The sequence below is a fragment of the Nocardiopsis sp. NPDC006938 genome (genome assembly GCF_042869555.1).
Classification (GTDB): Bacteria; Actinomycetota; Actinomycetes; order Streptosporangiales; family Streptosporangiaceae; genus Nocardiopsis.
This window is the reverse complement of record NZ_JBIAGA010000019.1, coordinates 1-57,671: the sequence shown is the minus strand read 5'-3', so window position 1 is coordinate 57,671 and position 57,671 is coordinate 1. Positions and strand designations below refer to the sequence as shown.

49 protein-coding genes (1 of these 49 running past the window's edge) are annotated in these 57,671 nt (G+C 71.8%); 40 read left to right on the top strand and 9 right to left on the bottom strand.

Annotation, left to right across the window (positions count from 1 at the left end; translation table 11 throughout):
• Positions 1 to 877, top strand: partial view of a chaperonin GroEL gene (gene groL, locus ACFYL4_RS23660; RefSeq protein WP_357766741.1) — the 3' portion only. It extends 728 nt beyond the left edge of the window; only the last 877 of its 1,605 coding nucleotides appear in the window; its start codon lies off the left edge, out of view; the stop codon is at positions 875 to 877.
• Between the two features lie 290 nt (positions 878 to 1,167).
• Positions 1,168 to 1,722, top strand: a complete 555-nt coding sequence (locus tag ACFYL4_RS23655; protein WP_387521185.1) for a sigma-70 family RNA polymerase sigma factor — start codon at positions 1,168 to 1,170, stop codon at positions 1,720 to 1,722.
• 130 nt (positions 1,723 to 1,852) lie between these two features.
• On the opposite strand, the gene ACFYL4_RS23650 is transcribed toward ACFYL4_RS23655, so the two are convergent.
• Positions 1,853 to 2,311 (bottom strand): Lrp/AsnC family transcriptional regulator, encoded by a 459-nt coding sequence (locus tag ACFYL4_RS23650; protein WP_387521094.1) that lies wholly within the window; start codon positions 2,309 to 2,311, stop codon positions 1,853 to 1,855.
• A 62-nt stretch (positions 2,312 to 2,373) separates the two neighbouring features.
• On the opposite strand from ACFYL4_RS23650, the gene ACFYL4_RS23645 reads away from it, so the two are divergent.
• The 8 genes from ACFYL4_RS23645 to ACFYL4_RS23610 all read left to right on the top strand — a co-directional run bounded on the left by ACFYL4_RS23645 (position 2,374) and on the right by ACFYL4_RS23610 (position 11,741).
• Positions 2,374 to 3,066, top strand: a complete 693-nt coding sequence (locus ACFYL4_RS23645) for an AzlC family ABC transporter permease (protein ID WP_387521092.1) — start codon at positions 2,374 to 2,376, stop codon at positions 3,064 to 3,066.
• Complete coding sequence (locus ACFYL4_RS23640; RefSeq protein WP_357766734.1) at positions 3,059 to 3,388, top strand: AzlD domain-containing protein; 330 nt, start codon at positions 3,059 to 3,061, stop codon at positions 3,386 to 3,388. The genes ACFYL4_RS23645 and ACFYL4_RS23640 overlap by 8 nt, the downstream gene beginning before the upstream one ends.
• 184 nt (positions 3,389 to 3,572) lie before the next feature.
• Positions 3,573 to 5,063: an IMP dehydrogenase gene (guaB, locus tag ACFYL4_RS23635; RefSeq protein WP_387521089.1), complete on the top strand. Its 1,491-nt coding sequence runs from the start codon at positions 3,573 to 3,575 to the stop codon at positions 5,061 to 5,063.
• A 120-nt stretch (positions 5,064 to 5,183) separates the two neighbouring features.
• Entirely contained in the window at positions 5,184 to 6,290 is a 1,107-nt protein-coding gene (locus ACFYL4_RS23630; protein ID WP_387521182.1) for a GuaB3 family IMP dehydrogenase-related protein, read from the top strand.
• A gap of 182 nt (positions 6,291 to 6,472) precedes the next feature.
• On the top strand, positions 6,473 to 7,444 hold the full coding sequence (locus tag ACFYL4_RS23625) for a lytic transglycosylase domain-containing protein (RefSeq protein WP_387521086.1): 972 nt from the start codon (positions 6,473 to 6,475) through the stop codon (positions 7,442 to 7,444).
• A gap of 214 nt (positions 7,445 to 7,658) precedes the next feature.
• Entirely contained in the window at positions 7,659 to 9,392 is a 1,734-nt protein-coding gene (locus ACFYL4_RS23620; protein ID WP_357766725.1) for a glycerol-3-phosphate dehydrogenase/oxidase, read from the top strand.
• 155 nt (positions 9,393 to 9,547) lie between these two features.
• Positions 9,548 to 10,252 carry a response regulator transcription factor gene (locus ACFYL4_RS23615; protein WP_357766723.1) on the top strand — a complete coding sequence of 235 codons (705 nt, stop codon included), beginning with the start codon at positions 9,548 to 9,550 and terminating at the stop codon, positions 10,250 to 10,252.
• Positions 10,253 to 10,319: 67 nt separating this feature from the next.
• A complete protein-coding gene (locus ACFYL4_RS23610) occupies positions 10,320 to 11,741 on the top strand; it encodes a sensor histidine kinase (protein ID WP_387521081.1) in 1,422 nt (473 codons plus the stop codon).
• A 45-nt stretch (positions 11,742 to 11,786) separates the two neighbouring features.
• Here the strand turns inward: ACFYL4_RS23610 and ACFYL4_RS23605 are convergent, their stop codons facing one another.
• Complete coding sequence (locus ACFYL4_RS23605) at positions 11,787 to 12,830, bottom strand: TAXI family TRAP transporter solute-binding subunit (RefSeq protein ID WP_357766717.1); 1,044 nt, start codon at positions 12,828 to 12,830, stop codon at positions 11,787 to 11,789.
• Positions 12,831 to 13,063: 233 nt separating this feature from the next.
• On the opposite strand from ACFYL4_RS23605, the gene ACFYL4_RS23600 reads away from it, so the two are divergent.
• The 10 genes from ACFYL4_RS23600 to guaA all read left to right on the top strand — a co-directional run bounded on the left by ACFYL4_RS23600 (position 13,064) and on the right by guaA (position 28,609).
• Positions 13,064 to 14,128, top strand: coding sequence for a TAXI family TRAP transporter solute-binding subunit (locus ACFYL4_RS23600; protein WP_387521079.1), 1,065 nt, complete (start codon positions 13,064 to 13,066; stop codon positions 14,126 to 14,128).
• A gap of 13 nt (positions 14,129 to 14,141) precedes the next feature.
• Positions 14,142 to 14,717 (top strand): DUF1850 domain-containing protein, encoded by a 576-nt coding sequence (locus ACFYL4_RS23595; protein WP_387521077.1) that lies wholly within the window; start codon positions 14,142 to 14,144, stop codon positions 14,715 to 14,717.
• Between the two features lie 102 nt (positions 14,718 to 14,819).
• Entirely contained in the window at positions 14,820 to 17,048 is a 2,229-nt protein-coding gene (locus ACFYL4_RS23590) for a TRAP transporter permease (protein WP_387521074.1), read from the top strand.
• Between the two features lie 114 nt (positions 17,049 to 17,162).
• Positions 17,163 to 18,188 (top strand): hypothetical protein, encoded by a 1,026-nt coding sequence (locus ACFYL4_RS23585; RefSeq protein WP_387521072.1) that lies wholly within the window; start codon positions 17,163 to 17,165, stop codon positions 18,186 to 18,188.
• Between the two features lie 148 nt (positions 18,189 to 18,336).
• Complete coding sequence (locus ACFYL4_RS23580) at positions 18,337 to 18,816, top strand: hypothetical protein (RefSeq protein WP_387521069.1); 480 nt, start codon at positions 18,337 to 18,339, stop codon at positions 18,814 to 18,816.
• Positions 18,817 to 18,878: 62 nt separating this feature from the next.
• Positions 18,879 to 20,429 carry a 3' terminal RNA ribose 2'-O-methyltransferase Hen1 gene (locus ACFYL4_RS23575; RefSeq protein ID WP_387521066.1) on the top strand — a complete coding sequence of 517 codons (1,551 nt, stop codon included), beginning with the start codon at positions 18,879 to 18,881 and terminating at the stop codon, positions 20,427 to 20,429.
• Positions 20,426 to 23,020 carry a polynucleotide kinase-phosphatase gene (locus ACFYL4_RS23570; RefSeq protein ID WP_387521064.1) on the top strand — a complete coding sequence of 865 codons (2,595 nt, stop codon included), beginning with the start codon at positions 20,426 to 20,428 and terminating at the stop codon, positions 23,018 to 23,020. The genes ACFYL4_RS23575 and ACFYL4_RS23570 overlap by 4 nt, the downstream gene beginning before the upstream one ends.
• 217 nt (positions 23,021 to 23,237) lie before the next feature.
• A complete protein-coding gene (locus tag ACFYL4_RS23565) occupies positions 23,238 to 25,697 on the top strand; it encodes an endonuclease/exonuclease/phosphatase family protein (RefSeq protein WP_387521061.1) in 2,460 nt (819 codons plus the stop codon).
• 200 nt (positions 25,698 to 25,897) lie between these two features.
• Positions 25,898 to 26,911, top strand: coding sequence for a UDP-glucose 4-epimerase GalE (gene galE, locus ACFYL4_RS23560; protein ID WP_387521058.1), 1,014 nt, complete (start codon positions 25,898 to 25,900; stop codon positions 26,909 to 26,911).
• Between the two features lie 117 nt (positions 26,912 to 27,028).
• Entirely contained in the window at positions 27,029 to 28,609 is a 1,581-nt protein-coding gene (gene guaA, locus ACFYL4_RS23555; protein WP_357766375.1) for a glutamine-hydrolyzing GMP synthase, read from the top strand.
• Positions 28,610 to 28,685: 76 nt separating this feature from the next.
• On the opposite strand, the gene ACFYL4_RS23550 is transcribed toward guaA, so the two are convergent.
• A complete protein-coding gene (locus tag ACFYL4_RS23550; protein WP_387521055.1) occupies positions 28,686 to 30,542 on the bottom strand; it encodes a protein kinase in 1,857 nt (618 codons plus the stop codon).
• 259 nt (positions 30,543 to 30,801) lie between these two features.
• Between ACFYL4_RS23550 and ACFYL4_RS23545 the strand changes: the two genes are divergently transcribed.
• From ACFYL4_RS23545 to ACFYL4_RS23525, 5 genes are all read left to right on the top strand, one after another.
• Positions 30,802 to 31,752 carry a 4-(cytidine 5'-diphospho)-2-C-methyl-D-erythritol kinase gene (locus ACFYL4_RS23545; RefSeq protein ID WP_387521051.1) on the top strand — a complete coding sequence of 317 codons (951 nt, stop codon included), beginning with the start codon at positions 30,802 to 30,804 and terminating at the stop codon, positions 31,750 to 31,752.
• 82 nt (positions 31,753 to 31,834) lie between these two features.
• Positions 31,835 to 32,545 (top strand): thiamine pyrophosphate-dependent enzyme, encoded by a 711-nt coding sequence (locus ACFYL4_RS23540; RefSeq protein WP_357766366.1) that lies wholly within the window; start codon positions 31,835 to 31,837, stop codon positions 32,543 to 32,545.
• Positions 32,546 to 32,559: 14 nt separating this feature from the next.
• Positions 32,560 to 33,459 carry a transketolase family protein gene (locus ACFYL4_RS23535; protein WP_387521049.1) on the top strand — a complete coding sequence of 300 codons (900 nt, stop codon included), beginning with the start codon at positions 32,560 to 32,562 and terminating at the stop codon, positions 33,457 to 33,459.
• A gap of 122 nt (positions 33,460 to 33,581) precedes the next feature.
• Complete coding sequence (locus ACFYL4_RS23530) at positions 33,582 to 35,360, top strand: ABC-F family ATP-binding cassette domain-containing protein (protein WP_387521046.1); 1,779 nt, start codon at positions 33,582 to 33,584, stop codon at positions 35,358 to 35,360.
• Between the two features lie 105 nt (positions 35,361 to 35,465).
• Positions 35,466 to 35,957, top strand: coding sequence for a glutathione peroxidase (locus ACFYL4_RS23525; RefSeq protein ID WP_357766357.1), 492 nt, complete (start codon positions 35,466 to 35,468; stop codon positions 35,955 to 35,957).
• On the opposite strand, the gene ACFYL4_RS23520 is transcribed toward ACFYL4_RS23525, so the two are convergent.
• The 4 genes from ACFYL4_RS23520 to ACFYL4_RS23505 all read right to left on the bottom strand — a co-directional run bounded on the left by ACFYL4_RS23520 (position 35,954) and on the right by ACFYL4_RS23505 (position 39,135).
• Positions 35,954 to 36,808, bottom strand: coding sequence for an SGNH/GDSL hydrolase family protein (locus ACFYL4_RS23520; protein WP_387521180.1), 855 nt, complete (start codon positions 36,806 to 36,808; stop codon positions 35,954 to 35,956). The genes ACFYL4_RS23525 and ACFYL4_RS23520 overlap by 4 nt on opposite strands.
• A gap of 47 nt (positions 36,809 to 36,855) precedes the next feature.
• A complete protein-coding gene (locus ACFYL4_RS23515; RefSeq protein WP_357766354.1) occupies positions 36,856 to 37,365 on the bottom strand; it encodes a MarR family transcriptional regulator in 510 nt (169 codons plus the stop codon).
• Positions 37,366 to 37,474: 109 nt separating this feature from the next.
• Complete coding sequence (locus tag ACFYL4_RS23510) at positions 37,475 to 38,131, bottom strand: TetR/AcrR family transcriptional regulator (protein ID WP_357766352.1); 657 nt, start codon at positions 38,129 to 38,131, stop codon at positions 37,475 to 37,477.
• Between the two features lie 14 nt (positions 38,132 to 38,145).
• A complete protein-coding gene (locus tag ACFYL4_RS23505) occupies positions 38,146 to 39,135 on the bottom strand; it encodes an acyl-CoA desaturase (protein WP_387521043.1) in 990 nt (329 codons plus the stop codon).
• A 551-nt stretch (positions 39,136 to 39,686) separates the two neighbouring features.
• On the opposite strand from ACFYL4_RS23505, the gene glmU reads away from it, so the two are divergent.
• The 4 genes from glmU to pth all read left to right on the top strand — a co-directional run bounded on the left by glmU (position 39,687) and on the right by pth (position 43,819).
• On the top strand, positions 39,687 to 41,153 hold the full coding sequence (gene glmU, locus ACFYL4_RS23500) for a bifunctional UDP-N-acetylglucosamine diphosphorylase/glucosamine-1-phosphate N-acetyltransferase GlmU (RefSeq protein WP_387521041.1): 1,467 nt from the start codon (positions 39,687 to 39,689) through the stop codon (positions 41,151 to 41,153).
• Positions 41,154 to 41,170: 17 nt separating this feature from the next.
• Complete coding sequence (locus tag ACFYL4_RS23495) at positions 41,171 to 42,139, top strand: ribose-phosphate diphosphokinase (RefSeq protein ID WP_357766343.1); 969 nt, start codon at positions 41,171 to 41,173, stop codon at positions 42,137 to 42,139.
• A 342-nt stretch (positions 42,140 to 42,481) separates the two neighbouring features.
• Positions 42,482 to 43,078, top strand: coding sequence for a 50S ribosomal protein L25/general stress protein Ctc (locus ACFYL4_RS23490; RefSeq protein ID WP_357766340.1), 597 nt, complete (start codon positions 42,482 to 42,484; stop codon positions 43,076 to 43,078).
• Positions 43,079 to 43,183: 105 nt separating this feature from the next.
• Positions 43,184 to 43,819, top strand: coding sequence for an aminoacyl-tRNA hydrolase (gene pth / locus ACFYL4_RS23485; RefSeq protein WP_357766337.1), 636 nt, complete (start codon positions 43,184 to 43,186; stop codon positions 43,817 to 43,819).
• A gap of 20 nt (positions 43,820 to 43,839) precedes the next feature.
• On the opposite strand, the gene ACFYL4_RS23480 is transcribed toward pth, so the two are convergent.
• Entirely contained in the window at positions 43,840 to 44,391 is a 552-nt protein-coding gene (locus ACFYL4_RS23480; RefSeq protein ID WP_387521038.1) for a TetR/AcrR family transcriptional regulator, read from the bottom strand.
• 82 nt (positions 44,392 to 44,473) lie between these two features.
• Here ACFYL4_RS23480 and ACFYL4_RS23475 point away from each other — a divergent pair, with 82 nt between their 5' ends.
• The 8 genes from ACFYL4_RS23475 (at position 44,474) to ACFYL4_RS23440 (ending at position 54,380) form a co-directional block, all read left to right on the top strand.
• Positions 44,474 to 45,436, top strand: coding sequence for a DsbA family protein (locus tag ACFYL4_RS23475; protein ID WP_387521178.1), 963 nt, complete (start codon positions 44,474 to 44,476; stop codon positions 45,434 to 45,436).
• A gap of 308 nt (positions 45,437 to 45,744) precedes the next feature.
• Positions 45,745 to 47,268: a sugar transferase gene (locus tag ACFYL4_RS23470; protein ID WP_387521036.1), complete on the top strand. Its 1,524-nt coding sequence runs from the start codon at positions 45,745 to 45,747 to the stop codon at positions 47,266 to 47,268.
• A gap of 3 nt (positions 47,269 to 47,271) precedes the next feature.
• Positions 47,272 to 48,063: a 3'(2'),5'-bisphosphate nucleotidase CysQ gene (locus ACFYL4_RS23465; RefSeq protein WP_357766329.1), complete on the top strand. Its 792-nt coding sequence runs from the start codon at positions 47,272 to 47,274 to the stop codon at positions 48,061 to 48,063.
• Positions 48,064 to 48,123: 60 nt separating this feature from the next.
• Positions 48,124 to 49,056: a sulfate adenylyltransferase subunit CysD gene (gene cysD / locus ACFYL4_RS23460; protein ID WP_357766326.1), complete on the top strand. Its 933-nt coding sequence runs from the start codon at positions 48,124 to 48,126 to the stop codon at positions 49,054 to 49,056.
• A gap of 85 nt (positions 49,057 to 49,141) precedes the next feature.
• Positions 49,142 to 50,410, top strand: a complete 1,269-nt coding sequence (gene cysN, locus ACFYL4_RS23455; protein ID WP_357766323.1) for a sulfate adenylyltransferase subunit CysN — start codon at positions 49,142 to 49,144, stop codon at positions 50,408 to 50,410.
• A 464-nt stretch (positions 50,411 to 50,874) separates the two neighbouring features.
• Positions 50,875 to 52,032 carry a S8 family peptidase gene (locus tag ACFYL4_RS23450; RefSeq protein WP_387521033.1) on the top strand — a complete coding sequence of 386 codons (1,158 nt, stop codon included), beginning with the start codon at positions 50,875 to 50,877 and terminating at the stop codon, positions 52,030 to 52,032.
• A 212-nt stretch (positions 52,033 to 52,244) separates the two neighbouring features.
• Positions 52,245 to 53,138 carry a sulfotransferase gene (locus ACFYL4_RS23445; protein WP_387521175.1) on the top strand — a complete coding sequence of 298 codons (894 nt, stop codon included), beginning with the start codon at positions 52,245 to 52,247 and terminating at the stop codon, positions 53,136 to 53,138.
• A 138-nt stretch (positions 53,139 to 53,276) separates the two neighbouring features.
• Entirely contained in the window at positions 53,277 to 54,380 is a 1,104-nt protein-coding gene (locus tag ACFYL4_RS23440) for a glycoside hydrolase family 26 protein (RefSeq protein ID WP_387521030.1), read from the top strand.
• A gap of 66 nt (positions 54,381 to 54,446) precedes the next feature.
• Here ACFYL4_RS23440 and ACFYL4_RS23435 read toward each other — a convergent pair whose 3' ends face one another.
• A complete protein-coding gene (locus tag ACFYL4_RS23435; protein ID WP_387521172.1) occupies positions 54,447 to 55,031 on the bottom strand; it encodes a GNAT family N-acetyltransferase in 585 nt (194 codons plus the stop codon).
• Between the two features lie 142 nt (positions 55,032 to 55,173).
• Here ACFYL4_RS23435 and ACFYL4_RS23430 point away from each other — a divergent pair, with 142 nt between their 5' ends.
• The 3 genes from ACFYL4_RS23430 to ACFYL4_RS23420 are packed head-to-tail and all read left to right on the top strand — an operon-like array spanning position 55,174 to position 57,523.
• The gene (locus ACFYL4_RS23430; protein WP_387521028.1) at positions 55,174 to 55,809 is read left to right on the top strand and encodes a TetR/AcrR family transcriptional regulator; all 636 of its coding nucleotides are present in this window, start codon (positions 55,174 to 55,176) and stop codon (positions 55,807 to 55,809) included.
• Complete coding sequence (locus tag ACFYL4_RS23425; RefSeq protein WP_387521026.1) at positions 55,806 to 56,747, top strand: ABC transporter ATP-binding protein; 942 nt, start codon at positions 55,806 to 55,808, stop codon at positions 56,745 to 56,747. Before ACFYL4_RS23430 ends, ACFYL4_RS23425 begins: the two co-directional genes overlap by 4 nt.
• Positions 56,744 to 57,523, top strand: coding sequence for an ABC transporter permease (locus ACFYL4_RS23420; RefSeq protein WP_357766407.1), 780 nt, complete (start codon positions 56,744 to 56,746; stop codon positions 57,521 to 57,523). Before ACFYL4_RS23425 ends, ACFYL4_RS23420 begins: the two co-directional genes overlap by 4 nt.
• The last annotated feature ends 148 nt before the right edge of the window (positions 57,524 to 57,671 follow it).

The following is a 57,671-nucleotide window of genomic DNA, read 5'->3' as shown; positions in this document are numbered from 1 at the left end:
GCCGCTGCTGATCATCGCCGAGGACGTCGAGGGCGACGCCCTGGGCGCCCTGGTGCTCAACCGTATGCGCGGCACCCTCAACGTCGCCGCGGTCAAGGCGCCCGGCTTCGGCGAGCGCCGCAAGGCCATGCTCCAGGACATCGCCGTCCTCACCGGCGGCCAGGTCATCTCCGAGGAGGTCGGCCTGACCCTGGAGAACGCGGACCTGTCCGTGCTGGGTTCGGCCCGCCGCATCACCATCACCAAGGACACCACCACCGTCGTCGACGGTGGCGGCCAGCAGTCCGAGGTGGAGGACCGCGTTCGCCAGATCCGCAAGGAGATCGAGGCGAGCGACTCCGACTGGGACCGCGAGAAGCTCCAGGAGCGCCTGGCCAAGCTCGCGGGCGGCGTGTCGGTGCTGAGCGTCGGCGCGGCCACCGAGGTGGAGCTCAAGGAGAAGAAGCACCGCCTCGAGGACGCCATCTCGGCGACCCGCGCGGCCATCGAGGAGGGCATCGTCGCCGGTGGCGGCGCCTCCCTGGTGCACGCCTCCACCGCCCTGGACGACCTCGGCCTGACCGGCGACGAGGCCACGGGCGCGGCGATCGTGCGCCGCGCGCTGGTCGAGCCCGCCCGGTGGATCGCGGAGAACGCGGGCGCCGAGGGCTACGTGGTCACCCACCGCGTCTCCGAGATGGAGGTCGGCCACGGCTACAACGCCGCGACCGGCACCTACGGCGACCTGACCGCCGAGGGCATCCTCGACCCGGTCAAGGTCTCCCGCTCGGCCGTCCAGAACGCCGCCTCCATCGCGGGCATGCTGCTGACCACCGAGGTGCTGGTGGCGGACAAGCCCGAGGAGGACGAGGACGACGGTCACGGCCACGCCCACTAGGACGGTGGCCGGTGTCCGGTAGGACCCGGTTCGGGGGTGGGGCGATCCGTCGCTCCACCCCCGCCCTTTACCACGGGAGAGCCGATTCACACCCGTAACTTCGTACCGTTTTCGGGCTATTTTCCCAGAATGTGACCATTCTGTAGTTGCTGATTGGAGTGGTTGAGTCCCCAACTGCGGGCATCATTCCTAACGTGACGGATGCAGGCGCCCGGTTGGGCGTTACCGCGCAGCGGCCAGGTACGCCCGGAGGGCGCGAGGAGGCGGACCCCGCTCCACGTGACGCGGGGTTGAACCGTCTGGGATCACTCGCCGTCCAGGGCGACGACCGAGCCCTGGACTCCTTGTTGCGCGAGGTCAGACCCATGGTGGTGCGGTACTGCCGTACCCGGTTGGCCCGGGTCTCGGGGCTCGCGCACTACTCGGACGACGTGGCCCAGGAAGTGTGCATCGCCCTGCTCACGGCCATCCCCCGCTACCAGGACCGGGGGCGGCCCTTCGCCTCCTTCGTGTTCGGCATCGCGGCGCACAAGGTCGCCGACACGCTGCGGGTGGCCGGGCGGGTGGAGACGGTGCCGACCGACGCCGTCCCCGAACAGCCCGACGACGGCCCCGGGCCGGAGGAGTCGGCGGTGCGCGTCTCGGAGGCCCAGCGGGCGCGGGCGCTCCTCGACGAACTGCCCGAACACCAGCGCACGCTACTGGTGATGCGGGTGATCACAGGACTTTCAGCAGACGAGACGGGACATCTCCTTGGCATGTCGGCAGGTGCGGTACGGGTTGCCCAGCACCGAGCTATTGCTCGGCTTCGGAAGATGGCCCTGGCGAACCGCGTCCTCCCCTGAACACCGCCGTGCCGCCCGCCCCGGTCGGCGCCGCTGCCCGGAACGGCCCAGGCCGCGCGGGTACTGCCTCTACCCCCGTTGAGGGCGCCGGGGTCGTTCCCGACACCGTGCGGAACGGCCCCCGCAGCGGTCAGCCGTCGCTCTTGAGGGTCTTCATGGTCAGGTGGGACTCCACTCTCAGTACGGCTGGATGCCCCATCAGCCTGCTGGTGAGGAAGGCCTCGTAGGCGACGTGGTCGGCGACCCTCACACGGAGGAAGTAGTCGGGGCGGCCGTACATCCGGCGGAACTCCACGATCTCCTCGTAGGCCGCGACGGTCTCCTCGAACTCCTGGACGGTCGCACTGTCCTGGGCGTAGATCTCCACGTCGAGGAGCACCTCCAGCCCCCGGCCCAGCCGCTCGGAGTCCACCACGGCCCGGTACCCCGTGATGACCCCCGACTCCTCCAGCCGCTTGACCCGGCGCAGGCAGGGAGGCGGGGTCAGCCCCACCCGACGCGCCAACTCGACGTTGGACAACCGGCCGTCCTGGCGCAGTTGGAACAGGATTTCACGATCGACCTCGTCGAGTATATGTTCGTTGCTCATTCAGCCATTCTAGGACTCAATGAGGAAACCATATAAGGCGCGATCTTTCCTAGAATGTCCTCGTGCCTAGGAAATCCGACCTGCGGTCGGCCTTCGTCGACTCCGCGCCGGTGGGCCTGGGGCTCGTCCCGCTCGGTCTGGCGTTCGGAGTGCTCGTGGTCCAAGCGGGCCTGGACTGGTGGTGGGCCGGGCTGTCGGCCGCGCTCGTCTACGCGGGATCGTTCGAGTTCCTGCTGATCGGTATGGTCACCGCCGCCGCCCCGCTGACCGCGATCGCCGCGGCCGCGTTCATGGTCAACTTCCGCCACGTCTTCTACGCCCTGTCGTTCCCCCTGGACCGGATCAGGGGGCGCGCGGGCAGGGCCTACGCCACCTTCGCGCTCACCGACGAGGCCTACGCCCTGACCGCTTCCGAGCGCTCCCGCGCCTGGTCCGGTCGGCGCGTCCTCTACTCACAGCTGTTCATGCACCTGTACTGGGCCGGGAGCGCGACCGTCGGAGCCCTGCTCGGCGGCCTCATTCCCGAGGGCGTCCAAGGGTTGGACTTCGCCCTCACCGCCCTGTTCACCGTGCTGGCCCTGGACGCGCTGCGCGACCTCAGGGGCGAGGTGTCCACCCCGGTGCTCGCGTTCGCGAGTGCCCTGGTCGCGTGGGTCCTCTTCCCCGACCAGATGCTCCTCGTCGCCTTCTCCCTGTTCACGGCCGGTCTGCTCGCTCACCGGCTCGTACGCCGAAGGAAGCCCGCTCATGTCTGACACCCACTACGCCGTGGCCGCCGTCCTGGTCACGGCGGTCATCACCTGGACTCTGCGGGCGGCGCCCTTCGCCGCCCTGGCACCGCTGCGCGCCAGTGAGACCATGGGCCACCTCAGCGCCCGCATGCCCGCCGGGGTCATGGTGATTCTGGTCGTGTACTGCCTGAGCGACCTGCCCCTGCCGCAACCGCAGTCCCTGGTGCCGCTGGCCGCCCTGGCCGTCACGGTCGGCCTGCACCTGTGGCGCCGCGACGCCCTGCTGAGCATTCTGGGCGGCACGGCCGTCCACGTGGTGCTGGCCAGCACCCTCGTGCCCCAGTGACTCCGTCACCGCCCCCGTGCCCTCCGGTCCGACCAGCGAACCCGGCCCGTGGCGGTGGCCGATTCGTGACCGAGGTGACCGGGCGAACATCCCATTCCACCGGGGCGGCACCCGACGACAACCTAGGATGAGACGACACGCGGGGGCGATCCGCGCAGGTGCCGGGAACAGCGGAGGTTGTGTCATGAGCCAGGATCACAGCGACTACGGGAACAAGCTCCTCCCGCCGGGGCTGACCTACGACGACGTCCTGCTGGTACCGGCCTACTCGGACCTCCAGCCCGGCGAGGTCGACACCGCCACGAAACTCTCCCGCAACATCACCCTCAGCATTCCGCTGCTGTCCGCCGCCATGGACACCGTCACCGAGGCCCGCATGGCCGTCGCGATGGCCCGCCAGGGCGGCGCGGGCGTCCTGCACCGCAACCTCTCCGCCGAGGACCAGGCCGCCCAGGTCGACCTGGTGAAGCGCTCCGAAGCGGGCATGGTCACCGACCCCGTCACCTGTCACCCGGAGGACGACCTCGCCGAGGTCGAGCGCCTGTGCGCCCACTACCGCATCTCCGGCGTCCCGGTCACCGACGCGCAGGGCTCCCTGGTCGGCATCGTCACCAACCGCGACATGCGTTTCGAGGACGACCGTTCCCGGCTCGTCCGCGACGTCATGACCACCGAGAACCTGGTCACCGCCCCCGTCGGCGTCAGCCGCGAACAGGCCTTCGAGCTCCTCCGCAAGCACAAGGTCGAGAAGCTCCCCCTGGTCGACGCCCAGAACCGCCTGAGCGGCCTCATCACCGTCAAGGACTTCATCAAGAGCGAGCAGTTCCCCAACGCCACCAAGGACTCCGACGGCCGCCTCGTGGTCGGCGGCGCGGTGGGCGTGGGCGCCGAGGCCGAGGAGCGCGCCAAGCTGCTCATCGACGCCGGGGTCGACTTCGTCGTCGTCGACACCGCGCACGGCCACTCCGCCGGGCTCGCCGACATGGTCTCCAAGCTCAAGGCCAACTCCCGCGCCGACGTCGTGGCGGGCAACGTCGCCACCCGCGCCGGAGCCCAGCTGCTCATCGACGCCGGAGCCGACGCCGTCAAGGTGGGCGTGGGCCCCGGCTCCATCTGCACCACCCGCGTCGTCGCCGGTGTCGGCGCCCCGCAGCTCACCGCCGTCCTGGAGGCGGGCCTGGCCTGCGGCCCCGCCAACGTCCCGCTCATCGCCGACGGCGGCCTCCAGTACTCCGGCGAGATCGCCAAGGCCATCGTCGCCGGAGCCAGCACCGTCATGCTCGGCAGCCTCCTCGCGGGCGTCGAGGAGAGCCCCGGCGAACTCATCTTCATCAACGGCAAGCAGTTCAAGGCCTACCGGGGCATGGGCTCCCTGGGCGCCATGCGCGGCCGCTCCTTCTCCAAGGACCGCTACGCCCAGGCCGACGTCGCCTCCGAGGACAAGCTCGTCCCCGAGGGCATCGAGGGCCAGGTGCCGTTCCGCGGCCCCCTCGCCGCCGTCGCCCACCAGCTCGTCGGCGGCCTCCACCAGTCCATGTGGTACGCGGGCACCCGCACCGTGCCCGAGCTGCGCGAGCGCGGCCAGCTCATGCGCATCACCAGCGCCGGGCTGCGCGAGAGCCACCCGCACGACATCAAGATGACCGTGGAAGCGCCGAACTACAACGCGCGCTAGCCGACGCGGGGACGGGGCCGCCGAGGCCCCGACCGCGGCCGGATAGACTCGCGTCCGCGGTCACGCGACGGTCGACCGACCGGCGCCGCACGTCAGAGGGGAATCGAACAGTTGGCTCAGGTGGAGATCGGGCTGGGCAAGAACGGGCGTCGCGCCTACGAGCTCGACGAGATCGGGATCGTCCCCGCGCGCCGGACCCGCGACCCGGAGGAGGTGTCGATCGCCTGGCAGATCGACGCCTACCGGTTCGAGACGCCCCTGGTCGTCAGCCCCATGGACAGCGTCGCCTCGCCCAAGACGGTCGTCGCCGTCGGTGAACAGGGCGGCCTCGGCGTCCTGGACCTCGAAGGCCTCTGGACCCGCTACGACGACCCGGAGCCCCTGCTCCAGGAGATCCGCGAGCTCGACGACGTCGCCGCGACCAAGCGCCTCCAGGAGATCTACGCGGCCCCGATCCAGGAGGAGCTGATCGGCCGCCGCATCGAGGAGATCCGCGACGCGGGCCTGGTCACCGCCGCCCGGCTCTCGCCGCAGCGCACCGCCCAGTACCACAAGGCCGTCGTGGACGCCGGGGTCGACATCTTCGTGATCCGCGGCACCACCGTCTCGGCGGAGCACGTCTCGGGTCGCGCCGAACCGCTCAACCTCAAGCAGTTCATCTACGAACTCGACGTTCCCGTCGTGGTCGGCGGCTGCGCCACCTACACCGCCGCCCTGCACCTGATGCGCACCGGCGCCGCCGGGGTGCTCGTGGGCTTCGGTGGCGGCTCCGGCCACACCACCCGCTCCGTGCTGGGCGTGGCGGTCCCCATGGCCAGCGCCATCGGCGACGTCGCCGCGGCCCGCCGCGACTACCTCGACGAGTCCGGCGGCCGCTACGTGCACGTCATCGCCGACGGCGGCATGACCGGCAGCGGCGACATCGCCAAGGCCCTGGCCTGCGGCGCCGACGCCGTCATGGTCGGTTCGCCGCTGGCCCGCGCCACCGAGGCGCCCGGCGGCGGCTACCACTGGGGCAGCGAGGCGCACCACAACGAGCTGCCGCGCGGAGAGCGGGTCGAGGTGGGCACCATTGGCGACCTCAAGTCGATCCTGCACGGTCCGGCCTCCACCAGCGACGGCTCCATGAACCTCATGGGCGCGCTGCGCCGGACCATGGCCACCTCGGGTTACACCGACCTCAAGGAGTTCCAGCGGGTCGAGGTCGTGGTGAACCCGCACCGGTAGGGGCCTTCGAGGGGGAGACCCCGCAGGTCGGAAACGACGCGAGAACACGGTGGGGCGTCCCGGGAGACCGGGGCGCCCCACGCGTCGTCCCACGGGGGTGCGACGCGGGGGCGCCGGTGTGTCACTATGGGGCGTGTTTTTGACTCTCGTGATCCGATGGTGACTTTCTCTTGGAGGACCGCATGACCGACAGTGAGTCCGGTGCCCCCGAGGCCACCGGTTCCTCCGAGGGGTCGCTCGCTCCTGAGGAGCCCCGCGCCGCCGGACACCGCCGTGGCCGACGCGGCGTCCGCAGGGCGCGCAAGGGGCGCGGCCGCCGACGCGGGCCGGCCATCGCGGTCAGCCTGACCCTGGTGGTGTGTCTACTGGTCACGGCGGGTGTCGTGGTGCTGGTCGGCAGGGTCACCAGCGTCCTGAACGGCTGGGAGGCGCCCGCCGCCGACGCCACCCCCGAGGTCGGCACCATCGAGACCCCTCCGCACGACCAGCTCACCGGACCCCCCTCCCAGAGCGGGGTCACCGCCCGCGAGGACGAGGGGACCACCGGGGAGGCGGTCGCGGGAGCGGACGAGCGGTCCGGGCCCGCCGGTCCGCCCCGCCCGAGCGAGGCCTGGCTCGACGAGGTCTCGGCCAGCACCGGGGTGCCGCGCCGTGCCCTGGAGGGGTACGCGAGCGCACAGCTCGTGATCGAGGCCGACCAGGCGTCGTGCCAGCTGTCCTGGCCCACCCTGGCGGGCATCGGCTACGTGGAGTCGCGCCACGGCACCTACGCGGGCGGCGAGCTCGGGCCCGACGGCAACACCACCGTGGACGTGATCGGCATCCCGCTCGACGGGACCAACAACACGCAGGCCATCCCGGACACCGACGGCGGTGTGCTGGACGGCGACACCGAGTGGGACCGGGCGATCGGCCCCATGCAGTTCATCCCCAGCACCTGGGAGCGGTGGGGCGAGTCGCTGGAGGGCGGCACCCCCGACCCGCACAACATCGACGACGCCGCCCTCAGCGCGGGCCGCTACCTGTGCGCCGGGGGCCGCGACCTCACCTCCGCGCACGACTGGGAGTCGGCGATCCTGGAGTACAACCGCTCCTCCGCCTACGTGAGCGACGTCCTGGCGTACGCGCACGCCTACGCCGACGCCGCTGCCTGAACCGACCGGCGCGTCCGCCCCGCCCGACCCGTCGCCGGGCCCGACCCGTCGCGGGGCCCGGGGCGTGCGGGGCCCGGGGCGTGCGGGCCCGCCCGGGTAAAGCGCCGGTACGGGGTGTGGCAACGCACAGCCCCGGTGCCCTCCGGTTAGCCTGAGGCCCCACCACTCCGGGTATGCGCCTTGGTGGGACACCGATCGAAAGGGAGGACCATCCATGGCGACCACCTGGTTGGGGCCGAAGGGGCGCGCCGAGGCGCTCGCGTCGATGACCGACGAAGAGCTGGACGTCCTCGTCGTGGGCGGCGGGATCGTCGGCGCGGGCATCGCGCTGGACGCGGTCTCGCGCGGGCTCTCCACCGGCCTGATCGAGGCGCGGGACTTCGCCTCCGGGACCTCCAGCAGATCCAGCAAGCTCATCCACGGCGGCCTTCGCTACCTCGAACAGCTCGACTTCGAACTGGTCCGCGAGGCCCTGCACGAGCGCGGCCTCCTGCTCACCACCATCGCACCGCACCTGGTGCGCCCGGTGCCGTTCCTCTTCCCGTTCCAACACCACTGGGAACGCTTCTACATCGGCGCGGGCGTCACCCTCTACGACACCCTCGCCCTCACCTCGCGCAACAACCGGGGGCTCCCCTCCCACCGGCACCTCACCAGGTCCGGCGCGCTCCGGGTCTTCCCGGCCCTCAAACGCGGCGCCCTGGCCGGGGCGGTCCAGTACTGGGACTGCCAGGTCGACGACGCGCGCTTCGTCACCACCGTCCTGCGCACCGCCGCCGGGCTCGGAGCCAGCATCGCCTCCCGGGTCCAGGCGGTCGAGTTCCTGCGCGAGGGCGAACACGTCGTCGGCGCGACCGCCGCCGACCTGGAGACCGGCGAGAAGAAGCAGATCCGCGCCCGGCAGGTGGTCAACGCCGCCGGTGTGTGGACCGACGACATCCAGGAGATGGTCGGCGGCCGCGGGCAGATCCACGTGAGTGCCTCCAAGGGCGTCCACCTGGTCGTGCCCCGGGACCGTATCCAGGCCTCCTCGGGGATGATCCTCCAGACGGAGAAGAGCGTGCTCTTCGTGATCCCGTGGGGCCGCCACTGGATCATCGGCACCACCGACACCCCCTGGGACCTGGACAAGGAGAACCCGGCGGCGTCGCGCGCCGACATCGACTACGTCCTGGACCACGTCAACCAGGTGCTGCGCACACCGCTGGGCCGCGACGACGTGGAGGGCGTCTACGCCGGTCTGCGCCCGCTGCTCTCGGGCGAGTCGGAGGAGACCTCCAAGCTCTCCCGCGAGCACACCGTGGCGCACCCGGTGCCCGGGCTCGTCCTCATCGCGGGCGGCAAGTACACCACCTACCGGGTGATGGCCAAGGACGCGGTGGACGCGGTCGCCCACGGTCTGGGCGGCGCGGTTCCGGAGTCGGTCACGGACAAGCTCCCGCTGGTCGGAGCGGACGGCTACGCGGCCCTGTACAACCAGCGGCACCGGCTGGCCCGTGACTCCGGGCTGCACGTCTCCCGGGTCTCGCACCTGCTGCGCCGGTACGGCTCCGGCGTGCACGACGTCCTCGACCTCATCCGCGAGCGGCCCGACCTGCGCGAACCGCTCAAGGGCGGTGAGGACTACCTGCGGGCCGAGGTCGTCTACGCGGTGGAGGCCGAGGGCGCCCGCCACCTGGAGGACGTCCTGTCCCGCCGGACCCGCATCTCCTTCGAGACCTGGGACCGGGGCATCGCCGCCGCCGAAGCCGCCGCCGAGCTCATGGCCGAACCGCTCGGGTGGACCAAGGAGCAGGTCGAGCGCGAGGTCGAGTACTACCGCAAGGGCATCGAGGCCGAACGCGCCGCGCAGGAACAGGACACCGACCAGGAGGCCGACGCCGTGCAGCACGGCGCCCCGGAGATCGTCCCCGACGTCCGCGTGGGGAAGCAGAAGAGGCGCTCCTGACGGGCGTCCCGAGGGCGCGCCCGGGGCCGGGCACACGTCGGCCGGTCCGTATTGTTGCTGATCACTGATCCGGCCGTTGTGGTTTGTGGCACACCGTGGGGTTAGGGTGCGTGGAGTCACACCCACCGCTCCCGCCCTCCGAAGGACCGCCGCCCATGATCAAGGTGCTGCTCGTAGAGGACGACGTCCGTCTCGCCGACGCCCTCGCCGGGGCACTGGAGGCGTACGGCTACGAGGTCGACCAGGCGAGGACCGCGGGGGGCGCGCTGGCCGCGCCCCCCGCCGACATCGTCCTGCTGGACCTCGGCCTGCCCGACATGGACGGCGTGGAGCTGTGCCAGCGCATACGTGAGCGGCCCGACTCCGCCGACACCGCGATCATCATGGTCACCGCCCGGCGCCAGCAGCGCGAACGCATCCTGGGGCTGCGCTCGGGGGCCGACGACTACGTGGTCAAGCCCCTGGCCATCGAGGAGCTGTGCGCCCGCATGGAGGCGGTCCTGCGCCGCACCGGCGGCCGGGTGGGCACCGTCCTGGAGTCCGGGCCGCTGCGGGTCGACCTGTCCACGCGCTCCGTCGTGTGCTCGGGCCGCCCCGTGGAGCTCACCCGCAAGGAGTTCGACCTGCTCGTGGTCCTGCTCAGGGAGGCGGGCGGGGTGGTCTCCCGCGAACACCTCCTGCTCCGGGTCTGGCAGACCGCCTGGCCGGGCACCCTGCGCACCCTGGAGGTCCACATCGGGACCCTGCGCTCGAAACTGGGGTCACCGGGACTCATCCGCACCGTGCGCGGGGTCGGGTACCGACTGGGCACCGCCGACACCACGGCGGCCGGGGCCACCGCGGCCCCGGCCACCCGGTGAGGGCCGCGGCCTGGCGCGGGACGGACCCGTCCGGTACGGAGGTCCCGCGCGCGGAAGAGGGGCGCTGATGCACCGGCGCGTGGTCATCGTGTACGTGTCCCTGCTCGTCGCCGCCTGTCTGGCGCTGGCCTTCCCCCTGTGCGGAAGCATCGCCGCCCGGGGCACCTCCGACATGGCCCTGGACCGGATCAACGACACCGCCCGGTTCGCGGGCCTCGCCGAGCCGGGTGTGCTGTCCGGTGCGGAGGGGGCGCTGTCCGGCCTGGTCAGCGAGTTGTCCGTCTACGAGCAGGTGTACGGGATCTCCGCCGTGGTGGTGGACCGCGACGGGACGGTCGTGGCCGCCTCACGGCCCGGGCTCACCCTCGCCGACCTCGACCCCCAGGGGTGGCCCGACAGCGACGAACCGCTGCCCGGCCCCGTGCGCAGCGCGCTGGCGGGCAACCGCACGGGTGTGGACGGCGTGGTGTGGCCGTGGCAGAGCGGCCCCCTCGTCGTCGCCGAACCCATCGGCACCTCGGGCGAGGTGGTCGGCGCCGCCGTCACCGCGTCGCCCACCGGGGCGCTGCGCCGCGCGACCCTCGGCCAGTGGTTCCTGGCCTGGATGGTGGTGACCGCCCTGATGGTGGCGGGCATCGCCGTCGCAGGTCCGCTCACCCGGTGGATTCTCCGCCCCATCGCCGACCTCGACCAGGCCACCCGGGCGGTGAGCGGCGGCAGCCTGGACACCCGGGTCCGCACGGCCGCGGGCCCCGAGGAGCTGCGCAGGTTGGGGGAGTCCTTCAACCAGATGGCCGACACCATCACGTCCATGCTGGAGAGCCAGCGCACCTTCGTCGCCTACGCCGGACACCAGGTGCGCAACCCCCTGGCGGCGCTGCGGCTGCGGGTCGGCGGGCTGGCCCGGCACCTGGGCGACGAGGGCCTGCGCGAGCACGGGCTGGCGCTGGACGAGGTCGACCGGCTCACCCGTATCTGCGACAGCCTGCTCACCCTGGCGCAGGCCGAGGACGCCGAACACTCCACGGTGTGGGAGGACGCCCGCGACGTCGCGGAACAGCGGGTGGGCGCGTGGGGGCCCATCGCCGAACGCGCGGGCGCCGTCCTGGAGTGCGCGGGCGCGGAGACCGCCATGGTGCGGTGTGTGGAGGGAACCCTGGACCAGGCCCTGGACGCGCTCATCGACAACGCGCTGAAGTTCGGCGGTCCGGGGGTGCGCATCACCGTACGGGTGGGCGAACCCGAGGGGGTGGGGGACGACGCCCGCCTGGACGTGCACGTGCTCGACGACGGTCCGGGCCTGCCCGACGACCAGCTGGCCCAGGCCACCCGGCCGTTCTGGCGGGACGGCGGCGGGGGAGGATCGGGCCTTGGGCTGTCCATCGTGGTGACCCTGCTGGAACTCCAGGGGGCGAGCCTGTCCCTCACCCCGCGTGAGCCGAGCGGTATCGACGCGCGCCTGCGGTTGCGCCCGAACGGGCCCGTGTGAGAACGGAAGGGGCCACGGGCGGTTCCGTCCGTCCGGCGCGCCCCGTCAGACGGAGGTCGGGGTCCCGGAAGCGGGCGAGGGGCGGTCGTTGGCGTACTTCACCGACTGGTAGTAGCTGACCGCGCCCGGATGCAGCGGCACCGGAAGCGTCGAGATCGCCGACCTCGGGTGCAGGTGCAGGGCCACCGGGTGGATCTCCACCAGGTCGGCCTGGAACTCGAAGAGCAGGCGGGTGAACTCCTCGGCCTGCGCGTCGGGCATGGCGGAGTTCACCACGAGCAGGCTCGGCACCCCGATCGTGCGCACCGCCGGAACGTTCGCGTAGGTTCCGGCGGGTACCGGCAGCTCCGTGAAGTACTCCCCGTACTGCTCGGTCAGGGCCGGGACGTGGCTCGACAGGTCCAGCAGACGGATCGGCGTCCGCTCGGCGAGGTCGCCCACCGCCTGGGTCGGCAGCCCCCCGGACCAGAAGAACGCGTCCACGCGCCCCTCCTCCAGGGCCCGCACCGACTCGCCGATGGACAGCTGGAGCCGCACCACCCCCTCGCCGGGGGCGGGCCCCCTCCCGTCGGGGGCCACGGCCAGGCCGGAGAGCGCAAGGAGCCGTTCGGCCATCATCTCGGTGCCCGACCCGGCCGACCCCACCGAGACGGTGCCTCCGGCCAGGTCGGCCACCTCCTGCACGGGAGAGTCCGCCCGCACCACCACGTGCGTGTGGTTGTCGTACAGGCGGGCGACCGCGGAGATCGGGAGGGGGCCCTCGAAGGGCGCGCCGCCGCTCACGGCCAGGGCCGCCACGTCGGCGAGGGTGAAGGCCGCGTCCAGGGTCCCGTCCGCGACCAGCAGGTTGTTCTCCACGCTCGCGGCGGTGGTCAGCGCCGTGATCCAGGTGTCCTGGCGGGCCTCGGTGACCTGGGCGAGGCCGCTCCCGTACACGTGGTAGACGCCGCCCGTCCCGCCGGTGCCGACGGACAGCCGAAGCGGAGCCGTGTACGGGGGAGACCCCCACGTGAGCACCACGACCGCCAGGACGCACACGGCGAGCGGCCTGGTGAGGCTCCAGAGGCGATGGGGGAGGGAGGACGCCATGGCCGAACGATACCAACGAGAGCGAAAGCTCAGAAGAGCCTCAAATCCCCCTCCCGGACCTGCGGGTTTCGGCGAGATGACGGTTACGTTGCTCGCGGTGGCCGGACGGGTGTCGCGACGGCGTCCACAGGCCCCGGCACCTGGATCGATCGCACGATCCGGGACCGGAGGGAGGGCACCCCGACGCCCCCGCCAACCCCAGCACGACGTTCCCCCGAGAGGACCCCACCACCATGCGACGCTCCAAGCTCTCCCTGGCCGCCATCCCCGCCAGCGTGCTCATGCTGGCCGCCTGCTCCCAGCCCGCCGAGCAGGCCACGGAGGACGTCGAGGTCGGCGGTGCCGACGTCCAGAGCAACCTCAGCATCGTCACGGGCGGCACGACCGGTGTGTACTACCCGATCGGCGGCGCGCTGAGCGGCATCATCGGCGACAACCTGGAGGGCCAGTCGGCGTCCGTCGAGGCCACCGGCGCCTCGGTGGAGAACATCCGCCTGCTCGGCTCGGGCGAGAGCCACCTGGCCATCGTCCAGGGCGACGCCGCCGACCAGGCCTTCACCGGCACCGGCGACTTCGAGGGCGGCGCCGTCGAGACCTACTCGCTCGCGGTCCTGTACCCCAACGTCTTCCACGCGGTGACGCTCCAGAGCATCGCCGAGCGCGAGGAGTTCAACTGCTTCCGCGACGTCATCGGCACCCGCTACTCGGTGGGTGACATCGGCAGCGGCAACGAGGCCACCACCACCCAGGTCTTCAGCTCCCTGGAGATCGGCCCCAGCCAGGTCGAACTCCAGCAGCTCGGCTACGCGGAGACCGCCAACGCCCTGACCAACAACCAGCTCGACGCCGGTTCCTGGGTCGTCGGCGAGGGCCACTCGGGCATCACCGAGCTCGGCACCACCGAGGACATCGCGCTCATCGAGATCTGCGACGACGAGCGCGACGCCATCGTCAGCGGCTACGGCGGCTACACCGAACACGTCATCGAGGGCGGCACGTACCCGGGCATCGACGAGGACGTGCAGACCATCGCCGTCTGGAACGCCCTGGTCGTGCCGGGCTCCTTCAACGACGACCAGGCCTACGAGATCACCAAGGCCATGTTCGAGAACATCGACCAGGTCGTCGGCGTCTACGCCCCGGGCGAGCAGTACCTCGTGCCGGAGACCATCGAGAACAGCCCCGTCCCGGTCCACCCCGGCGCCCTGCGCTTCTACGAGGAGCAGGGCGTGGGCGTCCCCGAGGACCTGCGCCCCGAGGGCGCGGCCGCGGCCGCGGACGCGGACACGGACGAGTAGGCCGCACACGACGATGGACACCCCAGTGGTGGACGGGTCCGCGGACGCCGGGACACGGCGTCCGCGGACCGCGGTGCTCCGCCGCCTCGGCCGGTGGGCCGGGGCCGGGCTGTGCGCCGCCCTGCTCCTGGCCGCGCTGGTGCCGGTATGGCCCGCGCTGCGCCTGAGCGTGGACGGCGAGCGGTTCGGCCACCTGCCCCTGGCCGAGGGGGAACAGTTCACCGTCTCCTACGTCCACTCGATCGACCACCTGCCGATCGAGGAGAACATCGAGGTCCGTGACGGCGTCCTGGTCGCCGACTCCACCCGCCTGCGCCAGTTCGGCGCCGGTATGGGCCACATCCCCGGGGAGGGGACCGGCCGCGCCGACGGCGAGTGGTGGGTCATCGAGGACATGAACCGCACGCTCGGCCCGCAGCTCGCCATCCGTGTGGGCCGGGCCTCCGTGGACCACCGTCTGCGCACCCCCGACACCGAGGTCCGGCTCTCCCCGTGCCTCACCGCCCGCCGGGTGGTCGTCGAACCGGTCCGCGTCCCCACCCTCGTCCTGTTGTTCGGCGGCGCGCCGCGGCCGGACTGCGACGAGTAGCCCTCCGAGAACCAGGTCCGCCCCCGCCTGAGACACCCTCCGCCGCGCGGCCCCCGTGGTCGCACGCACCGCGCGGCCCCAACCGTCGAACCGAGGAAGAACATGGCTGAGAAACCACAGGTGAGGGGTGACGTGCCCCCGACGCCGGAGGAATCCGAGCACGAGTCCACGGCCTCCGCGACCGACACCGCGGACGCCGCCGAGACCGCCGACGACACGTCGCAGGTCGGATTCGGCAAGGGCGGTCGCAACACCGGCACCTCCGCCGACGCGTTGCCGGACGTCGACGGACTCGGGGACGACGCCCCGCCGGTCTGGCGCCGGATCGCCTCCGAGCGCTGGGGGGACGGCCGGTTCGGGCTGGCCATGGGCGGGATCATCCTCGTCCTGGGCATCGCGCTGACCGCGTTCCAGCTCTGGATCGCGCTGCGTTCGGGCCTGGACGCCCGGCAGCAGCGCCTCATCCACCTCATGCTGATCATGATGATGGTGTTCGTGATCATGCCGCCGTTCAAGAAGGCGACGGTTCACGGCAACCCGATCGCGCTCACCCTCGGGGCGGTACTCGACCTCGTCATGATCGTCGCGACCGTGGCGGTCAGCGTCTACCCGATCCTGTTCCAGACGGAACTGGCCCGCCGGGCGGGCGGTTACTCCGAGCTCGACCAGTTCATGGGCCTGGTCGCCATCGTGGTCCTCCTGGAGGCCACCCGCCGCGCCGTCGGACTGGTCATGGTCCTGCTGGTGGCCGCGTTCGTCTACTACGCCTGGCTGGGTCCGCTCATCCCCGGCGACTTCGGGCACTCGGGCGCCACGATCCAGCGCATCTCCACGCACGTCTACCTGGGCAACGACGGGATCTACGGGCTCACGCTCGGGGTCGTCGTGACGTTCGTGTTCGTGTTCATCCTCTTCGGGGCACTGCTCTCCAAGACCGGCGGCGGCAACTTCTTCGTGGGCCTGTCCTACGTCCTCACCGGGCGCATGGTCGGCGGCCCGGCCAAGGGCGCGGTCCTGGGCAGCGCCCTGATGGGCTCGGTCTCCGGCAGCGCCATCGCCAACGTCGTCACCACCGGGCCCTTCACCATCCCGCTGATGAAGAAGGTCGGCTACAAGAAGCACGACGCCGCCGGGGTCGAGGCCGCCGCCTCCACCGGCGGGCAGGTCCTGCCGCCCATCATGGGCGCGGGCGCGTTCCTCATGGCCGAGCGGCTGGGCATCCCCTACGCCGACATCGTCAAGGTCGCGATCATCCCGGCCATCATGTACTTCGCCCTGATGTTCCTCTTCGTGGACATCCTGGCCCGCAAGAACAACATCCGCCCGATGGGCCGGGACGAGGTCCCCACCTTCGCCATCGTGATGCGCGCGGGCTGGCACTTCATGGCCCCTCTGATCCTGCTCATCGTCCTGTTGCTCAACTACGTGCCGCCCACACGGGCGGGTCTGGCCGCCTGCGGCGCCCTGCTCGTCGTGGCCATGCTGCGCGCGGGCAGCCGCCTCAGCTTCAAGGACTTCCTGGAGGTGTTCGTGATGGCGGCCCGCAGCACCCTGCCGGTCTCCGTGGCGTGCGCCGTGGCGGGCATCATCGTGGGCATGGTCGGCCTGACCGGTCTGGGCCTGGTCTTCTCCGACGTGCTGGTCAACGCCTTCGCGGGCAACCTGCTCATGACCCTGGTGATGGTGGCGCTGGCCTCCCTGATCCTGGGCATCGGCCTGCCGGTGACCGCCTCCTACGTGGTGCTGGTCATCCTGGCGGGCCCGGCGCTGGAGCAGCTCGGCCTGGCGCTCATCGTGGCGCACATGATCGTGTACTGGCTCAGCCAGGACTCCAACGTGACCCCGCCGGTGGCCTTCGCGGCCTTCGCGGCGGCGGGAATCGCCAACTCCAGTCCCATGCGCTCGGGCGTGTCCTCGTGGAAGTTCGCCAAGGGCCTCTATCTGATCCCCTTGCTGATGGCGTACTCGGCGCTCATGGAGGTGGACGGGCCCGTCCTCGATCTGGTGATCGCGATCGGTACGGGATCGGTCGCCCTGGCGGCCGGAGCGATGGCGATCGAGGGCTTCTTCCTGCGCCGTACCCTGCTCGGTGAGCGCATCGCGCTGGGGCTGTCCGCCGCCCTGGTCCTGATCGCCCCCGAATGGAGCGGCTGGGCCGAGTCCCTGCTGTCCGTGAGCGTGTCCTCGGACGTGTTCATCACCGCCGGAACCGTCTCGGGCCTGGTGCTCATCACCCTCCAGGTGATCAACCACCGCCGTGACAAGGCCAAGGGCCTGGTCGCCCCGCTCGGCGAGGAGCAGCCGAAGACGGTGGAGACCGCGAACGCCTAGCGGTCCGCCCACGGGACCCGAAGGGGCCCGGACGGGGCGCGGAGGCCACGGCCGCCGCGCCCCGTCGGCGTTCCCGGTCACGGTCCCCGGACCGCATGTCCTAACCTCGCTGGCATGTGGCGATTCGGATGGAAACCGGGACGGGGCCTGCAGGGCACCGACCTGGAGGCGGTGCTGGTGTCGGCCTCCTACGGAACGGACCCCCTGCTGCGCTCCGCCTGCGAGGCGGTGCGCGAGGGCGACGCGGAGGCCGGCGCGGCCCTGCTCGTGGAGACCCGGCGGGACCCCGAGGCCCGCGCCTACCAGGCGCAGGCCCTGGGGCGGGCCGCCGTGGACCGCCCCGACGAGATCGCCGAACTGTCCGGGACGGGCGCCGACCCCGCCGACGTACTGCTGTGGCTCGGCCACGCCCTGCTCGCCCGCGCCGTGGCACTGCCCTCCGGCGGAGCCGACACCGCCCAGGCCGACCGCAAGGCCTTCGAGGCCGCCCTGCACGAGGCGCGGGTGCCGCTCGCGGAGTCGGCCCGCCTCAACCCCGACGACGCCGCGCCCTGGGCCGCCCTCCAGACCGTGGCGATGGGCCTCGGGGAGCGGGAGGAGCGCGAGCGGGCCTGGGAGGAGGTGGCCGCCCGGGCTCCGCACCTGTACCCGGCGCACATGACCCGTGTGCGCGCCCTGGCCCCCGCCCGAGGGGGTTCGGCGGAGGAGATGTTCGCCGCCGCCGGTGCGGCCGCCGACACCGCGCCCGAGGGCAGCCCCCTGCCGTCCGTGCTCGCCCTGGCCCACGCCGAGTACCTGCGGGGCGAGCGGCGGCGGCTGGTCCGGGAGGGCAACAGCGCCTACATCACCTCCATGGCGATGGGGCGTCTGCACGGCGACGCCGTCAGCGAACTGTTCCAGCTGGCCCAGGCGTGGGCGTCCGCCGCCGTGCCGCACGTGCGCGACGTCCAGGCCCACCACCTGTTCGGCTGGGCCTTCCACCGCGCGGGGGAGGCGGACCTGGCCCGGTGGCACCTGGGGTCGGTCGGCCGGTACGTGTGCGACGTGCCCTGGTCCTTCTTCGGTTCCGCGCGCACCGAGGCGGCCCTGGCCATGTCGGAGCTGGGGGTGGACCCCCGGGTGGGGCCCGGCGAGGAGTGAGCGGGGCGGGGGAGTGAGGAGTGAGCGGGGCGGGGGAGCACGGTCCGGCGCGAGGACCGGGGTGGGAGAGGGGCAGCGAGGGAGGACCCCGGCGGGTTGAGTAGCCGTACTCAGGCGCGTCGGGCGGGCCCCGGACCAGACTGGTCCCATGACGAACACGACCCCCGCGTCCACCCCGGCCCGCGCGGCGCTCCTCGGCCTCGCCGCCGGTGCCGGAGCCGCCCTCGTCGCCGAGGGCCTCGGCTGGCTGGTGAGCACCGGCCTCGTCGCCACCCAGTCCGACGACGTCGTCGGAGCCAACATCGGCGCCGGGATGGCCGGTATGACCGTCGCCCTGCTGGTCGCCCCGGCCCTGGCCCTGCTCCTGTTGCGGCTGGCGCGCACCCCCCGCCCCCTTGCCGCCGTGCTCTACTCCCTGCCCCTCTACCTGCTTCTCACCATGGTCGGCACGTCGGCGGCCATCCCGCTGGAGACCTGGCTGTGGGACCGTTTCCCCGGCCTGGCCGCCGCCACCAGCCCCTGGCTGCCCTGGCACCTGATCACCGTGCTCACCCTGGCCGCCTCCCTCGCCCTGACCTCGCTGCTCACCAGCCGTTCCCGCGGCGCCGGGGCCCCGGCCCGCGTCTGACACGGCCCGAGGCCGACCGAAAAGCACTGGTCAGCCTCGGCCGGGTCGGAAACAATGCACGGGTGCTACTGACGATCACCACCACCGCCCAGCCCGCGACGGACCTCGGGTACCTGCTCCACAAGCACCCCGACAAGGCGCAGAGCTTCGAGCAGTCCTTCGGTACGGCGCACGTCTTCTACCCCGAGGCCACCGAGGACCGCTGCACGGCCGCGCTCCTGCTGGAGGTGGACCCGCAGGCGCTGTTGCGCTCGCGGACGTCGGTGAGCACCCCCGACTTCGCCCTCGCGCAGTACGTCAACGACCGCCCCTACGCCTCGTCCTCGCTGTTCACGGTGGCGCTGGGCCGGGTCCTGCGGTCGGCCATGCGGGGCGACACCGAGCTCCGCCCCGAACTGGCCCGCACCCCCATCCCCCTGGAACTGCGCCTGCCCGCGGTGCCCTGCCACCCGGGCCCGGAGCGGGCGCGCGCCCTCTTCGAACCCCTGGGCTGGACGGTCGCGGCCGAACCGGTCCCGCTCGACCCCGGCCTGCCCGGCTGGGGCGACTCCCACTACCTGTCGCTCACCCTGACCGGAACCCTCCGGCTGTCCGAGGCGCTCAGCCACCTGTACGTGCTGCTGCCCGCGATGGAGGGCGGCCACAAGCACTACTGGGTGGACTCCACCGAGATCGACAAGCTCCTGCGCGCGGGCGGCGCCCCGGTCGACGGCGCCCTGCCCGAGGACGGCCGCGACGCGGGCTGGCTGGCCGGGCACCCCGAACGCGACTGGATCACCCGCCGCTACCTCGCCCGCCGGGAGAGGTACGTGCGTACCGCCCTGGCCCGTCTGACCGAGGCCGACGACCGGCGCGCGGCCGCCGACGACGCTCCGGAGGACGCGGCCGCCCCCGCCCGGGACACCGCCGCGACCGCACCGGCCGAACCCGCCGAACCCGCCGCCGAAGAGCGCGCGCCGTCACTGGCCGACCAGCGCGCGGGCGCGGTCACAGCGGTGCTCGCGGCCGAACGCGCCACCAGCGTCATCGACCTCGGCTGCGGCGGGGGCAAGCTGCTGGAACGGCTCGTCCGCGACCGCACCCTGGAGCGCGTCACCGGCGTGGACGTGCACCTGGGGAGCCTGGAGATCGCGCACCGCAGACTCTGCAAGGGCTGCGACCCGGGCGGGGGCCGGGGCCACCGGCCCCTCCTCGACGCCCCCGGCACCGGCCGCGACGGCGCCGCGTCCGCGACCCGCCCCGAGCTGCTGCTCGGCTCGGTCGTCTACCGCGACCGGCGTTTCCGGGGCCACGACGCGGCCGTGCTCATGGAGGTGGTCGAGCACCTCGACCCCTCCCGCCTGACCGCAATGGAACAGGTCGTCTTCGGCGACGCCGCCCCCCGGGTCGTCGTGGTCACCACGCCCAACGCCGAGTACAACCGCCACTACGAGGGCCTGGCGCCGGGCGCGTTCCGCCACCCCGACCACCGCTTCGAGTGGACCCGCCCCGAGTTCGCCGCCTGGGCCGACCGGGCGGCCGCCGAACACGGCTACACCGTCCGGTACCTTCCCGTCGGCCCCGAACACCCCGAGACCGGCGCCCCGACCCAGATGGGAGTCTTCACCAGATGACCGAGCCCAACGACGCGGCCCACCGCGAGCCCCGCGTGCTCGGCGTGCCCCGGATGGGGCTCGTCCTGCTGGTCGGGGTGTCCGGATCGGGCAAGTCCACCTTCGCCGCACGACACTTCGCCACCACGCAGGTGATCGGCTCCGACTTCTGCCGCGGCATGGTCTCCGACGACGAGAACGACCAGACCGCCACCGCCGACGCCTTCGCCCTCCTGGGCACCATCGTCGACGTGCGGCTCCGGCGCGGGCTGCTCACCGTCGTGGACGCCACCAACGTCCAGCGCAAGGCCCGCGAACAGCTCGTCCGTATCGCCAAGGCCAACGACGTCCTGACCACCGCGATCGTCCTCGACGTCCCCGAGGCGGTGGCCCGGGAGCGCAACCGGGCCCGGCCCGACCGCGACTTCGGCGACCACGTGATCCGCCGCCAGCGCCGCGACCTCAGGGACTCGGTCAAGCGGATGTCCCGCGAGGGCATCCGCAGGACGTACGTCCTCAAGGGGCAGGAGGAGATCGACGCCGTCCGGATCGAGCTCGAGCGCCCCTGGCCGGAGCGGACCGAGCTCACCGGGCCCTTCGACATCGTCGGCGACGTCCACGGCTGCCGCTCCGAGCTGGAGAGCCTGCTGGAGGAGCTCGGCTACGCCCTGCGCCTCGACGACCGGGGGCGCCCGGTCGGCGCACGTCACCCCGAGGGCCGCACGGCGGTGTTCGTCGGCGACCTCGTCGACCGGGGCCCCGACAGCCCGGGCGTCCTGCGCCTGGTCATGGGCATGGTCGCCGACGGCGACGCCCTCTGTGTGCCCGGCAACCACGAGAACAAGCTCGTCCGCTACCTCAAGACCGGCAAGGGCCGGCTCACCCACGGCCTCGCCGAGACCGTCGAGCAGCTGGACCGCGAGAGCGAGGACTTCCGCAAGGAGGTCCTGGAGTTCTGCGACGGCCTCGTCAGCCACCTCGTACTGGACGGCGGCGACCTCGTGGTGGCCCACGCGGGGCTCAAGGAGGAGTACCACAACCGCGCCTCCGGCCGGGTGCGCTCCTTCGCCCTGTACGGCGAGACCACCGGCGAGACCGACGAGTTCGGCCTGCCCGTCCGCCTGCCCTGGGCCCGCGACTACCGGGGCCGGGCCACGGTGGTCTACGGCCACGTGCCCACGCACAAGGCCGAGTGGATCAACCGCACCATCTGCCTGGACACCGGTTGCGTGTTCGGCGGCAAGCTCACCGCGCTGCGCTACCCCGAACGGGAGATCGTGGACGTGGACGCCGAACGCACCTGGTACGAGCCGGTCCGCCCCCTGGTGGAGAGCCCGCCCGCGCGGGAGGGCTCCGCGGACGGGCGCGTCATCGACATCACCGACGTCGGCGCGGGCGACGCGCACACCGGCCTGTTCGTGGAGACCGAGAACGGCACCGTGCGCGCCGGAGCCGAGAGCACCGCGGCGGCGCTGGAGGTGATGAGCCGCTTCGCCGTCGACCCGCGCTGGCTGCTCTACCTGCCGCCCACCATGGCCCCGGCGCCCACCGCGGCCGCGCCCGACCTGCTGGAACACCCCGACGAGGCCTTCGCCTCCTACCGGGCCTCCGGCATCGGTGAGGTGGTCTGCCAGGAGAAGCACATGGGCTCCCGGGCGGTGGCCGTGCTGTGCCGGGACGAGGCCGCCGCCTCCCGTCGCTTCGTGCCCGGCGAACTCGGCGCCGTGTACACCCGCACCGGCCGTCCCTTCTTCCGGGACCCCGAGGTCGGGTCCGAGGTCGTCGACCGGCTGCGCCGGACCGTGACCGAGGCCGGGCTGTGGGAGCGGCTGGGCACCGACTGGTTGGCCCTGGACGGCGAGATGCTGCCCTGGTCCGCGAAGGCCCGTTCCCTGATCCGGGAACAGTATGCCTCGGTGGGGGCGGCCGCCCGGGCCTCGCTGCCCGTAGCCACCGCCGCCCTGACCGCCGCCGCCGGGCGGGGGGTGGACGTCGCCGGGCTCGCCGCGACCATCGCCCGCCGCACCGAACAGACCGGCGCGTTCAGCGAGGTCTACCGCCGCTACACCTGGGACACCGACGGCGCCGACGGTCTGCGCTTCGCCCCGTTCGCGCTGCTCGCCACCGAGGGCAGGGAGTACACCGGGGCCGACCACCTCTGGCACATGGGTGTGGCCGAACAGCTCGCCGCGACCGGCGGCATGGTCCAGGCCACCCGCTACCGCGTGGTCGACACCACCGACCCCGACTCCTGCGCGGCGGCGGCCGCCTGGTGGCGCGAGATGGTCGACCGGGGCGGTGAGGGCATGGTGGTCAAGCCGCTGCTCGGCGCCCGCGCCCGGGGCCGCAAGGGTCTGGCCCAGCCGGGGCTGAAGGTGCGCGGCCCCGAGTACCTGCGCATCGTCTACGGGGCGGACTACACCGATCCGGAGCGCATCGCGGTGCTCAAGGACCGCAAGCTCGGCCGCAAGAACGGGCTCGCCATGCGCGAGCACAAGCTCGGCCTGGAGGCGTTGACCCGCCAGGCGGCGGGCGAGCCCCTGTGGCGGGTGCACGAACCGGTGTTCGCGGTGCTCGCCCTGGAGACCGAACCGGTCGACCCGCGCCTGTAGGGCGGGCTGGACCGGACCGGACCAGTACGGTGACGGCGGCCCGGACCTTGGAGGATCACACCGGGGTCCGGGCCGCCGCCTGTCGTGGGATCACAACAATCGGACACCGGGTCGCCTTCTTTTCACGCGCACTCCTTCAAGCGGACACCCGTGACCGCCATGATGTGGCCGCACAGACCCCGCGAATCCCCCGATCCCCGCAGAAACCGGAGCAGGCGTGTCCCCAACCCCCGCCAGACCCACGTTCCCGGCCCTCAGGAGAACCCTCGCCCCGGCGGCGGCCCTGGCGGCCGCAGCCCTGGGCGCGAGCCTGGTGGCCCCCCTGCCCGCCCTCGCGGCGGCCGACACCCCCGTGATCAGCGAGGTCTACGGCGGTGGCGGCAACAGCGGTGCGCAGCTGCGCCACGACTTCGTCGAACTGGGCAACCCGACCGCCGCCGACGTCGACCTGACCGGTTGGAGCGTGCAGTACCTGCCCGCCCGCCCCGGAACCAACACCCAGGTCCAGGTGACCCCGCTCAGCGGCTCCGTCGCCGCCGGTGAACACCACCTGGTCCGCCAGGCCGCGGGGACCGGGGGCACCACCGACCTCCCGACCCCCGACGACACCGGCAACACCAACATGTCGGCCACCGCCGGGACGGTGCTGCTGGTGGAGGGCACCGGCGCCGTCACCTGCCGCACCGCCGACGCCTGCGCCGAGGACGGCTCGGTCGTCGATCTCGTCGGCTACGGCGACGCCGTGATCCACTCCGGTACACCCGCACGCGGCGCGGGCAACACCGCCTCCGTGTCACGCGACGCCGCCTTCACCCACACGGGCGACAACGGCGCCGACTTCACCTCCGGCGACCCGACCCCCACCAACGGCGCGGGCGAGACCGCCGAGGGCCCCGGCGGCGGTGAGCCCGAGGAGCCGGTCGAACCCGGCGACCTGCGCGTCCACGACGTCCAGGGCACCACCCGCACCTCCCCGTACGCGGGGCGCCAGGTGAGCGGCCTGCCCGGCGTGGTCACGGCCGTGAACGCCTTCGGTAGCGGCCGTGGCTTCTGGTTCCAGGACCCCGAGGGCGACGACGACCCGCGCACCAGCGAGGCGCTCTTCGTCTTCACCGGCTCCACCACCCCCGACGTCGCTGTCGGCGACGAGGTCCTGGCCGCCGGACTGGTCAGCGAATACCGTCCCCAGGCGGGCGCGCAGACCATCACCCAGCTGGAGAGGGCCCGCTGGACCATCCTGTCCCGGGGCAACGACCTGCCCGAGGCGGTCCTGCTCGACGCCGACACCCTCCCCTCGACGTACGCCCCCGACCACGGCGGCGACGTCACCGACCTCGAACTCCGCCCCGACGAGTACGCCCTCGACTTCTGGGCGGCCCACGAGCACATGACGGTCCGCGTCGAGGACGCGCCGGTCATCGCGCCCACCGACGCCTACGACGCCCTGTGGGTGACCACCGACCCCGACGCGAACCCCACCCCCAACGGCGGCCAGCACTACGGCTCCTACGACGACCCCAACAGCGGCCGCGTGAAGATCGAGTCGCTGCTGGACCGGAACGTGCGCCCCTTCCCGCAGGCCAACGTCGGCGACACCCTCGCGGGCGTCACCGAGGGCCCGGTCTACTACAGCCGCTTCGGCGGCTACCTGGTCCGCGCCACCACCCTCGGCGAGCACGTCTCCGGTGACCTGGAGCGCCGTCCGGTCCGCCCCACCGCCCGCCACGAGATCAGCCTCGCCACCTACAACGTCGAGAACCTCGGCGGAGCGGACGACCAGGCCGACTTCGACGCCCTCGCCGAGGGTTTCGCGGCCTACCTGGGCTCGCCCGACATCGTCGGGCTGGAGGAGATCCAGGACAACAGCAGCGAGACCGACGACGGCGTCGTGGCCGCCGACGTCACCCTGGACCGCCTCGTCGACGCCATCGCGGCGGCGGGCGGCCCCGCCTACGAGTGGCGGGAGATCAGTCCCGAGGACAAGAAGGACGGCGGCGTCCCCGGCGGCAACATCCGCAACGCCTTCCTCTTCAACCCCGCGAGGGTCCAGTTCGTCGACGTCGAGGGAGGCGACGCCACCACCCCCGTGGAGGTCGTCGACGGCCCGCGCGGCGCCGCGCTCTCGGCCTCCCCGGGCCGGATCGCCCCCCAGGACCCGGCCTGGAACTCCAGCCGCAAGCCACTGGTCGGGCACTTCCGGGCGCTCAACCGCGACGTCTACGTGGTCACCAACCACTTCAACGCCAAGGGCGGCGACCAGTCCCTGCACGGCGTCATCCAGCCGCCGAACCGCACCAGCGAGACCCAGCGCCACCAGCAGGCCACCCTGGTCCGTGAGTTCGCCGACGAGCTCCTGGCCGTCGACCCGGACGCCAACCTCGTGGTGATGGGGGACCTGAACGACTTCCAGTTCTCCACCACCCTCGACATCCTCACCGGGGACGGCGCGCTCACCAACCCCATGGTGGACCTGCTCGGCGAGGGCGAGGGCTACAACTACAACTTCGACGGCAACTCCCAGGCGCTCGACCACATCCTGGTCAACGGCGCCCTGGCCGGACGCGTCGACTACGAGATCGTCCGGATCAACTCCGAGTTCCACGACCAGGTGAGCGACCACGACCCGCAGGTCCTGCGGATCGACACCCGGCGCAGCACCTCCCCGGGCCGGAACTAGCCACAAGGCGACGGGCGGGGCGAACCGGACCTTGAGGGACCGGCGGCGAACGGGGCGGGCACCGGTGACGGGGCCCGCCCCCTCGCGTACCGGGCGCCCTCACCGAGGGGGCGGACCGACACGTCAGCGGGGTCACTCCTCCCGGTCGCCGCGCGCCCCTATCCTGGGAGGGTCCGCAGCGCCCACCCAGGGAAGCGATGATGAACGTACTGCTCACCGGCGGTGCCGGGTACATCGGCACCCACACCGCGGTCGAACTCCTCGAGGCCGGGCACGACGTCGTCGTCCTGGACTCCCTCGTCAACAGCCACGAGGAGGCCGTCCGCAGGGTCGAGCGAATCACCGGCCGCACGGTCGCCTTCCACCGCGCCGACTGCACCGACCCCGAAGCCGTGCGCGCCGTGTTCGACCGGCACGAGATCGACGCCGTCATCCACCTGGCCGGGCACAAGGCGGTGGGCGAGTCGGTCCAGCGGCCCCTGCGCTACTACCGCAACAACCTCGACGCCCTGCTCACCCTCTGCGAGGTCATGGACGGCGCCGGGGTGCGCGACCTCGTCTTCAGCTCCTCCGCCACCGTCTACGGCGACCCCCGCAGCGTGCCCATCACCGAGGACGCCGACCTCTCGGCCACCAACCCCTACGGCGCCACCAAGCTGTTCGCCGAGCGGGTCCTCGACGACCTGGCCGCCGCCGACCCGCGCTGGCGGATCATCTCCCTGCGGTACTTCAACCCGATCGGCGCGCACCCCAGCGGCCTGATCGGCGAGGACCCCCAGGGCGTACCGAACAACCTCTTCCCCTACATCGCCCAGGTCGCGGCGGGGCTCCGTGAGCGGCTGAGCGTGTTCGGCGACGACTACGACACCCCCGACGGCACCGGAGTGCGCGACTACCTGCACGTGGTGGACCTGGCGGGCGGCCACCTCGCCGCCGTCGACCACCTCGCCGACACCTCCGGCCACCGCTACTACAACCTCGGCACCGGGCGGGGCACGTCGGTCCTGGAGGGCGTGCGCGCCTTCGAGCGGGCCACCGGCGCCCCGCTGCCCCACACCATCGTCGCCCGGCGTCCCGGCGACATCGCCGTCTGCTACGCCGACCCCTCGGCCGCCTCCCGCGACCTGGAATGGAAAGCCGAACTCACGGTGGACGACGCCTGCCGCGACACCTGGCGCTGGCAGCGCGCCAACCCCCGGGGGTTCGCGGGCTGAACCCGCCCGGGCCCCCGCACCCGCGTGCCGGGCGGCACACCCGGGCGTGCGCCCCGACCACGGGCAACGGCCTAGACTGAGGGGACATCCACTTCTTTCTGCGGAAGGTCCTCCGTCGTGTCCGTTGGTGCTGACAGCACGTTCGACACCGTCCTCGTCGTCGACTTCGGTGCGCAGTACGCGCAGCTGATCGCCCGACGGGTCCGGGAATGCCACGTGCACAGCGAGATCGTGCCCTCGACCATGCCGGTCGAGGAGATGCTCGCGAAGAATCCCAAGGCCATCATCCTCTCCGGCGGGCCGTCCTCGGTGTACGCCGAGGGCGCCCCGAGCGTGGGGGCCGAGCTCTTCGAGACCGGGGTCCCGACCTTCGGCATCTGCTACGGCTTCCAGGCCATGACGCGCGCCCTGGGCGGGGTCGTGGACCGCACCGACCTGAGCGAGTTCGGCCGCACCGCGCTGACCGCCAGCACCGGCTCGGTCCTCTTCGAGGGCCTGCCCGAGGAGCTGAGCGTGTGGATGTCGCACGGTGACTCCGTGGTCCAGGCCCCGGCCGGATTCACCAGCACCGCCAGTACCGCGGGCGCCCCGGTCGCCGCCTTCGAGGACACCGACCGCCGCCTCTTCGGTGTGCAGTTCCACCCCGAGGTCATGCACACCGAGCACGGCCAGGACCTGCTGCGCCGCTTCCTCTACGAGGGCGCGGGCTGCCGCCCCACCTGGACCATGGTGAACATCGTCGAGGAGCAGCTGGGGCGCATCCGCGAGCACATCGGCGACAAGCGCGTCATCTGCGCGCTCAGCGGCGGTGTCGACTCCGCCGTGGCCGGTGCCCTGGTGCAGCGCGCCGTCGGCGACCAGCTCACCTGCGTGTTCGTCGACCACGGCCTGCTCCGCAAGGGCGAGGCCGAGCAGGTCGAGAAGGACTTCGTCGCGATCACCGGCGCCAAGCTGAAGGTCGTCGACGCCGAGGAGCGCTTCCTGTCCGCGCTGGCCGGGGTCACCGATCCCGAGGAGAAGCGCAAGATCATCGGCCGCGAGTTCATCCGCGTCTTCGAGCAGGCGGCCCGCGAGGTCGTCGCCGAGAGCGGCGAGGACGGCGCCGAGGTCGAGTTCCTGGTTCAGGGCACCCTGTACCCGGACGTCGTGGAGTCCGGCGGCGGCACCGGCACCGCGAACATCAAGTCGCACCACAACGTGGGCGGCCTTCCCGACGACCTCCAGTTCACGCTGGTCGAGCCGCTGCGCGAGCTGTTCAAGGACGAGGTCCGCAAGGTCGGCGAGGAGCTGGGCCTGCCGTCCGAGATGGTGTGGCGCCAGCCCTTCCCCGGCCCCGGCCTGGGCATCCGCATCATCGGTGAGGTCAACCGGGAGCGCCTGGAGATCCTCCGCGAGGCCGACGCGATCGCCCGAGAGGAGCTCACCCGCGCCGGTCTCGACCGCGACATCTGGCAGTGCCCCGTGGTGCTGCTCGCCGACGTCCGCTCGGTGGGCGTCCAGGGCGACGGCCGCACCTACGGCCACCCCGTCGTGCTCCGCCCCGTCAGCAGTGAGGACGCGATGACCGCCGACTGGTCGCGCGTGCCCTACGACGTACTCGCCCGCATCTCCAACCGCATCACCAACGAGGTGCGCGAGATCAACCGGGTGACGCTGGACGTGACCAGCAAGCCCCCGGGCACCATCGAGTGGGAGTAGCGGCGCGGCGCCACCCCTGACACGAACGGGCCCGGCACACACCGTGTGCCGGGCCCGTTCACGTCGGTACGGGTGCTCAGTCCGGGAGCTCGTAGACCTTCAGGACCGTGCTCTGGGCGCCCTCGGCGTGGAGGAGCTCCAGGGTGTCGGGGCGCTCGTTCGAGGCGACGCTGAACACCAGGTCGCCGTGGGCCTCGGAGCGGGGGGAGATGGGGTCCCACAGCGACCCCAACTTCTCGACGGAGGTGGGGGTCTCCGCGCCGATCTGACGGCCCTGCTCGGTGACCAGCCGCTGCTCCGCGGAGCTGAACTGGATCTCGTCGTCCCCCAGGTTCTCCAACGACAGGTCGACGACGCAGTACACGCCCCCGCTGAGCTTGGACCGCCCGTCGATCTCGTTGCCGCACTGGAACTCGGCGCGGTACCGGACCGTGCCGTCGGGCGAGGTGACACTGCCGTCGGAGTTCGTGGGATGGGGCGGTTCGGGCCTGGCGTCACCGAGGCCGTCGTCGGTCCCGGGGCCGACGTCGTCCTGCTCCTGCCGGGTGGTCGGAGTGCCCTGCTCGGCGCCGCCCTCGGGCTGGTTGAGGACCAGTACGGCCACGACCACCAGCAACAGGGCCAGGGCGATACCGCCCGCGACCAGGCCCCAGAAGAGCCCGCTGCCCCGGCCAGGGGCCGCGGGCTGGTGCGGGGGCGGCGGCACGGGCGGCACGTACGGCTGCGGACCCCGCTGCTGCTCGGCCGGAGGGGGCACCATCGGGATGGGGCCGGTGGCGGCGGGGTGCTGCACCGGAGGCGGGCCCGCCGGGGCGGGCCGCTGCTGGGCGTGGACGGCCGGGGGAGGCCCGGCCGGATGCCCCGCCACGGGGTGTCCGGGCGGCGGGCCGTGCTGCGCGCGGGTGAAGTTGCCGGTCTGGTGCGCGGGAGGCGGCATCGGCGGCGGGGCCTGCTGGTAGGGCGGCCCGGGCACCGGGTGGCGCATACCCGTCATGGTCTGGTGCGCCGGGTGCGGCATCCCGGGCGGCATCGGGGGCAGGTTGGGCCGCCAGGACTGATGCAGCGCGTGCGAGACCATGTCGTTGGGGTTGCTGGTGTCCTCGCCGCCGGCCAGTTCCAACAGGAGGTCCTGGGCGGTGGGGCGGCGGCCCGGCTCCTTGGCCAGGGCGCGGGTCACCAGGCGGTCCAGCGGGCTGTCGAGGTCCCCGATCTGCGGTTCGGCGAACAGCACCCGCTTGCCCAGCGTCATGGCGTCACCGTTGCCGAAGGGGTGCGTGCCGTTGCCCGCGAACGCGACCAGACAGCCCCAGGCGAAGATGTCCGCCGAGGTGGTGACCTTCTCCTCCAGCAGCTGTTCGGGCGCCATCCAACCGGGGCTGCCCATGACGATGCCGGTCTGGGTGTGGTTGGTCGCGGTGTTCATCGCCCGCGCGATGCCGAAATCGATCACCCGGGGGCCGGAGAGCGACAGCAGGACGTTGGCGGGCTTGAGGTCGCGGTGGACCAGCCCGGTGCGGTGGATGGCGGCGAGCGCGGCGGCCACGCCCAGGGCGAAGCCGTGCAGCGTGGAGGAGTCCAGCGGGCCGTGCTCGGCGATGTGCTCGGCCAGGGCCGTGCCCGCGATGTACTCGGTGACCATGTAGGGGCGGTTCTCGAACGTCCCGTGGTCGAGCACCTTGGCGGTGCAGAAGGAGGCGACCTTGCGCGCGTTCTCCATCTCGTCGCGAAAGCGCGCCCGGGTCTGCTCGTCGAAGGCGAGCTCCGGACGGATGACCTTGATGGCTACCTGGTTGTTCTTCTCCGGCGTGCTGCCCAGGTAGACGGTGCCCATGCCGCCGCTGCCCAGCTTCCCGGACAGCACGTAGGGACCGATGGTGGCCGGATCTCCGGCGGCCAGCGGTTCCAGGTTCTTCGGGAGCCCATCCGACGGCAAGCGACCCTCCCCGACGGTGTCCAAACTCCGCCTTGCCCCAAGGTAGCGGTGTTTGTGCCCTGATTCCCACTCACGGACCGGATTGGGTCGTTCGGGGTCTGGGCGGTAGCTGACATGACAGTGGTGACGAACCCCGGTTCGAGGGGCCCCGCCCTCCCGGGCGCGCAGGTACGCGCCGGTGGAAGGCGGTGAACACGGCGCACCCCGGTGAGGGGTCTGTGTTCACGCAAGGTGGGGGTTCCTTTACGATTGGGGACTCGTGACCGTTGATACCACCGTAACCGTGCGGGTCCCCGCGAAGGTGAACCTCCAGTTGGCGGTGGGGCCCAGACGCGAGGACGGCTTCCACGCCCTCGTGAACGTGTTCCACGCCGTCTCGCTGTTCGATGAGGTTACCGTCAAGGCGGCGTCGCCGCGTCGGCCGCGTGCCCTCACCGCGTTGACCGCCACCGGCCAGTCCGAGTCGCACCTGGCCAGGGTGCCGCTGGACGAGCGCAACCTCGCGGCCCGCGCCGCGATCCTGCTGGCCGAGGAGACGGGCGCCGGCCACCCCGTGGACCTGCACCTGGACAAGCGCATCCCGGTGGCGGGCGGTATGGCCGGGGGCAGCGCGGACGCCGCCGCCGCGCTGGTGGCCTGCGATCTCCTGTGGGGCTGCGGCCTCTCCCGCGAGAGCCTGCTCGGCCTGGCCGCGCGCCTGGGCAGCGACGTCGCGTTCGGTCTGGTCGGGGGGACGGCGGTCGGAACCGGGCGCGGCGAACTTCTGGAGCCGATGACCAGCCCGGGGCGGTACCGCTGGGTGTTCGCGCTCTCCCCGCGCGGTCTGTCGACCGCCGACGTGTTCGGCGAGTACGACCGTCTGCGCCCCGACGCTCCCGAGCCGCGACTGGACAGCGGTCTGGAGAAGGCGCTGGCGGAGGGGGACGCGGTCGCCCTGGGCGCCTCTCTGAGCAACGACCTCCAGCCCGCGGCGCTCTCCCTGCTGCCGGAGCTCGGACGGACGCTGGACGCGGGACGCTCCGCCGGGGCGTTGGGCGCCCAGGTGTCCGGCTCGGGTCCCACGTGCGCGTTCCTGGTGGGCGGCGGGGGAGAGGACCCGGCCGTGGTCGGGGAGCGGGAGGCCGCCGTGGTGGCGGCGCTGCGAGCCACCGGGCTGTGTGAGCAGGTCATCGGGGCGGACGGGGACGTTCCTGGCGCCACCGTCGTGTGACGCGAATCACGATCTCCTCGTGGTGGGTGTGGAGCGCTCCGGCGCTTGACCTCAACCATGCTTGAGGAAGAACACTGGTGGCATGACGACGCCAGCCACCTTCTCCAGGTACGCCGACCTTCCGGCCCTGATCGGGCTCATGGAGGGTGACGAGAAGCACAACGCCGCCGCCCACTCGACCCTCGACGTCCTCTGGGTCCTCTACGACCGGGTCCTGGCCGTCTCCCCCGAGACCGCCGAGGACCCGGCCCGGGACCGCTTCCTCCTGTCCAAGGGCCACGGCCCCGCCGCCTTCTACGCCGTCCTCGCCGCCAAGGGCTTCCTCGACGTGCCCACCCTGCGCGGCTGGACCGCCTTCGACTCGCCCCTGGGTCACCACCCCGACCGCGTCCTCGTTCCCGGCGCGGAGATCGGTAGCGGTTCCCTCGGCCACGGCCTCCCCCTCGGCCTCGGCACCGCGCTGGGCCTGCGCGCCCAGGACGTGCGCCGGGCGGACGGAACGCGACCCCGCGTCGTCGTGCTGGTCGGCGACGGAGAGCTCGACGAGGGCAGCAACCACGAGGCCATCGCCGCCGCCGGGCGACTGGGCGCCGACGAACTCACCGTCGTGGTCATCGACAACGCCTCCGCCACCCACGGCTGGCCCGGCGGCATCGGCCGCAGGTTCGAGATCGAGGGCTGGGAGACCCGCGAGGTCCGGGCCCGCGACCACGACGCCCTCCACGACGCCTTCACCCGCGAGCACACCGGACGGCCGCTGGTCGTCGTCGCCCGCGTCCGCAACGGAATCTGAAAGCGAGTCAGGTCATGCGTGACACCTTCGCCGCCGCCGCCCACGAGGCGCTCGACAACGACCCCCGTACCGCCGTGGTGCTCGCCGCCATCTCGGCGGGGATGTTCCGCCGCGCCGCCGCCCGCCACCCCCGGAGGGTGATCGACCTCGGCATCCGCGAGCAGGCGATGATCGGCGTCGCCGGGGGCCTGGCGCTCTCCGGAATGCGCCCCATCGTGCACAGCTACGCGCCGTTCCTGGTCGAACGGCCCTTCGAACAGCTCAAGATCTCCCTCGGCCACCAGGGCGTCGGCGCGATCCTGGTGAGCATCGGCGCCTCCCACGACACCTCCTCCGAGGGCCGCACCCACCAGGCCCCCGAGGACGTCGCCGTGCTGGACGCGCTCCCCGGCTGGACGGTCCACGTGCCCGGCCACCCCGACGAGGTCCGCGCCGTGATGGAGGCCGCGGTTCCCGGGGACGACCTGGTGTACCTGCGGCTGTCCACCCAGACCAACCGGACCGCGATGCCCGTGGGGCCCCGCCTCACCGTGGTGCGCACCGGCTCCTCCCGCTCCGCCGGGGTGGTGGTGGCGGTGGGGCCCATGCTGGACCGGGTTCTGGAGGCCACCGCGGGGATGGACGTCACCGTGGCGCACACCTCCACCGTGCGCCCCTTCGACCACGAGGGCCTCAGCGCGCTCGCCGGGGCGGCGGGCAACGCCGACGTGCTCATCGTGGAGCCCTACCTCAAGGGGACCTCCGCCCACGAAGTGGCCGAGGCCCTGTCCGACCGCCGCCACCGGCAGCTCTCCCTCGGGGTGTCCCGACGTACCGAGGTGCGCGGCTACGGCACCGCCGCCGACCACGACCGGGTCCACGGCCTGGACACCGAGGGAATCGCGAAGTCCGCCCGCGACTTCTTCCTGGTGTAGGGCGGACCCGGACGCGGGACCGCCGACCGACCCGCCCGGGGCCTCGCGTGGTGCGGCCCCGGGCGTTCCCCGGGGGACGGCGCGGTCCGCGCACCGTCGCGGGGGCAGCACAATGGAGGGTGATGACGAATCTGGTCAACCTTCAGGACGTGTCCCTGGCCTACGGGCCGCTCGTACTCCTCGACGAGGTGTCCCTCGGCGTGGACGAGGGCGAACGGATCGGGGTGGTCGGCCGCAACGGCGGCGGCAAGTCCACCATGATCTCCGTGCTCGCCGGGCGCACCGAACCCGACTCCGGCCGGGTCGTGCACAACCGCGGGCTGCGGGTCGGCTTCCTGCACCAGCGCGACGACTTCCCCGACAGCACCGTCGGCGAGTTCGTGCTGGGCGATCGGGCCGAGCACGAGTGGGCGGGGGACGCGCGCATCCGCGACATCCTCCGGGGTCTGCTCGGCGGTTGGGACCTGAACACGCCCATGTCCGGGCTGTCCGGCGGCGAGCGCCGCCGCTCCGGGCTGGCGCGCCTGCTGGTGGACGACCACGACCTGATCATCCTGGACGAGCCCACCAACCACCTCGACATCGAGGGCATCGCGTGGCTGGCCGAGCACCTGCGCGGCCGCCCCGAGGCCCTCGTGGTCGTGACCCACGACCGGTGGTTCCTGGACGCCGTGACCACCCGCACCTGGGAGGTCGGGCGCGGCACGGTCGAGCGCTACGAGGGCGGGTACGCCGCCTACGTGCTGGCCAAGGCCGAACGCGACCGCCAGGCCGCGGCCGAGGAGGACCGCCGCCAGAACCTCATGCGCAAGGAGCTCGCCTGGCTGCGCAGGGGAGCGCCCGCGCGCACGTCCAAGCCGAAGTTCCGCATCGAGGCGGCCAACCAGCTCATCGCGAACGAGCCGCCGCCGCGCGACTCCGTGGAACTGGTCCGCTTCGCCAGCTCGCGGCTGGGCAAGACGGTCATCGACCTCAAGAACGTCTCCGTCGCCATCCCCGACCGCACCCTGCTGGACGAGCTCACCTGGCAGCTGGGTCCCGGCGACCGGGTCGGGCTGGTCGGCGTGAACGGCGCGGGCAAGTCCACCCTGTTGAAGATCCTCGCCGAGGAGCGCGCCCCGGACTCCGGCAGCGTGCGCACCGGCCGGACCGTCAAGCTGGCGCACCTGTCCCAGAACGTCGTCGAGCTCGACCCCACCGCCCGGCCCCTCCAGGCCGTCATGGACGTGCGCGAGCACATCACCATCGGCAAGCGCGACTACACCGCGAGCCAGATGCTGGAGAAGTTCGGCTTCCGGGGCGAGCGCCAGTGGACGCCCATCGGCGACCTGTCCGGCGGTGAGCGGCGCAGGCTCCAGCTGCTGCGCCTGCTCATGGACGAGCCCAACGTGCTGCTGCTGGACGAGCCCACCAACGACCTCGACATCGAGACCCTCACCGAGTTGGAGGACCTGCTCGACGGCTGGCCGGGCTCCCTCGTGCTGGTCAGCCACGACCGGTACTTCCTGGAGCGGATCACCGACCGCGTGCTCGCCCTGATGGGCGACGGCACCCTCGCGTTCCTGCCCGGCGGGGTCGACGAGTACCTGGAGCGCCGCGAGGCCGGCGCGGGTGAGGTCACCGTTCCGCTGGGCGCCTCCGAGACCGCCGTCCAGGAGCCCGCGGCCGCCCCGGCGGTGTCCCAGGCCGAGCGCCGCGCCGCACAGAAGGAGATGCAGCGCGTCGAACGGCGGATGGACAAGATCGCCAAGCGTGAGGAGCGGCTGCACGAGCTGATGGCCGCCGCCGCGGAGGACTACACCCGGCTCGCCGAACTCGACGCGGAGGCCAAGACCCTCGCTTCGGAGAAGGAGGAGCTGGAGATGGTCTGGCTGGAGCAGGCCGAGCTGATCGGCGACTGACCCCCCCCCGGGGGGACGCACACCGTCGGGCGGAGGCGGGGCGGGGCCCGGCCGCCGTAGGCTGCTCGCAGGGCGTGTACGGTCCCCAACCCAGGAGGAGACGCCATGGCTGACCTGGACGAGATCCCGGTGACCCTGATCGACGGCCGCGAGACCACCTTCGGCGAGTGGTCCGGGAAGGTGCGCCTGGTGGTGAACGTGGCCTCCCGGTGCGGGCTCACGCCGCAGTACGGCGCCCTGGAGGCACTCCAGGAGCGCTACGCGGACCGCGGGTTCACCGTGATCGGGTTCCCCAGCAACCAGTTCCTCCAGGAGTTCGGGGGTGAGGAGAAGATCGCCGAGTACTGTTCGACGACCTGGGGGGTGACCTTCCCGATGACCGCCAAGGTGAAGGTCAACGGACGCGGCCAGCACCCCCTCTACGCGGAGCTCACCCGGGCTCCGGACGCGCAGGGCCAGGCCGGACGGGTCAAGTGGAACTTCGAGAAGTTCCTGGTGCTCCCGGACGGCACCGTGCACCGCTTCCGGCCCGCGACCGTGCCCGACGCCCCCGAGGTCGTGGAGCTCATCGAGGCGTCCCTGCCCCGTGCCGCCTAGCGGACGCGTTCGAGGAAGGCCTCGGCGATCGTCCGGGCCCCGGCCGGGTTGGTGTGGATGTCCGGGCCCCGTTCGGTGTCGCACATCCAGGTGAGGTCGCAGACGCGCTGGAGGTTGGCGGGCAGGCCCGTGGTGCTGTCGGCGGGCACCTCGGTGTCGGCGTCGTCGAAGGCCTCGGCCACGTCGGCCACGTCGATGCCCGCGGCCTCGTAGGAGTCGGTCAGCGACGTGTTCACCCGGTCGAGGAGCCGCGTGCTGCGTGCGGCCCCCGGGGAGTCGACGAGCGCCAGCGCGAGGAACGGGTTGTAGTAGGTCATCCCGACGATCCGGGTGTTCGGTCCCGCCGCCTCGACCAGCCGGTCGGCGATCACCGGTACCTCGGTCTCCAGGCGTTCCAGGCCGTCCTCGACGCAGTCCTCGTCGATCGTGCCGGCGTCGTTCACACAGCCGGTGAAGTTGTTGCCGCCGATGGTGAGGGTGACGAGGGTGACCGCGTCGCCGTTGTCCCTCAGGAACTCCTCGGCCTGGTCGAGCTGGGACCCCGCCTCGTAGCGGTCGTCGCACCGGGGGAGGCCTCCGCCGACGAAGGTCGTGGTGTCCTCCCCGCCGCAGCCCATGCGCTCGTGTCGCAGGGTGGAGTCGGTGTCCCGCAGCGCGGTGTACAGGAGGTCGGTGTAGCCCTCGGAGGTCTCCTGGGCCCGCCCCCGCTCGTCGGGCTGTACGCCCACCGTGAGGGAGTCGCCCAGGGACAGGTAGTGGTGCGGTGTCGCGGCCGGTTCCCCGGTGTCGTCACCGGAACAGCCCGCAACGACGAGGGCGGCGGCGACGGCGGCGGTCCAACGGATTCCCACGGTTCCCAAGGCGCTCTCCTGTCGGGAGGTGACGGGCGCCCCCGGGGTCACCCTTGCGGGCCGGACGGGGTCCTGTCGAGGGGCGCGAGAAGGCTTCTCAGCAACGATGCCAGCTGTTCGCGCTCGGCGGCGGGCATCGGCGCGAGAAGGGTCTCCTCGTAGCTGAGGAGGGAGGCCAGGGCGGCGTCGATCCGCTCGGCCCCGCGTTCGGTCAGGCGTACCAACACGCCGCGCTTGTCGGCCGGGTCGGGGCGGCGGCGGACGAGTTCGGCGGCGGCCAGCCGGTCCACGCGGTTGGTCATGGTTCCGGAGGTGACCAGTGTGGCGCGCAACAGGCGCCCGGGGCTGAGCTCGTAGGGCGGGCCGGAACGCCGGAGCTCGGCCAGGACGTCGAACTCCCAGGGCTCCAGGGCGTGCTCGGTGAAGACGGTGCGGCGGGCGCGGTCGAGATGGCGGGCGAGCCGGGACACCCGGCTGAACACCTCCAGGGGTGTCACGTCCACGTCCGGCCGTTCGGAGCGCCACGCCTCGATCAGCCCATCCACCTCATCGCGCATGGGAACAGCATATCTCTTGACATCAAGATAGTGGGGCGGGTATACGAAGTACACCCGCCCCACTGGCGACCAGGGACGACACCGGTCCTGTGGTCGGCGCCACAGGGGGTCAGCCCGAGCGCCTCCCGCGCGTGTCCAGCCTCGGCTTGGACTCCAGCGCGGAGAGACCGTTCCAGGCCAGGTTCACCAGGTGCGCCGCCACCACCTCGCGCTTGGGCCTGCGCACCTCCAGCCACCACTGGCCGGTCAGCGCCCACATGCCCACCAGGGCCTGCGCGTACATCGGCGCGAGCGCCGGGTCGTAGCCGCGTTCGGCGAACTCGTCCGCCATGATGTGCTCGACCTGGCTGGCGATGTCGTTGATCAGACTCGCGAAACTGCCGGTCCCGGAGGCCACGTGCGAGTCACGGGTGAGCACCCGGAACCCCACGCTGTCCTCCTCGACGTAGCGCAGCAGGGCCAGGGCTGCCTTCTCGATCTTGCTTCGGGCGTGGTCGGCGGTGAGGGCCTCGCCCATCATGTCCAGGAGCGTACGCATCTCCCGGTCCACGACGACGGCGTAGATGCCCTCCTTGCCACCGAAGTGCTCGTAGACCACGGGCTTGGACACCCCGGCCCGCGAGGCGATCTCCTCGACGGAGGTCGCGTCGAACCCTCGTTCGGCGAACAGCTCCCGGCCGATCTCCAACAGCTGTTGCCGACGCTCCTTGCCCGTCATGCGCTTTCGGCGCACGCGGGTCCCCTGCTCGCTGTCGGCTGCTCCCATGATGGTTACCGATCCTAGACCTTGACCCGCTTGGCGGCGAGTCGTTCGTTGTTGGGCCAGCGCACCTTGGTGGCCCACCCGAACTTCTCGAAGATCCAGATGATCCGGGCGGAGATGTCGATCTGGCCCTTCAGCACACCGTGGCGGGCGCAGGTCGGGTCGGCGTGGTGCAGGTTGTGCCAGGACTCGCCGAACGACGGGATGGCCAGCCACCACACGTTGCGGGAGCGGTCGCGGACCTCGAAGTTCTCCTCGCCGATGGTGTGGCAGATGGAGTTGATCGACCAGGTGACGTGGTGCAGCAGCGCGATGCGGACCAGGCTCGCCCAGAAGAACGCGGTGACCGCCCCCCACACGGACATGGTGACCAGGCCGCCGATGGCGGCGGGGGCGAAGAGCGAGAACAGCACGATCGGGAGGAACAGCTTGTCGACGAGGACGACGTCCTTGTCCTTGAGCAGGTCCGGGGTGAAGCGGCGCGGCGAGGTCTTCTTCTCGTCCAGGTACATCCACGCCATGTGGGCGTAGTACATGCCCTTGGCCACGGACTTCCAGTCGTCGCCGAAGCGCCACGGCGAGTGCGGGTCGCCCTCGGCGTCGGCGTACTTGTGGTGGCGCCGGTGGTCGGCCACCCACTTGATGACGCTGCCCTCGATGGCCATGGAGCCCGCGACCGCCAGCGCGATCCGCAGCGGGCGCTTGGCCTTGAACGAGCCGTGGGTGAAGTGGCGGTGGAAGCCGACCGTGATGCCCAGGCCGCTGATCACGTAGAAGACGGTGGCGATGACGATGTCGGTCATCGACAGGCCCCAGCCCCAGAAGAACGGCACCGCGGCGAGCAGGGCGATCAGGGGGACGAAGACGAACGCGAAGACGGTGTAGCGCTCGGCCTTGCCCCGGAGTTCGGGCTCGTACTCGGGGATCGCCTCGCGCCTGGGCGCGTCGGCGGCGGTACCGGTGGGCGTCACGGCGCCATCGGTGGGCACCTCGGGGGCTGCGGTCATGGGTCTTGCACACCTCGTCACGGAGAACGTCGTCGCCGGTCGGGACGGCGTCACGGGCACCGGAGTACCCGTCGGGACGGCCCAACCTATTCCTACGTAACCGTAACCTACGACCCCGTAGGTTTGGCAAGCCCCCGGGGGGAGGCGCTATGTTGGTGTCGAACGTCCGGGCCGGTGCCCGGAGCGTTCCCGGATGATGTAATCGGCAGCATCTGGGGTTTTGGTCCCCATCGTCCAGGTTCGAGCCCTGGTCCGGGAGCTACCCAGCCGTCCCGCGACCGGCCTCCCACGGAGGCCGGGACGCACCCCGCACCGCGCGGGAGACGACGGCGGCGCAACTCACACCCGCGCCCGGCCCGCCCGCCCCACCGGGCGTCCGCCGGGCCGCCGCGCGCGGCGGGCCTCACGTGCCTGATGGGCGCCGGTGACGCGCATGTATCCTTCCCATGTCGGCCGCTGGTCATCCGACGGCCGCCCGCGCGGCATGCGGGTCGCGCCGCCGAAGGGTGAGCCGACGTTCATATGCCAGCTATCACGAGGGGTCTCCTCCAGTGAGCGTGAACCGTCCGGCTGCCGTGATCATCCTCGCGGCGGGTGAGGGCACCCGAATGAAGTCGAAGCTTCCCAAGGTCCTTCACGAACTCAACGGCCGCAGCATGCTCGGCCACGTGCTCCACGCGTCCCAAGAACTCGAACCCCGCGACACCGTGGTGGTCGTCGGCCACGCGCGCGACCGGGTGAGAGCCCACCTGGCGGAGACGGCCCCGCAGGCCGTCACGGCCGTGCAGGAGGAACAGAACGGCACCGGCCACGCCGTGCGCATGGCCGTGGAGGACCTCGCGGCCAAGGGCGTGGAACTCTCCGGAACCGTCGTCCTCACCTGCGGTGACACCCCGCTGTTGCGCGGCTCCACACTCGCCTCGCTGGTCGCGGCGCACGAAGAGGAGGGCAACGCGGTCACCGTGCTGTCCGCCCGGGTCCCCGACCCCCACGGCTACGGCCGCATCGTGCGCGACGCGGACGGCGCCTTCACCGCGATCGTCGAGCACGCCGACGCCACGCCCGAGCAGCACCTCGTCGACGAGATCAACTCCGGGATGTACGCCTTCGACGGCGCCCTGTTGAGCCAGGTCGTCAAGCGCCTGTCCACGGACAATGCCAAGGGCGAGGAGTACATCACCGACGCGGTCGCCCTGCTGCGCGGCGACGGCCACCGGGTGGACGCCTGGAGCGCCGAGGACTGGAACGAGGTCCAGGGCGTCAACAACCGGCTCCAGCTCTCCGAGGCACGCCGCGTCCTCAACGACCGGGTGCTGGCCGAGCACATGCTGGCCGGGGTCACCGTCATCGACCCCGCCTCGACCTGGATCGACGTCCAGGTCCGCGTCGGGCAGGACACCGTGGTCGAGCCGGGCACCCGCCTCCGGGGCGCCACCGTCATCGGCGAGGACGCGCTGATCGGCCCCGGAGCCGCGCTGACCGACACGGTCGTCGGCGACGGCGCGAAGGTCGTGCAGACCACCGCCGACGGCGCGGAGATCGGCCCGGAGGCCACCGTCGGCCCCTACACCTACCTCCGGCCGGGCACCCGCCTGGCCGAGCGGACCAAGGCCGGAGCCTTCGTCGAGGTCAAGAACTCGAACGTCGGCACCGGCTCGAAGATCCCGCACCTGACCTACGTCGGTGACGCGGACATCGGCGTGGGCAGCAACATCGGCTGCTCCTCGGTGTTCGTCAACTACGACGGGGTCAACAAGTCCCGGAGCACCATCGGCGACCACGTCCGCATCGGCAGCGACAACACCATCGTCGCGCCGGTCACCGTGGGCGACGGGGCCTACTCCGGTGCCGGGACCGTGGTCCGTGACGATGTCCCGCCCGGTGCCCTGGCGATCTCCGAAGGACACCGGCAGCGTAACGTCGAGGGCTGGACGCGGCGCAAGCGTCCGGGAACTCCGCCCGCCGAGGCGGCGGAGCAGGCGGAACGGCACAGAGCCGACACCGCGAACAAGCAGTGACTGTGGGGGAGAAACACGTGACCGGCATGAAGGCCACCGGCCAGAAACAACTGATGCTGTTCTCGGGGCGCACGCACCCGGCCCTGGCCGAGGAGGTGGCGAAGGAGCTGGGGATCGAGGTGGTCCCCACCCGCTTCGACACCTTCGCCAACGGCGAGATCTTCATGCGGTACCTGGAGTCGGTGCGCGGCAGCGACGCGTTCGTCATCCAGAGCCACGCCGACCCGGTCAACGAGTCGATCATGGAGCAGCTGATCATGGTGGACGCGCTCAAGCGGGCCTCCGCCAAGCGCATCACCGTGGTCACGCCCATCCTCGGCTACGCCCGCCAGGACAAGAAGCACCGGGGCCGCGAGCCCATCTCCTCGCGCCTGGTCACCGACCTGTTCCGGACCGCGGGCGCCGACCGGATGATGGCCGTCGACCTGCACACCGACCAGATCCAGGGCTTCTTCGACGGCCCGGTGGACCACCTCTTCGCGCTGCCGATCCTGGCCGACCACATCGCCAGCCAGGTCGAGCACTCCGAGATCACCGTGGTCTCGCCGGACGCGGGCCGCGTGCGGACCGCCGACCGCTGGGCGGACCGCCTGGGCGCCCCGCTGGCCATCATCCACAAGCGCCGCGACCCCGACGTCGCCAACCAGGTCAAGGTGCACGAGGTCGTCGGTGAGGTCAAGGACCGCGTCTGCGTCCTGGTCGACGACATGATCGACACCGGCGGCACCATCGTGAAGGCCTCGGAGGCCCTCTTCGAGCAGGGCGCGAAGAAGGTCCTGGTCGCCGCCACGCACGGTGTGCTGTCCGGCCCGGCCGCCGAGCGCCTCCAGAACTCGCGCATCTCCGAGGTGGTCATCACCAACTCCCTCCCGGTGCCGGAGGAGCGCTCGTTCGAGAAGCTCACCCAGCTCTCGATCGCGCCGCTGGTCGCCCGCGCGATCAACGAGGTCTTCACCGACGGTTCGGTCACGAGCCTGTTCGACTAGGCGTAACGGCACCCGTGCCCGGCACGGGTGCCGTCCGGTCCCCCCGGGACCACCCATGTACGGAGTCGTCACCAGAGACAGTAGACTTGACCGAGTGTCCCCGTGTCCGGGTGGAGTCCGTTTGGTGTCTCCTCCTGGAACCAACACGGGCAGGGGTGCGCGACGAGCGTTCCCGGGCCGGACGGGTCCGGTGACGGCTCGCCGGGCACGCCTGGAACCCGGGCGGTCGAGTCCTCAGCGAGCTGGGTGACCCCGTCGCAATTCTTCGCCGAGGGCGAGAATCGTTCGTACTACTGGAGTCGTGTGCCCCGTGCTGCGGGGTTGAACCCGAGGAGTTTTGTCGTGTCCGAGGTACGTATCGCTGCCGAGCCCCGCACGGAATTCGGCAAGGGCGCCTCCCGTCGCGCCCGCCGCGCGGGTAAGGTGCCGGCCGTCCTCTACGGCCACGGCACCGAGCCCCGCCACCTGAACCTGCCGGGCCACGAGCTCATGCTCGCCCTGAAGACCCCGAACGTCCTGATCCGCCTCGACGGCCTGGACAAGGACAACCTTGCCCTTCCCAAGAGCGTGCAGCGCGACGCCATCAAGGGCTTCCTGGAGCACATCGACCTGCTGGTCGTCTCCAAGGGCGAGAAGGTCGAGGTCGAGATCAACGTCTCCCTCACCGGTGAGGTCAAGGCTCCCGGCGTGCTCAACCAGGAGCTCGTCACCGTGACCGTCGAGGCCGAGGCCACCCGTATCCCCGACGGTGTCGAGTTCGACATCGAGGGCCTGGAGGTCGGCGCCAACCCGACCGCCGCCGACCTGAAGCTGCCCGCGGGCGTTTCCCTGGTCACCGACCCCGAGTCGATCCTGCTCACCGTCTCCGCGCCGCGCGTGGAGGAGGAGCCGGAGACCAGCGCCGAGGCCGCCGGTACCGCGGAGGCCCCCGCCGAGTAGGCGCGGTTCCGCACCAGATCGCACCGAGCGCGCGGTCCCCGATCCGGGGGCCGCGCGTTCTGCGTGTGGCGGGCGGCGGGCACGGTGCCGGTAGTGTCGGTCGGCATGTGGAATGTGTTCAGCAGGTGGGGCAACCGGAAGAGCGGGGACGGCGGGGACATGGCGGAGGCGGAGCGCTGGCTGGTGGTCGGGTTGGGTAACCCGGGCCCGAAGTACGCGGGCAACCGGCACAACGCGGGGTTCATGGTGGTGGACGCCATGGCCGCCGAGAAGGGTGAGCGCTGGAAGGCCCACAAGGCGCACGCGGAGGTCGTGGAGACCCGGATCGAGGGCGCCTCGGTGGTCCTGGCCAAACCGCGCACCTTCATGAACCTGTCCGGCGGGCCGATCGCCGGGCTGGCCCGGTTCTACAAGGTCCCGATGGAGCGCGTCATCGTCGTGCACGACGAGATGGACATCGACTACGGGGCCCTCAAGCTGAAGAAGGGCGGCGGTTCCGGCGGCCACAACGGGCTGAAGTCGGCCACGTCCTCCCTGTCCGGCCCGGACTACCTGCGGGTGCGCTTCGGGGTGGGCCGTCCGCCGGGTCGGATGGACCCGGCCGCCTACGTGCTGCGGGACTTCTCCTCGACCGAGGCGCCGGAGCTGGACCTGAACGTGGAACGGGCCGCCGACGCGGTGCGGACCATCCTCAAGGACGGCCTGGACCGGGCGCAGAACATCTTCCACACCGCCGCCTGACCCCCGGCCGGTCCCGGTGCTCAGCCGCGCAGCAGGCGCCAGGCGGCCAGGGCGGTGTCCGCGGGGGCGCGGCCGCCCCGGGCCGCGTGGGCGATCACCCCGACCAGGGCTCCGCCCAGGTGGGCGGCGTGCAGGTCCGTCGGGACGTCGTCGAACCCGGGCGGTCGGGCCCCCTCGGAGAAGCGTTCGGCCAACACCTCGGTGATCCGGTCGCGGAGGCGGTGGGTGAAGCGGGCACTGCCGCGTTCGGAGAACATCCGCCGGTAGAGCACCGCGTGCTCGGCCACGTGCGCGAACAGTGCCTCCAGCGGCTCGGGTGCCCGGTCGCGCGGAGCGTCCAGCGGGCACAGCTCGGCGCATCGCGCCACATGGGAGACCGCTCCCTCCATGGCGTCGGAGACCAGGGCCTCCAGGTCGGCGTAGTGCTGGTAGGCGGTGGCCCGATTGACCTCGGCGCGCCGGGCCACGGAGGCCATCGTCACGGAGTCCAGTTCGTGCTCGGCGGCGAGGGAGAGCAGTGCCGCGCGCAGGCGGTCGCGGGTGCGCCGTACACGGGGGTCGTCGGGGTTCATCCCCTGATCGTAGATGACGCGAACCATTAAAGCGACACATGTTGCTAAAACAACATGTGTCTTTTATGTTGACGGTATGCAACTGAGAGTGGAGATCTGGGCGGACGTGGTCTGCCCCTGGGCCTACATCGGCAGGCGGCGCCTCGCGAGGGCGGACGGCTCGGTCGGGGTCGTCTGGCGGCCGTACCGCATCGACCCTTCGGCGCCCGCCGTGGCCGAGCCCCTGGCGGAGGTGCTCCGCGACCCCCGGGTGGACGAGGCGCTGCGTTCGTGCGCGCCGCACCTGACCCCCGCCCAGAACCGGGACCGGGTCGCTGGGATCGCCCGTGAGGAGGGCCTCGGCGACCGGTGGGGCGCGGCCTGGCGGGCCAGCAGTCACGACGCCCACCGCCTCATCGCCCTGGCGGAGGAGGCGGGCGGACCGGAGCTCCAGGACGTCGTGGCCGAGGGAGTCATGGACGCCCACTTCGTCCGCGCCCGGGACATCTCCGATCCCCGTGTCCTGGAGGAGGTGGCCGTCGCGTCGGGTTTCGCCGACGGTTTCCCCCTCCTCGCTGCGGGTGGGGGAGAGGAGCGGGTGCGGGAGCTGCTCCTCACGGGGCGCGCGGACGGCGTGCGTACATCACCGACCCTGGTCGCTCGGGGCACCTCCCTGGCCGGGGCCCACGAGCCCGGGGTGATCCGGGACTTCCTGACGGAGGCGTCGCGGAGGCGTCCGCGGGAGCTGCCCGCGGAGGTGGTGCGATTGCGCAGGGCGGAGTCCCTGCTCGACCAGGGCGACCCGCTGGGGGCGCTCGACCTGCTCCGGCCGTTGCGTGAGGAGCACGCCCGGGACCGCAACGTCCGCTTCCTCGCGGCGCGCGCCTACTACCGCTCCGCCCAGCTGAACCGCGCGCTCCGACTCCTTGAGGAGCTGCTGGAGGAGTCGGCCGACGACGCCTACACGTACCTCCTGCTCGGGCGTACGCTCCAGCGGCTGGGGCGGCACGGGGAGGCCGGTCCGCACATCAGGCTGGCCGCGGTGATGGACCCGCCCCTGGCCTGACGGAGAGGCCCGGGCGGCATCACGTTCCGCGCATGATTTCGGTCGGGCCTGTTTCCGGAGAGTACTTGTCCCAAAGAAGACGCCCTGTGTGGTCTCGGGACAGACACATTCTCGGTGGGAACGGGACTTCTTCCCCAACAGGCCGCCACTCCCAGCGACTTTTCCACTACTTTTGGTTACTGTTCGGGTTGACGGCAGGCGTTCTGTGCCCGGCGAGAATCCCATCCCCGCCCTTCGCGTGGTCCCACGCGCCCGGGGGTGGTCACCCATGGTGAGTAGTGGAAGCCGTACGTGCTCTTGGGGGATACGTGGTGACAACCAGCGGGACCGTCCAGGGAAAGCCCTCCGTTCGGTGGCGGGAGCATCCGGCGCGGCCCATCACGCCGACCACCGGAATCCGCCGGATTCCGGTCAACACCGGACCCCGCGCCGACGCGTGGCTGCGGCCCTACGTCCTCGGCCTGGTCGCCCTGGACCTGCTCGCCGCCCTCCTCGCCGCCCTGGCCGGAACCACGGTCCGTTTCCACGACGCGCTCCTGGCCCACAGCACCACGCCCTACCTGCTGCTCACGTTGGTCCTGCCGCCGGTCTGGATCGTCTTCGTCCACCTCGGCGGCGGCTACGAACGGCGCTTCCTGGGAGTCGGTACCGAGGAGTACCGCCGGGTCGCGGTCGCCGGGGCGGTCCTCGCCGCGACCGTCGCCATCGGCGCCTACGCCGTCAAGTTCGACCTGGCACGCGGCTACGTCGTCGTCGCGCTCCCGCTGGTGGTCCTGCTCTCCCTCGGCCTGCGCTACGCCCGCCGCAAGGCGCTCCACCGGCGCCGACGCGCCGGCTCCTGTATGAGCGGGGTCGTGGTCGTCGGCTACAGCCGGTCGGCGAGCGACCTCATCCGCCGGTTCCGCGACGAGAACTACCACGGCATGCGGGTCGTGGGCGTGTGCCTGCCCCAACAGGAGGACGACGTGACCGAGGTGGAGGGCTGCCCGGTCCTGGGCTCCTTCACCGACACGGCCACCGTCGCCGCCCTGGTCGGAGCCGACACCGTCGCCGTCCTGGCCTGCCCCGAGATGGACGGCGCCGAGCTGCGCCGTCTGGCCTGGGAACTGGAGAAGACCGGGACCGACCTCACAGTGGCCTCCGCGCTCATGGAGGTCGCCGGGCCCCGCACGACGATCCGCCCCGTGGCGGGCCTGCCCCTGCTGCACGTGGAACACCCCGAGCTGGAGGGCACGCGGCGCCTGGTCAAGGGCGCCTTCGACCGCTGCGCCGCCGCGCTCGCGCTCCTTGTGCTCTCGCCCCTCTTCCTGGTCCTGAGCGTCCTCATCCGATTGGAGGGCGGCGGCCCCGCCTTCTTCAGGCAGACCCGCGTGGGTCGGGGCGGCACAGAGTTCACCGTGTACAAGTTCCGTACGATGGTGGTTGGGGCGGACGCTCTCAAGACGCTCCTCCAGCCCCGGAACGAGCACGACGGCGTGCTGTTCAAGATGCGTAGGGACCCCAGGGTCACGCCCGTGGGGGCGTGGCTGCGACGCTACTCACTCGACGAGCTACCCCAGCTCGTCAACGTGGTGCGCGGAGAGATGTCGCTCGTCGGCCCCAGGCCCCCGCTGCCGGAGGAGGTCGCCCAGTACGGGCACGACGTCCGCCGTCGGCTGGTGGTCAAACCGGGGATGACGGGCCTGTGGCAGGTCAGCGGTCGATCCGACCTCTCTTGGGAGGAATCGGTCCGTCTCGATCTGCGGTACGTGGAAAACTGGTCGCTGACATTGGACATCCAGATCCTGTGGAAGACGTGGTCAGCGGTGATCCGTGGGGCGGGAGCATACTAGCCGGTGAACAACATCCGAAACGATCATGAGGTGGCTCGGGACCTCGCGAGCGAGGCCGGTCAGCTGCTGCTGCGCCTGCGCGCCCGCCACGGGTTCGACGAGCCCGAGGTGCTGCGCACCCTGGGGGACCGCACCTCGCACGAGTTCCTCTTCTCCGCGCTCGGCCGACTCAGGCCCAGCGACGCGGTGCTGTCCGAGGAGGGCGCGGACGACCCGTCCCGGCTGCGGGCCCGGCGGGTGTGGATCATCGACCCGCTGGACGGCACCCGGGAGTTCTCCGAGCCCGGCCGCACCGACTGGGCCGTGCACGTGGCGCTCTGGGAGAACGGCGACCTGGTCGCCGGGGCGGTCGCGCTGCCCGCCCAGGGCAGCTGCCTGTCCACGGTCGATCCGCCGTGGCTGCCGGAGGAGCGCCCCGAGGGGCAGCGGCTGCGCATCACCGCCAGCCGGACCCGGCCGCCCGCGTTCGTGCAGCGCATGGCGACCCAGATGGGCGCCGAGGTGGTCCCGATGGGGTCGGCGGGTGCCAAGATCTGCGCGGTGCTGCTCGGTATCGCCGACATCTACGTGCACGCGGGCGGCCAGTACGAGTGGGACAGCGCCGCGCCGGTGGCGGTCGCGCGGGCCGCGGGCCTGCACGCCTCCCGGATCGACGGCTCCGACCTGCGCTACAACGTAGCCGACCCGCTACTCCCCGATATCCTTGTATGCCGATCGGAATTGTCGGGTATGTTGTTGGCAAGCATCCGCGACGGCGCGGACCTTGACAGCGCCGGTCCGCACGCGGGGGGCTGAACCGCAGTACCCACCGCGGCGGAACCGGTCGTGAGTGTCGGTATTTCTAAGGCGGATTCCATGGGTCAGGCGAGTCAGCAGGCGCTCGGGCGCTACCAGCTCTCCCAGCTGGACGTCCTCGAAGCCGAGGCGATCTTCATCATGCGCGAGGTGGCGGCCGAGTTCGAGCGGCCGGTGCTGCTCTTCTCCGGCGGCAAGGACTCCATCGTGATGCTGCGTCTGGCGGAGAAGGCCTTCTGGCCCGCCCCGATCCCGTTCCCCGTCATGCACGTGGACACCGGTCACAACTTCGCGGAGGTCATCGAGTTCCGGGACCGCCGCGTCGCCCAGGCCGGGGTCCGGCTGGTGGTCGCCTCGGTCCAGGAGCAGATCGACGCCGGGAAGGTCACCGAGCCGACCGGCCGGTGGGCCAGCCGCAACCGCCTCCAGACCGCGGCGCTGCTGGAGGCCATCGAGGAGCACGGGTTCGACGCCGCGTTCGGGGGCGCCCGCCGCGACGAGGAGAAGGCCCGGGCCAAGGAACGGGTCTTCTCCTTCCGTGACGAGTTCGGCCAGTGGGACCCCAAGAACCAGCGCCCCGAGCTCTGGAACGTGTACAACACCCGGATCAACCGCGACGAGCACATCCGGGTGTTCCCCATCTCCAACTGGACCGAGCTTGACGTGTGGGGCTACATCCGACGTGAGGAGCTGGAGCTCCCCTCGATCTACTTCGCGCACGAGCGCAGCGTGTTCGAGCGCGACGGCATCCTGCTCGCCGACTCCCCGCTGATCCAGCGCGACGAGACCGAGAACCCCTTCACCGAGACCGTGCGCTACCGCACCGTGGGCGACCTCACCTGCACCGGTGCCGTCAAGTCCTCGGCGGTGGAGCTGGACGACATCATCGCGGAGATCGCCGCGACCCGGATCACCGAGCGCGGCCAGACCCGCGCCGACGACCGGGCCAGCGAAGCCGCGATGGAGGACCGCAAACGCGAGGGCTACTTCTAGGGCGTGTTCCGGCCCCGGCTCCGGCCGGGCCCGCACGGCGCCCCTCCTCCCGGCAGTCCATCCTTCGCGCATTGGAACAGGCACCATGAGCAACGACATCCTACGGTTCGCCACGGCGGGCTCCGTCGACGACGGCAAGAGCACCCTGATCGGCCGCCTGCTGTACGACTCCAAGTCCATCTTCGAGGACCAGCTCGACGCCGTGGAGCGCACCAGCGCCGCGCGCGGCGAGGAGCACACCAACCTCGCGCTGCTCACCGACGGTCTGCGGGCCGAGCGCGAGCAGGGCATCACCATCGACGTCGCGTACCGGTACTTCGCCACGCCCAAACGCACGTTCATCATCGCCGACACGCCCGGGCACATCCAGTACACCCGCAACATGGTCACCGGCGCCTCCACCGCCGACCTCGCGATCATCCTCGTGGACGCCCGCAAGGGCCTCCAGGAGCAGAGCCGCCGCCACGCCTTCCTCACCACCCTGCTCCAGGTGCCGCACCTGGTGCTCGCGGTGAACAAGATGGACCTGGTGGACTACTCCCAGGACCGTTTCGAGGAGATCAAGGCCGAGTTCGCGGAGTTCGCCGCCAAGCTCGACGCGCGCGACCTCACGTTCGTGCCGATCTCCGCCCTGCACGGCGACAACGTGGTCAGCCAGTCCCCGAACATGCCCTGGTACACGGGCGGGTCCCTGCTGCACCACCTGGAGAACGTGCACATCGCCTCGGACCGCAACCTGATCGACGCGCGCTTCCCCGTGCAGTACGTGATCCGGCCGCACCGCTCCGACGACCCCGAGCTGCACGACTACCGGGGGTACGCGGGCCAGCTCGCGGGCGGCGTCCTCAAGCCCGGGGACGAGGTCACCCACCTGCCCTCGGGCCTGTCCACCCGCATCGCGAGCATCCGGACGGCGGACGGGGAGGTGGCGGAGGCGTTCTCGCCGATGTCGGTCACCCTCCTGCTGGAGGACGACATCGACATCTCGCGGGGCGACATGATCTGCCGCCCCAACAACGCGCCGGCGGTGTCCCAGGACATCGAGGCGATGGTGTGCTGGATGACGGACGCGCGCAAGCTCACGCCGCGTTCCAAACTCGTCGTCAAGCACACCACCCGCACCGCCAGGGTGGTGGTGAAGGACCTGCGGTACCGGCTGGACGTGAACTCCCTGCACCGCGACGAGGCCGCGGGGCACCTGGGGCTCAACGAGATCGGCCGGGTGCGGCTGCGGGCCACCCAGCCCCTGTTCGTCGACGAGTACGCGAAGAACCGGCAGACCGGGGGGTTCATCCTCGTCGACGAGGCCACCAACACCACGGTGGGCGCGGGAATGGTCGTCAAAGCCGACTAGACGTACCCGGGAAAACGTCAAACATTCCTCACGGGGTCGCCTTTGTGCGGCCCCGTTTCGTGTGCCCTGAGTGGCGCCCGAAGAGGTCTGGTGTCGGACCGATCGGGGGCCGGTTTCTTACGGGGACATTTCCTTGTGTGAATCCTTGGAGCACTTTTTTGGTCCTCGGTGCCGATCGGGCCCGGGTCAATGGTGTGTCTGATGGAGCTCAAGTTACCCGGCGTTAGGGCCGTGTGCAGGGGCGAGAACCGAGCAGAGTGTCACCTCGAACGGAGCGATCCTGACCTTTCGGCTAGGTGTGCGGAGAGTGATCGTCAAGAAAAATTCTCTCAGCCCCTGGCAATCCGGGGTCAAGTCTGCCTAAAGTGTGCGAATCGCGTACGAGGTCGCAATCGAGCGAATACGCATGGTTATGGCCCCGCCGCGTGTCTCCCACCAAGGAAACCCCCACAAGGAGGAACCGCGTGAAGAAGCACCCCACTCGCAGGGTCGCGTTCAGCGCTGTCGCGGTCAGCGCGCTCACCATTCCCCTGGCGCTGTCAGGCGCCACCGCAGGCGCCTCCGAGCTCGCGCCGGTGTACACGAACTCCTCCGCCTCCAGCGGTGACTGGTTCGTGGTCCTCGAGGACACCATCAGCGCCAACTCGGTCTCCCCGGCGTCCCTCGGGATCTCGGAGAACCAGGTCAACCACGTCTATGAGGAGGCCCTCAACGGCTACTCGGCGTCGCTGAGCGCCTCCGAGGTCGAGGAGCTGCGCGCGCAGAACGGCGTCGCCTACATCGAGCAGGTCGGCGAGGCCACCACCATGGTTCCGTGGGGCCTGGACCGTATCGACCAGGAGGACCTCCCGCTCGACGGCTCGTACACCACCGAGTCCGACGGCTCCGGCACCTCCGTCTACATCATCGACACCGGTATCGACGACTCCCACCCGGACTTCGGCGGTCGCGCCGAGGTCGGCTTCGACGCCACCGGCGGTGACGGCGGCGACCGTCAGGGCCACGGCACGCACGTCGCGGGCACCGTGGGCTCCGACGCCTACGGCGTGGCGCCCGGTGCCGAGCTGATCGGCGTCAAGGTCCTGGGCGACGACGGCTCGGGCACCTACGACGACGTCATCGCGGGCATCGACTGGGTGGCCGCGAACGCCGCCGACAACGCGGTGGCCAACCTGTCCCTGGGCGGCCCGGCCTCGCAGGCCGTGGACGACGCGGTCAACGCCCTGGCCGACTCGGGCGTGTTCGTGGCCGTGGCCGCGGGCAACGAGGGCCAGGACGCCGGCAACGTCTCCCCGGGCGGCGCCGACGGCGTGGTCTCCGTGGGCGCCTCCGACAACACGGACGCCACCGCGTACTTCTCCAACCACGGCCCGGCCGTCGACATCTACGCCCCCGGCGTCAACGTCGAGTCCACCATCCCCGGTGGCGGCACGGACAGCTACTCCGGTACCTCGATGGCCAGCCCGCACGTGGCCGGTGCCGCCGCTCTGTACAAGAGCTCCCTCGGCGACGACGACCAGGGCGTCATCCTGGACTGGCTCATCGAGAACGGTGGTGCCGACAAGCTCAGCGGCGTTCCCAGCAACACCGTGAACCTGCTGCTGAACGTCCAGGGCCTGTAGGTCCCCTCCGGGTTGTGGAGACCCCGCGCGTCCACACCCACGGGATCTGATCCGCGACACCCGCGACACGGCGGCCCCGGGCCGGGAGCACGACTCCCGCCCGGGGCCGTCGTCGTGCGCGGCGACGGTGTCGTCACGATCCGTCCGTGCTTGGTGACGGCAGGTAATAGTCTGGGGGTGTGGATGGATATCGACTGGTGTTCGTCGGTGGAATGGGCCGTTCCGGGTCCACGCTGATCGAACGCCTCCTTGGTGAGCTGCCCGGGTTCTGCTCCGTCGGCGAGGTCGTGCACCTGTGGCGCCGGGGCCTGGTGGAGAACGAGCTGTGCGGGTGCGGTGCGCCCTTCGGCGACTGCGGGTTCTGGGGTGAGGTGGGACAACGCGCCTTCGGGGGCTGGCGGTGCCTGGACGCGGAGGCCGTGCTGCGGCTCAAGGACGGCGTCGACCGCACCCGTTTCCTGCCGGGTCTGCTCCATGGCGTGTCCGAGCAGGGCGCCCTCGCCGCCCGCTGCGCGCGCTACACCGAGCTGTACCACCGGCTGTACGCGGCGGTGGCCGAGGTCAGCGGGGCCCGGGTGATCGTGGACGCCAGCAAGCACGCCTCCCTCGCGGCCTGTCTGCGCTGGCGGTACGGCGCGCGTATGCGCCTGCTGCACGTGGTGCGCGACCCCCGGGCGGTGGCGCACTCCTGGAGCAAGCGGGTGGCCCGGCCGGACGCCGCCCCCGGTAGTTCGGAGCCGGAGATGGCGCGGTACTCGGCGGGGCGGTCGGCGGTGCAGTGGATGACGCAGAACTCGACGCTGGACGAGCTGGCCCGGCAGGGGGTCCCGACCCTGCGGGTGCGGTACGAGGACTTCGTGGACGCCCCCGAGGCCGAGTTCGGGCGCATCGCCGCCTTCGCCGGACACACGGGCGAACCGCCGCGTCTGGGGGAGGGCGGGGTGGAGCTCTCCGGGGGGCACGCCGTCTCGGGGAACCCGATGCGCTTCCGGGCGGGTCCGGTCGGGGTCCGCGCCGACCACGGGTGGCGCCGGGGGCTGGCTCCCTGGCGCCGGCGCCTGGTCGAGGCGGTCACCGCTCCGACGCGCGGGCGCTATGGGTACTGATGTCCGTTAGCTGTTTCTTACTGCCACGAAGAGTGTTGCACCAGCAAAGGATGACGTATGGTCATGGTGTGAACACTCTGGGTTGTTATCGGGGGAGCTAGGGGGCGGTTGACCATGGTGGGCGGACCGGTACGAGGCATGGCGGCGACGGGAGCGGTGCTCGTCGCCCTGGGGCTGGCGGGGCTGGGAGACACGCCCGTCGCCGCGACGGCACCGTCGGAGGACCGTCCCAGGATCGCGGGCCCGGTCCCCCACACCGCGCCCCTGCTCGGTCTCCCCTCGACACGGGAGATCCAGTGCACCGTCTCGGACATCCTCGAACCCTCCTGCGGGGTCTGGTGGGGCGCCAGCCCGGACGGCGACGACGTGAAGGGGCTGGAGGCCGCCGCCGACCGGCCCATGGACATCGTCTACACCTGGCGCGGGATCGACCAGGCCGAGGTCCCGGGCGACCGCGAGCGGCGCATGATCGCCGAGGGGCGCTTCGTGCACACCAACATCGAGGCCCGTCGCTTCACCCGGCCCGGGCGTCCGGCCATCGCCTACCGCGAGATCATCGCGGGCGACCTCGACGCCCCGCTGCGCTCCCAGGCCCGGGCCATCGCCGAGCTGGAGGTGCCGTACTTCGTCACCTTCGACCACGAGGCGGACGGCAAGAACCGGTACAACAACCGCGGCACCCCGGAGGAGTTCGTGCGCTCCTGGCGGCACATCGTCGACCTCTACCGGTCCGAGGGAGCCGACAACGTGATCTGGGTCTGGAACGTGACCGGCTGGCCCGCGAACCTGGACCGCCTCCCCGGGCTGTGGCCCGGCAACGACTACGTCGACTGGATCAGCTGGGAGGCGTACAACATGACCGGCTGCGAGAAGATGAACAACTGGGACCACGTCGACTCCTTCGAGGACGCCCTGGCCCCCACCTACGAGTGGATACAGGAGGAGGGCCCCAAGCACGGCATCGACCCCGGCAAGCCGGTGATGGTCGGTGAGATGGGGACCACCGACATCGGCCCCCGCGAGACCGTGAAGTGGTACACCGACGTCCCGGACGTCCTTCGGCGCTACGAGCGGGTGCGTGCCGTGAAGCTGTGGGACAGCCAGGTCGGAGACGACTGCGACTTCCGGGTCAGGGCCAACGAGTACGCCCGGCGCGGGTTCGAGCAGGCGGGCAAGGACCCCTACGTGTACCTGCCCGACCGTGTCCGTCGCCTGGCGGAGTACGCCGCGACCCGTAACTGAACGCGGGCGGCGGACGGCCCCGCCGTCCGCCGCCCCCGCCGTCCGCTGCCCTGCGGAGGGACCGGCTCAGCCGCCCGCGGGCCTGAGCATCGACCACGTGCGCGGGCCGCCGCCCGGCAGGTCGTACTCGGCGGTGACGGTGAACCCGAGCGAGGTGTACAGGCGCACGTTGTCCGGCGCCGAGGTCTCCAGGAAGGCGGGAACGCCCGCCGCGTCCGCCTCGCGCAGCCCGGCGCGCACCACCGCGCGCCCCAGCCCCCGGCCCCGGGCCCCGGGCCGCACCCCGACGGTGCCCAGGAACCAGACGGGCTCCTGCGGCCGGTGCTCCTCCATCACCGCCTCCGCCGAGGCGTAGGCGTCGGCCCGGTCGCCCGCGAGGCCGACCAGGGTGGGCAGCAGCCCGGCCATGACCTCCTCGGCGCCGCCGGAGTCGGGCGTGGACCACACGGCGACGGCCGCCAGGTCGCCGCTCACCCAGACCCGGCCGTGCGGCAGGCCGATCTCGGCCAGGAAGATCCGCTGGAACTCGCGCAGCCGGGCGAGGTGATCGTCGGCGGCGATGGTGTGCCGTGTGAAGGGGTAGTCCCGGAAGGCCTCGGCGAGGGTGTCGGCGGCCTCCGCCACGTCCGTCTCGCGGGCCTCCCTGATCAGGTGTTCCTGGTGTGGTCGTGCCTGGTCCAAGCGATCCCCCGGGGTGTCGTCGTGCGCGTCGCGCGCGGTGTCGTTGGCGAGGTTACCGGCCGGGTGCGGTCACCGTCTTCCCTTTTTTGACCGGGCGGGCTAAAGTTTGACCATGCGTTCAAAAGACACGGTCACCTTCACCCGGGCCGCCCGCCGGGAACAGATGATCGAGGCCACCATCGCCACCGTCGCCGAACGGGGCCTGCACGGCGCCTCGCTCGCCCGCATCGCCGAACGGATGGGTATCGCCAAGGGCGGCATCCTCTACCACTTCTCCAGCCGGGACGACCTTGTGCGCGCGGCGCTCCAGGACGTCTACGACCGACTCACCCGGCACGTGGTCGACCGGCTCTCCAGCGCCGACAGCGTCCGCGGGGCCGTGCGCGGCTACGTCGTCGCGCTGGTCGGCTACCTCCACGACCACCGCGACGAGGTCAGACTGATCGGAGAGGGATTCACCACGACCCAGACCCCCGAGAGCGCCGACTCCCGGGTCCGGACACGCTGGGGCGTCCTCGCGGACCTGCTCGACGCCGCCGTCGCCGAGACCGCGGCGACCGGCGTGGACACGAGGGTCCTCGCCATCACCGTCAGCGGGGGGATCGACGCCCTGGTCGCGGAGGCCCTGCGGGACCCCGGCCTGGACCTCCCCGAGGCCGGGGACCGGCTGGCCGACATGGTCGACCGGATCATCGCGCCCGGCGACCCCGCCGGACCCCGGACCGACACGGAAGGGGACCCCCGATGAGCGGGACCGCCGTCATCGAGGTCAGGGACCTCCACAAGTCCTTCGGACGCGTCCGCGCCGTCCGGGGCGTCGACCTCGACGTACGCGAGGGCGAGATCCTCGGCGTCCTGGGCCCCAACGGTTCGGGCAAGTCCACCACCGTCGAGTGCGTCACCGGCCTGCGCCGACCCGACCGGGGCCGCGTCCGCGTCCTCGGCCTCGACCCCCACAAGGACCTCGCCAGCGTGCGCCGCCTGGTCGGGGTCCAGCTCCAGGAGAGCCGGCTCCCGGAGCGGATCACCGTCCACGAGGCCCTGCGGCTCTTCGCCTCCTTCCACTCCGCCCCCGCCGACCCCGGCGAACTCATGGACACCCTCGGCCTGCGCGACAAGGCACGGCACCGGTTCGCCTCCCTCTCCGGGGGGCAGAGACAGCGCCTCTCCATCGCCCTGGCCCTGGTCGGCGGCCCGCGCGTCGTCGTCCTGGACGAGCTCACCACCGGCCTGGACCCTGCCGCGCGCCGCGACACCTGGGAGGCGGTGGCGGCCCTGCGCACCAGAGGTGTGACGACCGTCCTGGTCACCCACTTCATGGACGAGGCCGAGTACCTCTGCGACCGGGTCGCCGTCCTGACCGAGGGGCGGGTCGCCGCCCTGGACACACCCCGGGCCCTGGCCGCCTCACTGGGCGGCACCCGGGTCCGGTTCCGTGCCGAGGGGGTCGACACCGGACCACTGCGCGCGCTGCCCGGAGTGACGGAGGTGACCGCCGAGGGCGGCCCCGCCTCGGTCGTCGTCACCGGCGACTCGACCGACCTCGCTTTCACGGTCTCCGCCGAACTCGGCCGCCAGGGGGTGGTGCCGGACGGGTTCGACGTCCGCGCCGGCGGTCTGGAGGACGTCATGCTCGCCCTGCGCCAGGCCCCGCCGCGCCACCACTCCGAGGAGGAGCAGTCGTGAACACCGGAGTCCGGGTTCCCCCGCCCGTCCCGCGCGCCCGCATGGCGTGGGCCGTCTGCGTCAACGAACTGCGCGTCGCCGGGCGCGAACGCGTCGTCGTGGTCTTCACCGTGCTCATGCCGCTGCTGATCATGGTGCTGTTCGCGCAGCTGCCGGGCATGTTCGACGCCGATCCGGAGACCGGCCTGCGCGCCGTGGACACGGTGATGGCGCCCATCGCGCTCGGGATCGCGCTGCTGGTGACCACGTTGGTCATGGTGCCGTCCACGCTGGCCGCCGCCCGGGAGCACGGCTACCTGCGCCGGATCTCCACCACCCCGGCGCCGCCCTGGGCGGTGCTGCTCGCCCACATGCTGGTCGGAGCGCTGAACGTGGTCGGCGCGTGCGCGGTGATCCTGGGCGTGGGCCGGCTCCTGTTCGACCTGCGGATGCCGGTCTCCTGGGGGTGGTTCGTCCTCGGACTGGCCCTGGCCACGACCTCGCTGCTGGCCGTGTCCGCCCTGATCGGCGGACTGCTGCCCAACACCGCCTGGGCCAACGGCGTGGGTTCGGTGGTGCTGGTGCCCGCCATGTTCCTCAGCGGGGTCTTCGTCCCCGCCGAGGAGCTGTCACCCGCGCTCCAGCGGGTCGCCGAACTGCTGCCCTCCGGGGCGGCCCTGCACGTGCTGCGCGACGCCTGGGCCGGTCAGCCGCCCGCCCCGGCCCACCTGCTGGTGCTGGTGGTGGCCACGGGTCTGCTGTGGCCACTGGCCCTGCGCTTCTTCCGCTGGACCTGAACCGGGGTGCCGTCCCCACGACACGGGACGGCACCCTCCCGGCCCGGCGCGGCCCTAGGTGTACTGACCATGGAGGTTGAGTACAGCCCGGCAGTGATTTGACAGCAAGAGAGGGCCTCCGACATAGGTGTGGATTGTCTAGATCAAC

Coding starts and splice junctions, on each gene's coding strand:
- ACFYL4_RS23605 (WP_357766717.1), bottom strand. CDS start 12,830: ATGGCGTCCTCCCTCCCCCATCGCCTCTGGAGCCTCACCAGGCCGCTC.
- ACFYL4_RS23480 (WP_387521038.1), bottom strand. CDS start 44,391: ATGAACCCCGACGACCCCCGTGTACGGCGCACCCGCGACCGCCTGCGC.
- ACFYL4_RS23600 (WP_387521079.1), top strand. CDS start 13,064: ATGCGACGCTCCAAGCTCTCCCTGGCCGCCATCCCCGCCAGCGTGCTC.
- ACFYL4_RS23445 (WP_387521175.1), top strand. CDS start 52,245: ATGGGCCGTTCCGGGTCCACGCTGATCGAACGCCTCCTTGGTGAGCTG.
- ACFYL4_RS23530 (WP_387521046.1), top strand. CDS start 33,582: ATGACGAATCTGGTCAACCTTCAGGACGTGTCCCTGGCCTACGGGCCG.
- ACFYL4_RS23610 (WP_387521081.1), top strand. CDS start 10,320: ATGCACCGGCGCGTGGTCATCGTGTACGTGTCCCTGCTCGTCGCCGCC.
- ACFYL4_RS23425 (WP_387521026.1), top strand. CDS start 55,806: ATGAGCGGGACCGCCGTCATCGAGGTCAGGGACCTCCACAAGTCCTTC.
- ACFYL4_RS23580 (WP_387521069.1), top strand. CDS start 18,337: ATGACGAACACGACCCCCGCGTCCACCCCGGCCCGCGCGGCGCTCCTC.
- guaB (WP_387521089.1), top strand. CDS start 3,573: ATGAGCCAGGATCACAGCGACTACGGGAACAAGCTCCTCCCGCCGGGG.
- ACFYL4_RS23615 (WP_357766723.1), top strand. CDS start 9,548: ATGATCAAGGTGCTGCTCGTAGAGGACGACGTCCGTCTCGCCGACGCC.
- ACFYL4_RS23515 (WP_357766354.1), bottom strand. CDS start 37,365: ATGCGCGATGAGGTGGATGGGCTGATCGAGGCGTGGCGCTCCGAACGG.
- ACFYL4_RS23585 (WP_387521072.1), top strand. CDS start 17,163: ATGTGGCGATTCGGATGGAAACCGGGACGGGGCCTGCAGGGCACCGAC.
- ACFYL4_RS23650 (WP_387521094.1), bottom strand. CDS start 2,311: ATGAGCAACGAACATATACTCGACGAGGTCGATCGTGAAATCCTGTTC.
- pth (WP_357766337.1), top strand. CDS start 43,184: ATGTGGAATGTGTTCAGCAGGTGGGGCAACCGGAAGAGCGGGGACGGC.
- ACFYL4_RS23640 (WP_357766734.1), top strand. CDS start 3,059: ATGTCTGACACCCACTACGCCGTGGCCGCCGTCCTGGTCACGGCGGTC.
- ACFYL4_RS23570 (WP_387521064.1), top strand. CDS start 20,426: ATGACCGAGCCCAACGACGCGGCCCACCGCGAGCCCCGCGTGCTCGGC.
- ACFYL4_RS23510 (WP_357766352.1), bottom strand. CDS start 38,131: ATGGGAGCAGCCGACAGCGAGCAGGGGACCCGCGTGCGCCGAAAGCGC.
- ACFYL4_RS23620 (WP_357766725.1), top strand. CDS start 7,659: ATGGCGACCACCTGGTTGGGGCCGAAGGGGCGCGCCGAGGCGCTCGCG.
- ACFYL4_RS23595 (WP_387521077.1), top strand. CDS start 14,142: ATGGACACCCCAGTGGTGGACGGGTCCGCGGACGCCGGGACACGGCGT.
- ACFYL4_RS23525 (WP_357766357.1), top strand. CDS start 35,466: ATGGCTGACCTGGACGAGATCCCGGTGACCCTGATCGACGGCCGCGAG.
- ACFYL4_RS23590 (WP_387521074.1), top strand. CDS start 14,820: ATGGCTGAGAAACCACAGGTGAGGGGTGACGTGCCCCCGACGCCGGAG.
- ACFYL4_RS23625 (WP_387521086.1), top strand. CDS start 6,473: ATGACCGACAGTGAGTCCGGTGCCCCCGAGGCCACCGGTTCCTCCGAG.
- galE (WP_387521058.1), top strand. CDS start 25,898: ATGAACGTACTGCTCACCGGCGGTGCCGGGTACATCGGCACCCACACC.
- ACFYL4_RS23440 (WP_387521030.1), top strand. CDS start 53,277: ATGGCGGCGACGGGAGCGGTGCTCGTCGCCCTGGGGCTGGCGGGGCTG.
- cysD (WP_357766326.1), top strand. CDS start 48,124: ATGGGTCAGGCGAGTCAGCAGGCGCTCGGGCGCTACCAGCTCTCCCAG.
- ACFYL4_RS23535 (WP_387521049.1), top strand. CDS start 32,560: ATGCGTGACACCTTCGCCGCCGCCGCCCACGAGGCGCTCGACAACGAC.
- ACFYL4_RS23540 (WP_357766366.1), top strand. CDS start 31,835: ATGACGACGCCAGCCACCTTCTCCAGGTACGCCGACCTTCCGGCCCTG.
- ACFYL4_RS23505 (WP_387521043.1), bottom strand. CDS start 39,135: ATGACCGCAGCCCCCGAGGTGCCCACCGATGGCGCCGTGACGCCCACC.
- ACFYL4_RS23430 (WP_387521028.1), top strand. CDS start 55,174: ATGCGTTCAAAAGACACGGTCACCTTCACCCGGGCCGCCCGCCGGGAA.
- cysN (WP_357766323.1), top strand. CDS start 49,142: ATGAGCAACGACATCCTACGGTTCGCCACGGCGGGCTCCGTCGACGAC.